This is a genomic window from Bradyrhizobium sp. 138, assembly GCF_023074075.1.
GTDB lineage: Bacteria > Pseudomonadota > Alphaproteobacteria > Rhizobiales > Xanthobacteraceae > Bradyrhizobium.
This window is the reverse complement of the sequence record NZ_JADPKT010000055.1, coordinates 56,342-114,012: the sequence shown is the minus strand read 5'-3', so window position 1 is coordinate 114,012 and position 57,671 is coordinate 56,342. Positions and strand designations below refer to the sequence as shown.

At 64.6% G+C, this 57,671-nt stretch carries 44 protein-coding genes (2 of these 44 running past the window's edge); 17 read left to right on the top strand and 27 right to left on the bottom strand.

Features of this window, described 5'->3' with window-relative positions; translation table 11 throughout:
* On the bottom strand, positions 1 to 1,150 hold the 5' portion of the coding sequence (locus tag IVA79_RS19480; protein WP_247555610.1) for an ABC transporter substrate-binding protein. 65 nt of this gene lie to the left of the window's left edge; the window shows 1,150 of its 1,215 coding nt (coding positions 1-1,150); it begins with the start codon at positions 1,148 to 1,150; its stop codon lies beyond the left edge, outside the window.
* Positions 1,151 to 1,530: 380 nt separating this feature from the next.
* Between IVA79_RS19480 and IVA79_RS19475 the strand changes: the two genes are divergently transcribed.
* A complete protein-coding gene (locus IVA79_RS19475) occupies positions 1,531 to 2,829 on the top strand; it encodes an MFS transporter (RefSeq protein ID WP_247555608.1) in 1,299 nt (432 codons plus the stop codon).
* A 5-nt stretch (positions 2,830 to 2,834) separates the two neighbouring features.
* Here the strand turns inward: IVA79_RS19475 and IVA79_RS19470 are convergent, their stop codons facing one another.
* On the bottom strand, positions 2,835 to 4,310 hold the full coding sequence (locus IVA79_RS19470; protein ID WP_247555606.1) for a hypothetical protein: 1,476 nt from the start codon (positions 4,308 to 4,310) through the stop codon (positions 2,835 to 2,837).
* Between the two features lie 308 nt (positions 4,311 to 4,618).
* On the opposite strand from IVA79_RS19470, the gene IVA79_RS19465 reads away from it, so the two are divergent.
* Positions 4,619 to 5,014, top strand: a complete 396-nt coding sequence (locus tag IVA79_RS19465; protein WP_247555604.1) for a hypothetical protein — start codon at positions 4,619 to 4,621, stop codon at positions 5,012 to 5,014.
* A 48-nt stretch (positions 5,015 to 5,062) separates the two neighbouring features.
* Here the strand turns inward: IVA79_RS19465 and IVA79_RS19460 are convergent, their stop codons facing one another.
* Complete coding sequence (locus IVA79_RS19460) at positions 5,063 to 5,914, bottom strand: CoA ester lyase (protein ID WP_247555602.1); 852 nt, start codon at positions 5,912 to 5,914, stop codon at positions 5,063 to 5,065.
* The gene (locus tag IVA79_RS19455; protein ID WP_346658198.1) at positions 5,914 to 6,417 is read right to left on the bottom strand and encodes a MaoC family dehydratase; all 504 of its coding nucleotides are present in this window, start codon (positions 6,415 to 6,417) and stop codon (positions 5,914 to 5,916) included. The genes IVA79_RS19460 and IVA79_RS19455 overlap by 1 nt, the downstream gene beginning before the upstream one ends.
* A 182-nt stretch (positions 6,418 to 6,599) precedes the next feature.
* On the opposite strand from IVA79_RS19455, the gene IVA79_RS19450 reads away from it, so the two are divergent.
* Positions 6,600 to 7,766 carry an acyl-CoA dehydrogenase family protein gene (locus IVA79_RS19450; RefSeq protein ID WP_247555755.1) on the top strand — a complete coding sequence of 389 codons (1,167 nt, stop codon included), beginning with the start codon at positions 6,600 to 6,602 and terminating at the stop codon, positions 7,764 to 7,766.
* Positions 7,767 to 7,786: 20 nt separating this feature from the next.
* On the opposite strand, the gene IVA79_RS19445 is transcribed toward IVA79_RS19450, so the two are convergent.
* From IVA79_RS19445 to IVA79_RS19430, 5 genes are all read right to left on the bottom strand, one after another.
* A complete protein-coding gene (locus IVA79_RS19445) occupies positions 7,787 to 9,361 on the bottom strand; it encodes an AMP-binding protein (protein ID WP_247555598.1) in 1,575 nt (524 codons plus the stop codon).
* Between the two features lie 33 nt (positions 9,362 to 9,394).
* A complete protein-coding gene (gene upp / locus IVA79_RS19440) occupies positions 9,395 to 10,030 on the bottom strand; it encodes a uracil phosphoribosyltransferase (protein ID WP_247555596.1) in 636 nt (211 codons plus the stop codon).
* 300 nt (positions 10,031 to 10,330) lie between these two features.
* Positions 10,331 to 10,459 carry a hypothetical protein gene (locus tag IVA79_RS36820; protein WP_256465640.1) on the bottom strand — a complete coding sequence of 43 codons (129 nt, stop codon included), beginning with the start codon at positions 10,457 to 10,459 and terminating at the stop codon, positions 10,331 to 10,333.
* Positions 10,460 to 10,562: 103 nt separating this feature from the next.
* Positions 10,563 to 10,754: a hypothetical protein gene (locus IVA79_RS19435; RefSeq protein ID WP_247555594.1), complete on the bottom strand. Its 192-nt coding sequence runs from the start codon at positions 10,752 to 10,754 to the stop codon at positions 10,563 to 10,565.
* Positions 10,755 to 10,776: 22 nt separating this feature from the next.
* Positions 10,777 to 11,244, bottom strand: coding sequence for a hypothetical protein (locus IVA79_RS19430; RefSeq protein WP_247555593.1), 468 nt, complete (start codon positions 11,242 to 11,244; stop codon positions 10,777 to 10,779).
* A 443-nt stretch (positions 11,245 to 11,687) separates the two neighbouring features.
* Here IVA79_RS19430 and IVA79_RS19425 point away from each other — a divergent pair, with 443 nt between their 5' ends.
* From IVA79_RS19425 to IVA79_RS19400, 6 genes are all read left to right on the top strand, one after another.
* Entirely contained in the window at positions 11,688 to 11,777 is a 90-nt protein-coding gene (locus IVA79_RS19425; protein WP_247555590.1) for a K(+)-transporting ATPase subunit F, read from the top strand.
* A gap of 112 nt (positions 11,778 to 11,889) precedes the next feature.
* The gene (gene kdpA / locus IVA79_RS19420; protein ID WP_247555588.1) at positions 11,890 to 13,593 is read left to right on the top strand and encodes a potassium-transporting ATPase subunit KdpA; all 1,704 of its coding nucleotides are present in this window, start codon (positions 11,890 to 11,892) and stop codon (positions 13,591 to 13,593) included.
* Between the two features lie 18 nt (positions 13,594 to 13,611).
* A complete protein-coding gene (kdpB, locus tag IVA79_RS19415; protein ID WP_247555586.1) occupies positions 13,612 to 15,726 on the top strand; it encodes a potassium-transporting ATPase subunit KdpB in 2,115 nt (704 codons plus the stop codon).
* A 110-nt stretch (positions 15,727 to 15,836) separates the two neighbouring features.
* Positions 15,837 to 16,442, top strand: coding sequence for a K(+)-transporting ATPase subunit C (locus IVA79_RS19410; protein WP_247555584.1), 606 nt, complete (start codon positions 15,837 to 15,839; stop codon positions 16,440 to 16,442).
* A gap of 40 nt (positions 16,443 to 16,482) precedes the next feature.
* Entirely contained in the window at positions 16,483 to 19,206 is a 2,724-nt protein-coding gene (locus tag IVA79_RS19405) for a sensor histidine kinase KdpD (protein WP_247555581.1), read from the top strand.
* The gene (locus IVA79_RS19400) at positions 19,203 to 19,892 is read left to right on the top strand and encodes a response regulator transcription factor (RefSeq protein ID WP_247555580.1); all 690 of its coding nucleotides are present in this window, start codon (positions 19,203 to 19,205) and stop codon (positions 19,890 to 19,892) included. The genes IVA79_RS19405 and IVA79_RS19400 overlap by 4 nt, the downstream gene beginning before the upstream one ends.
* 160 nt (positions 19,893 to 20,052) lie before the next feature.
* Here IVA79_RS19400 and IVA79_RS19395 read toward each other — a convergent pair whose 3' ends face one another.
* Entirely contained in the window at positions 20,053 to 20,937 is an 885-nt protein-coding gene (locus IVA79_RS19395) for a Ku protein (protein WP_247555578.1), read from the bottom strand.
* Between the two features lie 117 nt (positions 20,938 to 21,054).
* Between IVA79_RS19395 and ligD the strand changes: the two genes are divergently transcribed.
* Positions 21,055 to 23,724: a DNA ligase D gene (gene ligD / locus IVA79_RS19390; protein WP_247555576.1), complete on the top strand. Its 2,670-nt coding sequence runs from the start codon at positions 21,055 to 21,057 to the stop codon at positions 23,722 to 23,724.
* A gap of 144 nt (positions 23,725 to 23,868) precedes the next feature.
* On the opposite strand, the gene IVA79_RS19385 is transcribed toward ligD, so the two are convergent.
* Positions 23,869 to 24,033 (bottom strand): DUF3309 family protein, encoded by a 165-nt coding sequence (locus IVA79_RS19385; RefSeq protein ID WP_018318514.1) that lies wholly within the window; start codon positions 24,031 to 24,033, stop codon positions 23,869 to 23,871.
* A 180-nt stretch (positions 24,034 to 24,213) separates the two neighbouring features.
* On the opposite strand from IVA79_RS19385, the gene IVA79_RS19380 reads away from it, so the two are divergent.
* The gene (locus tag IVA79_RS19380; RefSeq protein ID WP_247555574.1) at positions 24,214 to 24,531 is read left to right on the top strand and encodes a polyhydroxyalkanoic acid system family protein; all 318 of its coding nucleotides are present in this window, start codon (positions 24,214 to 24,216) and stop codon (positions 24,529 to 24,531) included.
* Between the two features lies 1 nt (position 24,532).
* Here IVA79_RS19380 and treY read toward each other — a convergent pair whose 3' ends face one another.
* Genes treY through IVA79_RS19350 form a run of 6 tightly spaced genes read right to left on the bottom strand, consistent with a single transcriptional unit; the run spans position 24,533 to position 38,541 of the window.
* Positions 24,533 to 27,319, bottom strand: a complete 2,787-nt coding sequence (gene treY, locus IVA79_RS19375; RefSeq protein ID WP_247555573.1) for a malto-oligosyltrehalose synthase — start codon at positions 27,317 to 27,319, stop codon at positions 24,533 to 24,535.
* Position 27,320: 1 nt separating this feature from the next.
* The gene (gene treZ, locus IVA79_RS19370; RefSeq protein WP_247555570.1) at positions 27,321 to 29,072 is read right to left on the bottom strand and encodes a malto-oligosyltrehalose trehalohydrolase; all 1,752 of its coding nucleotides are present in this window, start codon (positions 29,070 to 29,072) and stop codon (positions 27,321 to 27,323) included.
* A complete protein-coding gene (glgX, locus tag IVA79_RS19365; RefSeq protein WP_247555569.1) occupies positions 29,069 to 31,147 on the bottom strand; it encodes a glycogen debranching protein GlgX in 2,079 nt (692 codons plus the stop codon). Before glgX ends, treZ begins: the two co-directional genes overlap by 4 nt.
* 3 nt (positions 31,148 to 31,150) lie before the next feature.
* A complete protein-coding gene (gene glgB / locus IVA79_RS19360) occupies positions 31,151 to 33,298 on the bottom strand; it encodes a 1,4-alpha-glucan branching protein GlgB (protein ID WP_247555567.1) in 2,148 nt (715 codons plus the stop codon).
* Positions 33,291 to 36,584 carry a maltose alpha-D-glucosyltransferase gene (gene treS, locus IVA79_RS19355; RefSeq protein ID WP_247555564.1) on the bottom strand — a complete coding sequence of 1,098 codons (3,294 nt, stop codon included), beginning with the start codon at positions 36,582 to 36,584 and terminating at the stop codon, positions 33,291 to 33,293. Before treS ends, glgB begins: the two co-directional genes overlap by 8 nt.
* Positions 36,585 to 36,594: 10 nt before the next feature.
* On the bottom strand, positions 36,595 to 38,541 hold the full coding sequence (locus IVA79_RS19350) for a maltotransferase domain-containing protein (RefSeq protein ID WP_247555560.1): 1,947 nt from the start codon (positions 38,539 to 38,541) through the stop codon (positions 36,595 to 36,597).
* Positions 38,542 to 38,745: 204 nt separating this feature from the next.
* Between IVA79_RS19350 and malQ the strand changes: the two genes are divergently transcribed.
* Positions 38,746 to 40,707 (top strand): 4-alpha-glucanotransferase, encoded by a 1,962-nt coding sequence (gene malQ, locus IVA79_RS19345; protein ID WP_247555557.1) that lies wholly within the window; start codon positions 38,746 to 38,748, stop codon positions 40,705 to 40,707.
* A gap of 30 nt (positions 40,708 to 40,737) precedes the next feature.
* Positions 40,738 to 42,537 (top strand): glycoside hydrolase family 15 protein, encoded by a 1,800-nt coding sequence (locus tag IVA79_RS19340; protein WP_247555555.1) that lies wholly within the window; start codon positions 40,738 to 40,740, stop codon positions 42,535 to 42,537.
* Between the two features lie 213 nt (positions 42,538 to 42,750).
* On the opposite strand, the gene IVA79_RS19335 is transcribed toward IVA79_RS19340, so the two are convergent.
* The 6 genes from IVA79_RS19335 to IVA79_RS19310 are packed head-to-tail and all read right to left on the bottom strand — an operon-like array spanning position 42,751 to position 50,262.
* Positions 42,751 to 43,563 carry an HAD family hydrolase gene (locus tag IVA79_RS19335; protein WP_247555552.1) on the bottom strand — a complete coding sequence of 271 codons (813 nt, stop codon included), beginning with the start codon at positions 43,561 to 43,563 and terminating at the stop codon, positions 42,751 to 42,753.
* A gap of 34 nt (positions 43,564 to 43,597) precedes the next feature.
* Positions 43,598 to 44,128: a gluconokinase gene (locus tag IVA79_RS19330; protein WP_247555549.1), complete on the bottom strand. Its 531-nt coding sequence runs from the start codon at positions 44,126 to 44,128 to the stop codon at positions 43,598 to 43,600.
* On the bottom strand, positions 44,115 to 44,864 hold the full coding sequence (gene pgl, locus IVA79_RS19325; protein WP_247555545.1) for a 6-phosphogluconolactonase: 750 nt from the start codon (positions 44,862 to 44,864) through the stop codon (positions 44,115 to 44,117). The genes IVA79_RS19330 and pgl overlap by 14 nt, the downstream gene beginning before the upstream one ends.
* On the bottom strand, positions 44,861 to 46,372 hold the full coding sequence (zwf, locus tag IVA79_RS19320) for a glucose-6-phosphate dehydrogenase (protein ID WP_247555542.1): 1,512 nt from the start codon (positions 46,370 to 46,372) through the stop codon (positions 44,861 to 44,863). Before zwf ends, pgl begins: the two co-directional genes overlap by 4 nt.
* A gap of 29 nt (positions 46,373 to 46,401) precedes the next feature.
* Positions 46,402 to 47,400 (bottom strand): phosphogluconate dehydrogenase (NAD(+)-dependent, decarboxylating), encoded by a 999-nt coding sequence (gnd, locus tag IVA79_RS19315; protein ID WP_247555539.1) that lies wholly within the window; start codon positions 47,398 to 47,400, stop codon positions 46,402 to 46,404.
* A gap of 12 nt (positions 47,401 to 47,412) precedes the next feature.
* Positions 47,413 to 50,262, bottom strand: coding sequence for a bifunctional transaldolase/phosoglucose isomerase (locus IVA79_RS19310; protein ID WP_247555536.1), 2,850 nt, complete (start codon positions 50,260 to 50,262; stop codon positions 47,413 to 47,415).
* A 301-nt stretch (positions 50,263 to 50,563) separates the two neighbouring features.
* Here IVA79_RS19310 and IVA79_RS19305 point away from each other — a divergent pair, with 301 nt between their 5' ends.
* The 4 genes from IVA79_RS19305 to IVA79_RS19290 all read left to right on the top strand — a co-directional run bounded on the left by IVA79_RS19305 (position 50,564) and on the right by IVA79_RS19290 (position 56,325).
* Positions 50,564 to 51,229: an STM3941 family protein gene (locus tag IVA79_RS19305; RefSeq protein ID WP_247555533.1), complete on the top strand. Its 666-nt coding sequence runs from the start codon at positions 50,564 to 50,566 to the stop codon at positions 51,227 to 51,229.
* 298 nt (positions 51,230 to 51,527) lie between these two features.
* Positions 51,528 to 53,471 (top strand): PrkA family serine protein kinase, encoded by a 1,944-nt coding sequence (locus IVA79_RS19300; protein WP_247555532.1) that lies wholly within the window; start codon positions 51,528 to 51,530, stop codon positions 53,469 to 53,471.
* A gap of 41 nt (positions 53,472 to 53,512) precedes the next feature.
* The gene (locus tag IVA79_RS19295; protein ID WP_247555753.1) at positions 53,513 to 54,790 is read left to right on the top strand and encodes a YeaH/YhbH family protein; all 1,278 of its coding nucleotides are present in this window, start codon (positions 53,513 to 53,515) and stop codon (positions 54,788 to 54,790) included.
* Positions 54,787 to 56,325 carry a SpoVR family protein gene (locus IVA79_RS19290; protein ID WP_247555529.1) on the top strand — a complete coding sequence of 513 codons (1,539 nt, stop codon included), beginning with the start codon at positions 54,787 to 54,789 and terminating at the stop codon, positions 56,323 to 56,325. The genes IVA79_RS19295 and IVA79_RS19290 overlap by 4 nt, the downstream gene beginning before the upstream one ends.
* Before the next feature lie 130 nt (positions 56,326 to 56,455).
* Here the strand turns inward: IVA79_RS19290 and IVA79_RS19285 are convergent, their stop codons facing one another.
* The 4 genes in view from IVA79_RS19285 to IVA79_RS19270 are tightly spaced (at most 44 nt apart) and all read right to left on the bottom strand, a layout consistent with a single transcriptional unit that may run on beyond the window.
* Complete coding sequence (locus IVA79_RS19285) at positions 56,456 to 56,887, bottom strand: DUF1801 domain-containing protein (RefSeq protein WP_247555528.1); 432 nt, start codon at positions 56,885 to 56,887, stop codon at positions 56,456 to 56,458.
* Positions 56,884 to 57,108 (bottom strand): hypothetical protein, encoded by a 225-nt coding sequence (locus tag IVA79_RS19280; RefSeq protein ID WP_247555526.1) that lies wholly within the window; start codon positions 57,106 to 57,108, stop codon positions 56,884 to 56,886. The genes IVA79_RS19285 and IVA79_RS19280 overlap by 4 nt, the downstream gene beginning before the upstream one ends.
* Before the next feature lie 44 nt (positions 57,109 to 57,152).
* Positions 57,153 to 57,584, bottom strand: coding sequence for an SRPBCC domain-containing protein (locus tag IVA79_RS19275; RefSeq protein WP_247555525.1), 432 nt, complete (start codon positions 57,582 to 57,584; stop codon positions 57,153 to 57,155).
* Positions 57,581 to 57,671: the 3' end of a metalloregulator ArsR/SmtB family transcription factor gene (locus IVA79_RS19270; RefSeq protein ID WP_247555523.1), read on the bottom strand. The gene runs 233 nt beyond the window's last position; the window shows 91 of its 324 coding nt (coding positions 234-324); the start codon falls outside the window, past its right edge; its stop codon occupies positions 57,581 to 57,583. The genes IVA79_RS19275 and IVA79_RS19270 overlap by 4 nt, the downstream gene beginning before the upstream one ends.

The window sequence follows — 57,671 nt, the reverse complement described above, 5'->3', positions numbered from 1 at the left end:
TCTTGACGATGTCCAGATAGTCCCATGGCTCCTTGGACTGCTCGGGCGTTTTTACCTTGGCGAGATACATGTCGCGGATGACACGTCCGTCCTCGCGCAAGCGTCCGCCATGGACGAATGTATCCTCGATCGGCAGCTCGCGCATCTTGGCCATTACCTTGGCGGAATCGTCGGTCCCGGCGGCCTTGATCGCCTTGAGATAATGCAGCACCGAGCCATAGACGCCGGTCTGGATCATGGTCGGCATCACCTTGGTGCGCTCGTAGAACTTCTTCGACCAGGCGCGGGTGGCCTCGTCCATGGCCCAATAGGAGGCCGTGGTCATGTAGGTGCCCTGCGCGGCCTTCAGGCCAATCGCGTGCACGTCGGTGTCGAACATCAACAGGCCGACCAGCTTCTGGCCGCCCTGGACCAGGCCGAACTCGCCGGACTGCTTGATGGCGTTGTCGGTGTCCTGCCCGGCATTGGCGAAGGCGACCACGTCGGATTTAGAGCTCTGCGCCTGCAGCGCGAAGGAGGAGAAGTCCGCGGTGTTGGTCGGGTGCTTGACGCCGCCCAAGACCTTTCCGCCCATCTCGTTGATGAACCGGGTGGCGTCCTTCTCGAGCTGCTGGCCGAAGGCGTAGTCCGCCGTGATGAAGTACCAGGACTTGCCGCTTTCCTTGATGACGGCGGAGGCCGTCACTTTCGACAGCGCGTAGGTGTCATAGGTGAAGTGCACGGTGTTCGGGCTGCACAGCTCGTCCGTCAGCGAGCTCGCGCCGGGGCCGGACAGCAGCGCGATCTTGCCGCGCTCACGCACCATGTTGTGGACCGCGATCGCGATGCCGGAATTGGGAATGTCGACCACGGCGTCGACCTTGCCGTTGTCGAACCAGCCGCGGACGATCTGCACGCCGACGTCGGTCTTCATCTGGTGGTCGGCGCTGATGATCTCGATGGGCTTGCCGAGCACGGTCGGCCCGAATTCCTCAACCGCCATCTTCGCGGCTTCGACCGAGCCCGGCCCTGAGTTGTCACGGCCCCAGCTCGACAGATCCGTCAGCACGCCGATCCGCACAGCGTCGTCGGAGACTTGCGCGGTCGCGGCTGTGGTCGTGGCTGCTGAAGTCATGGCCGCGAGCATGGCGCAGGCCAGAAGCCCTCTCATCGTTGTTTCCTCTCTATTTTATTGGCCGCTTGGGGCGGCGGGTTGGTTGGCGGCAAGTTAGATATTAGCTAATTATTTTGTCAATGGCGAATTAAAGGGCGGAGCCAGGTTCCTCAAGGGCGGGGAGGAGCAGCTGTCTCGGCGTCGTCATTGCGAACGAAGCGACTCGTCCGCCGAAGTCTTGGCGAGGGCGGAAGCAATCCAGACTGTTTCTGTGGAGACAGTCTGGATTGCGTAGTCGCAAGGCTCCTCGCAATGACGGACATTGAAGCAGCGGCGCGCAAAACCTCGCGCAGTGATCCTGTGAGAGTCGACACGCCCGCAGGTTGCAACCGCCGTGGCGATTGGTCATGATGCAAGCGGGAATCTTGGGGCAGGGAATGACGACAGTAACGGAAGTCTCCGCGGCGGAAAAATCGACGACGGCGCATGTGGTATGGGCGAGCGCGCTCGGCACCGCGATCGAGTGGTACGATTTCCTGATTTACGGCACGGCGGCGGCGCTGGTCTTCAACAAGCTGTTCTTTCCGAGCTTCGATCCCTTCGTCGGCACGCTCGCGGCATTCTCGACCTATGCGGTCGGTTTCGTGGCGCGGCCGATCGGCGGCGCCATCATTGGGCATTACGGCGACCGGCTCGGCCGCAAGACCATGCTGGTCGCAACCATGATCGCGATGGGGCTCGGCACCTTCCTGATCGGCTGCCTGCCGACCTACAGCCAGATCGGCGTCTGGGCCCCGATCCTGCTCGTTATGCTGCGCTTCGTCCAGGGCATCGGCTTAGGGGGCGAATGGAGCGGCGCGGTCGTCATGGTGATCGAGCATGCCGGCAATCGCCGCGGCTTCTATGGCAGCCTGGTGCAGATCGGCTTTCCCGTCGGCGTTGCCGCCTCCACCGGCATTTTCGGCCTGATGACCAAGCTGCCAGAAGCCGATTTCCTCAGCTGGGGCTGGCGGGTGCCATTCCTGATCAGCTTCCTGCTCGTCGGCGTCGGCTTCATCGTGCGGCTCAAGCTCGCGGAGACGCCGCACTTCAAGGAGGTGGTCGATCGCAAGGAGGTGCTGGCCCAGCCAGTGCTGGAAGTGCTGCGCCGCGACTGGCGCAGCTTTCTGCTGGCGATCGGCATCACGGTGTCGGAGGTCGGGCTCGCCTATCTTCTCACCGTCTTCACGGTGGTTTACGCCACGACAAGACTGGGCCTGCCGCGGCAGGTGATTCTGGATGCGGTGGTCTATGCCGCCCTCGTCGAGTTCGCGACGCTGCCGCTCGCCGGCTGGCTGTCCGACATCTTCGGCCGCAAGGCGCTCTATCTTGCCGGCGGCGTGTTCTCGGTGGCGCTGGCGTTTCCGCTGTTCTGGTTCCTCGACACCAGGGAGCCGGCGCTGATCACGCTGGCGCTCGTCGTCACGATGACGCTGACGCACGCCCTGCTGTTCGGACCGAAGGCTGCCTTCATGCCGGAGCTGTTCCGCACCCAGGTGCGCTATAGCGGAGCCTCGCTCGGCGCCAATGTCGCCGCAGCGCTGAGCGGCGGCTTCTCGCCGCTGATCGCCGCGGCGCTGCTGGCATGGGCCGGTTCCTACTGGGCGGTGTCGGTCTACATCATCGCGCTCTCGATCATCACGATCAGTGCGACGCTGATGGCGCCGGAGACGGCGCGCGACGATCTCAAATTCTGACCAGCTCAACGGCAGGCGGCGGCGTCGGGCATCACCAGGAAGGTCATGCTCGCTGGCGGCAGGTGGACCTGACCCTGCGCCATCGTGCGCGCGTCGAAGTGGGGCAGGTCGTCGTCGTCCGTCAGCGAGAGCCTTTTGCCGTTCATCTGCACATTGGTGTCCTGCAGATGATCCGCTTGAAGTGTGTAGCTCTCGGCCGAGACAGCCAGCGTCGCGGAACGCGGCTGGTGCCGCGAGGTGTTGATGAGGAGCACGGAGACCGCGCCGTTCGCCGCGGCATGGCAATGCGCATAGACATGGAGACCGGTTGTCGAGACCATGCCCGGGTCGAGCACGGTCGATCCCATCAACCGGCGCCAGAGCAGGGCGCCCCAGTAACTCGGCCGAGGACGAAAGGTCCTTTCGTCGAGCAAGCCATAGTCGCTGGCCGCCAGCGTGTTGTGCATGACGACCTGCACGCCAGCCTTGGCAAGACGGCCGAGCTGATCGAGATAGCGGAACGTGTCGAGGAAGGTCGCATCCCACACATTGCCGCCGCAGGCGGCATTCGCCGTCTCCGTCAGCCAGATCGGCTTGCCTGGCTCGAATGCGTCGCGCAAGCCGCGATAGATGGTCAGCGCGGCGTCGGTCCGCGACAGCCAATCTTCGGACAGCACTTGTCGTGGATCGTCGTGCACGCCGCAGCGAGCTGAGAGCGTGTTGTAGTGATGATAGGAGACGCGATCGAGCCCGGGCCCCGTCGCGGCGAGCAGATCGCGCGTGCGAATGCCGCTGGACTCGCCTGCGGAGCCTGGACCGACGATGAGCGTCTCCGGTGCCGCTCGCCGTATCCAGTCGCGAAAGATATTGAAGTCGCGCCCATAGGCCTTTGCGTCATATCCCGTCGGGGGGCCATTGGTCGCCGCCAGGGTCGGCTCGTTCATGAATTCGGCGGCGGCGATGCGGCCACCCAGCTGGCGCGTGGCGTCAATGAGGCGCTGCGTCTGGTCCGGCGTCCACGCGCCGTCCGGGCTGCGGTTGCCGGGACTGACGGCAAAGGACGTCACGATCTCTGCATCGACCGCGTGGGCAAAATCGACGACGCCGCGCCATTGCGCGCGGGTGAGCACGCTGTTGAAGCCGGCGGGCGGCGCGGACGCAGCACCATCAGTGTCGGCGAAAAACGTCGCATTCGCCCAGGTGCCGCTGACGCGCATGTAGGCGGGTCCGAGCGCCGCGGCGAGCTTGCGCAGGCGCGGATTGGCGAGATCCACCGGCGGCCGATAGGCGTAGCGATCGCGACGCATGCCCTTCTGCGCGTAGGGCTTCCAGAACCGGCCGCCAGTCACCTCGACCATCTCGACATTGTAGGATTGGAATCGCGCATCGATCGTGCCGGCTGCTTTCATGTGCGCAGGCGCGATGATGTCTGCGCCATTGCCGGTCCCGAGCGACGTCACGCTGATGATCAGCGCGAGGCCAATTCGCCTGAATGTCTGCATGGTACTCGCCCTGGCGCGGCCTTGTCGGAGCACCGATCCTAGCGCGCGATCGGTATGATGCGCTGCGATATCGATCCGCTCGCAACTGCCGCGGTCGCGACCGCTGGAAGCGGTCGTCTCGAAGGACGAGGCGCGGGGTGAGGTGTTGCCGAAAAGTCGTGTACGACCGCACTGACGCTCGCGGGGAGAGGGAATCCATTGTCGCTTATGGCTGAGTTCCGCCGGCCGATTGCCTTCTGTTGGCCGGCAAGCGAACCTGCTGTGGCCATATTTGAGCAGGAGTGATCTCCCGTGAGGGAGGCGCTCCGATGACCAAAGCACTGATCACTGCTGTCGCAATGCTGGCCTGCGTGCCCGTGAGCGCCGTTGCGCAGGAGCGCGCGGGCGATGCGGCGCTCGGCGCGGTATCCGGCGCGGTCGTGCTGGGCCCGGTCGGGGCGGTCGCCGGAGCCCTGATCGGCTATACGGCCGGACCTTCGATCGCCCGCTCCTGGGGGATGAGAGGGTCGCAGTCGGCAAGACAGCGGCAGCCGCCGCGCCGCGCGGCCGCTACCCGCGTCCCACCGCGCGCGCGCGAGGCAATGAATGCCAACGGCCAGATGAGAGCTGCCGGCAATCCGCCGCCGGTTCAGGCCGCGCCCGTCCAAGCGGCGCCTGCCGCACCCGCGCAAGCCGCGACGCCGCCCGTTCAGGCATTCGACTGAGCCCTCGGCTTCAGGCCGCCGCCTTCAGCCGCAACCGGGCATCCCGATCTAGGATTGGCCGAGGATCTTCTTCGCGGCGCGAAGATGCGGCTTGTCGATCATCTGGCCGTCGAGCCGCAGCGTGCCGGAATCGGGATTGCTCGCGAACGCGGCGATCACCTTCTCCGCCCAGGTGCGTTCGGCCTCCGTCGGCTCGAACGCCGCATTGACGACATCGACATGCTTGGGATGGATCAGCGCCTTGGCGGAAAAGCCGTCGCGGCGCGCGGCGCGCGTCTCCTGCGCGAGGCCCGCGAGATTGTCGATGTCGGTATAGACGGTGTCGATCGGCGCGACCTCGGCCGCGGCCGCTGCCATCAGGCAGAGATCGCGCGCGAGACGATAGGGACTGTGGAACACGCCGCCGGACGCCTTCTCGGTGGCGCCGAGCGAGGCCGAGAGATCTTCCGCGCCCCACATCAAGCCGGCGAGGCGAGGAGAGCATCCTTTGTAGCTGCCGAGGCCGAAGATCGAGCTTGCCGTCTCTGTCGCAACGCAGACGATGCGCGTCGCGCCGCCCGCGATGCCGGATGCAGCTTCCAGCGCTTCGAGCCAGGTCGCAACCTGGCGCACGTCGTCGCCGCCTTGCGATTTTGGCAGCACGATGCCGTCGGGCCTTCCGGGCATCACCGCCGCGAGATCGGCCAGCGTCATGCCGGTGTCGAGCGCGTTGACGCGGACATAGAGCTGGTGCGCGCCGGGGCGGCTCTTCAGCATCGCAAGCGTCAGGGTGCGCGCCTCCGGCTTCTTCTCGGTGACGACGGAATCCTCGAGATCGATGATCAGCGCGTCGGCCTTGCCTTCGCTCGCCTTCTCGAATTTGCGCGGGGAATCGCCCGGCACGAACAGCATCGAACGCATCAGACCGGCCTCTTGTGCATCATCGCCATGCGGCGGCATTTGCCGACGATCTCGTCGTTCTGGTTGAGGGCATGGTGCTCGAACTCGACGATGCCCGCTTTCGGGCGCGATTTGGAGTCTCTCAACGAAAGCACCTTTGTCGTCGCCCGCAGCGTGTCGCCATGGAAGACCGGCTTCGGAAAAGTGACGTCGGTCATGCCGAGATTGGCGACGGTGGTCCCCAGGGTCGTATCATAGACCGTCATGCCGATCATGATGCCGAGGGTGTAAAGGCTGTTGAAAATGCGCTGGCCGAACTCGGTCTTTTCGGCGAAATGCGCGTCGATGTGCAGCGGCTGCGGATTGAGCGTCAGCAGGCTGAACATGGTGTTGTCCATCTCCGTGACGGTCCGGGTCAGCGGATGCCTGAACTCCTGGCCTACCGAAAAGTCTTCGAAATAAAGCCCGGCCATCGCGGTTTCCTCCCTGCGAAATAACGGCGCGCTCGTCGCGACACGCCGCATGACCCCATGCATGGTACACACACTCGATCGACAAATTCACGTATCTGTACCCGGTTTTTCAAGTTAAAGAACGCAAAGCGAGGCGCACGTCCAGGGGCAGCAATCGGCCACGGCCTTCGCGTGGGAAACAGGGCGAGGAGGGAGATGGCGTGGTCGCGGCTCCCGGCAAGGAGATCACGAACATGGATTTCGCGCTCACCGATCAGCAGGAAGCCATTCGCGACGCCATCGCCAAGGTCTGCGAAGGTTTTCCGGATGCCTATTGGCTGAAGAAGGACCACGACGGCGGCTTCCCGCACGACTTTCATAAGGCGCTGGCCGACGCCGGCTGGCTCGGCATCTGCGTGCCGGAAGAATATGGCGGCTCGGGGCTCGGCATCACGGAAGCTGCGATCATGATGCGTACCATCGCGGAATCGGGGGCCGGCATGTCCGGTGCGTCCGCGGTGCACATCAACGTGTTCGGTCTCAACCCGGTCGTGGTGTTCGGCACCGAGGAGCAGCGCAAGCGCATGCTGCCGCCGATGGTCGAGGGCCGCGAGAAGGCGTGCTTCGCCGTCACCGAGCCCAACACGGGCCTCAACACCACGCAACTCAAGACCCGCGCGGTCGCCAAGAACGATCGCTACATCGTCAACGGCCAGAAGGTGTGGATCTCGACCGCGCAGGTCGCGCACAAGATCCTGCTGCTGGCGCGCACCACGCCGCTCGAAGAGGTGCGTTCGCCGACCCACGGCCTCAGCCTGTTCTATACCGATTTCGACCGCACCAGGATCAAGGTCCACGAGATCGAGAAGATGGGCCGCAAGATCGTCGATTCCAACGAGCTGTTCTTCGAGGATTTTGAGATTCCGATGGAGGACCGGATCGGCGAGGAGGGCAAAGGCTTCCAGTACATCCTCGAAGGCATGAACCCGGAGCGCATCCTGATCGCGGCGGAGGCGGTCGGCCTCGGCAAGCTGGCGCTATCGCGAGCGACCGAATACGCCAAGACGCGCGTGGTGTTCAACCGTCCGATCGGCAAGAACCAGGGCATCCAGCATCCGCTCGCGGTGAACTGGGTCGAGCTCGAGGCCGCCTGGCTGATGGTGATGTCGGCGGCATGGCAATACGACAAGGGCATGCCGTGCGGCGCCGCAGCCAATGCCGCGAAATATCTTGCGGGCGAGGCAGGTTTCTCGGCCTGTGAGCAGGCCGTGATGACCCATGGCGGCTTCGGTTATGCCAAGGAATTCCACGTCGAGCGTTACTTGCGCGAGGTGCTGATCCCGCGCATCGCGCCGGTCAGCCCGCAGCTTGCGCTGAGTTTTATTGCAGAGAAAGTGCTGGGGCTCGCCAAGTCGTACTGAACGACTCTTGCGGTGCGCTGCTATTCAGCAGCGATCCGCTCCATCGCCATGGCGCGGAGCCGGGCACGCTGGATCTTCACGCCGTTGGCGCTGTCGGTGACCGGAAAGGCATCCACCACATAGATCCGCGCCGGCACCTTGTAGCCGGCGAGCCGGCCGCGCAGGTGCGCGATCAGTGTCTCCGGCATCGGCGGCTGCTGTGCCGGGATCACGAACGCGACGCAGCGCGCCTGGCCCTTCAAGTCGATTGCGACCACCTGGGCGTCAGCGACACCGGCACAAGATTTGAGTTCGTCCTCGATCTCGCCGGGCGCGACCAGGAAGCCGCCGAGCCGCATGGCATCGCCGGCGCGGGTCTCGTAGACGAAGGAACCGTCGCCGCGCAGCCGGCCGATGTCGCCGGTGCGGAAGAACCCGTCGGCGGTGAATGCATCGCGCGTCGCCTCGGGATTGTTGAAATAGCCGAGGAAGCGTGACGGCGCGCTGATCTCGATCTCGCCGGAAACGCCTTCGGCCGCAAGCTCGCCGGTTTCGGTGTCGCGCACGCGCACTTTTGCGTCAGGCGACATTGGCCGGCCGCCGCCCTCGATGCGATCGGCGAAGGCATCGGCGGGGCGTCCGATCGAGAACAGCGCCTGCAACTCGCTCGAACCGTACAGGCCGAACAGCGGCAGGCCGCGCGCCTCGGCCGCCGCGGCAAGTTCGCGCCAGCCGGGCTGGAACGCGGCGAAGCCGCAGACTTCGAGATGCGGGAACGGACGCGGTGCATCGGTGAGGGCGAGGATGCGGCGGAACATCTCGTCGGAGCCGAAGGCGTGCGTGATCGCGTGCGTGCTGAGGATCTTCAGCGCCGGTGCCGCCTCGAAGGCATCGAGCACGTGGATGGTCGCGCCCGCCGCGACGAAGCCGAGCAGGCTGGTCATGCCAAAGGTGCCGCAGAACGGCAGCATGGCCAGCAGCGAATGACGCTGCGGATCAAGCTGGAGTGCCTTGGCGACGGACGCGGCATGCGTGGCCAGCGTGCGCTGCGAATGCGCGACGAGCTTCGGCCCCTTGGTGGTGCCCGATGTCGTGTAGAGCAGCACCGGCAGGTCGACGTCGTCCTGAGCCGGCCGGGCGGGGGGATAAGACCTGTCGAAGGCGTCGAAGCGCACGCAGGGCCAGTGTGCCGGAATCGCATCCGCGCCGATCACGGCGAGCTTCTGCAGCGCGGGCACCTCGTCCTCGGCGAGATCGGCGAGGATCGCGGCAAAATCGATCGAGCGGAAGGCGGCTTCGACCACCATCAGCCTCGCGCCGGACAAGCGAAGCAGATGCGCGACGTCCGCGCTGCGATAGCGCGTATTGACGGCCGCCACGATCGCGCCGAGGCGGGCGGCGGCGAACAGCAGCGCGAGCCACTCGATCCGGTTGACCAGCCAGACCGCGACGACATCGCCCTTGATGATGCCTTGCGCCGCAAGCCAGGCGGCGGTCTGCTCGACCTTGTTCGAAAATTGCGCGCGTGAGACAGGCGTGCCGTCGAAGACGAAGGCGGGGTCGGCAGCGGCTTCGGCCCGGATCAGCGATTGCAGCGATGACGCGTTGGCACTCATGGCAGCCGCAGTAACCCGATCGCGCAAACCTGTCTACTTGGTGCCGAACATCCGGTCGCCGGCATCGCCCAGGCCCGGCACGATGTAGCCGTGATCGTTAAGCCGCTCGTCGATCGCGGCGGTCCAGACCGGCACGTCGGGATGCTCGCTCTGGAACCGGGCGATGCCCTCGGGCGCCGCCAGCAGGCAGACGAAGCGGATGTCGCGAGCGCCGCGGGCCTTGAGCAGGGAGGCGCCGGCGCAGGCCGAGTTGCCGGTCGCCAGCATCGGGTCCATCAGGATCACGGTGCGGTCGGACAGGTCCTGCGGCGCCTTGAAGTAATATTCCACGGCCTGCAACGTCTCGGGGTCGCGGTAGAGCCCGATATGGGCGATGCGCGCCGAGGGCATCAGCGCCAGCATGCCGTCGAGGAAGCCGACGCCGGCGCGCAGGATCGGCGCCAGCGTGAGCTTCTTGCCAGCGATCTTGGGCGCCTGCATCGGCGCGATCGGCGTCTCGATCTCGACCAGCTCCAGCGGCAGGTCGCGCGTCACCTCGTAGCAGAGCAGCATCCCGATCTCGTTCAGGATCTCGCGAAAGCTCTTGGTCGAGCGGTCCTTCTCCCGCATCAGCGAGAGCTTGTGCTGGACCAGGGGGTGGGCGACGACGTTGACGTTGCTGCTGCTCATGAAACCGATCTACACGGTTCCCTGGAATTGCGCCAGATCGGCCGCGTCGTTTCCGGAGGGACAGGTGACGTCAGCCGGGCATTGCCACCGCGCTGCGGGCCCGGTTGCTCGCCGCATAGGCAGCCATGGTCAATTCACGGTCGATCGCCGCACGCATCGCGTCCATCGTGGGCTGGCGCAGGCGCTTCTTCGCGGTGGCATGCGACGGCTTGTGGATGGCGCGTATTGCGGCGATGGTCTCCGCCAGGGCGCCCGGCGCGGACCCATTTCGAGGCTCCCAGCGGCATCGCTGGCGAGGAGCTAGACGCCGAGCCCGCGTGCGAGAAGCGTGATCACGAGGGTCAGGATCGCGCCCCAGATCAGGCTCAGCGTCATGGTCAGGATGGTCACGGTGACCACGTGCTCGAGATTTCCCTTGAGGAGCGACATGCTAACGGTCCGACGCCGGGTTCGCGGTGAAGCGCATGCCGAGCAGCAATGCACCCATCAATGCGACCAGGATGGCGATCTTGAGCTCGATCATGTCGTTACCTCAGGCGGGGAGATGCCAGACATGGATGGCGGTTCTCAGCGCGATCAGAGCGGTGAGCACGCTGCCCATCGAGAACACGGTCAGCACCTGAAGCGCGAGCCGCGTGAGCTGGGCCCTGTGCACTTTCGGCAGCCGAGGCTGACGTTCAATCTGGTACAGCGGTGGTTCAAGGCGATGTGTCAGCACCGGCATGTTCGGGTCCTTCTATCGGGGGCTAGCTGAAATTGTCGCAGGCGAGTGGCTCGTAGATCGGCTCCAGCGCCGGGCGAACCGAGGGAACGCTCGGCCGCGACGCTTCCGCGGTGAGCGCGCGGACCTCGACGAACGCCGACAGCAAGGCGAGCGCGAGGTCGGCGTGGCGCGCCTCGACCGCGGTGTCCAGCCAGTCCGGCAACTCGCGCTCGCGCGACAGCGCGCAATGCCACTCGCCCTCGTCATAGGCGATGCGGCGGACCTGCCACATCGGCAGCTCGAGCTCCAGCAGCGCCAAGGCCGCGTCGGTCCAGGCCTCCGCGTCGATCAGGCGCGTGAGGCGTATGGTGCGCTCGCTTTGGCCGAACGAGGCGACCCGCCGGCAGGCCTTGTCGATCACGTCCGACATCAACGGGCGTGTCATCGCCGGAGCCGCGCGCAGCTGCTGGCTGAGGCACGGCGGGTCGAGGCGTCGGAGAATGGCGGTCATGTCAGGCCTCCTGGAAATGGCGTCGGTCAGTCGGCCGGCATTGCCAGGATGGGCCCCAAAGGCATTTGAAAACGAGAGGGGGATCGGACGAGAGATATAGGGATTTCATAAGTGTGTGTGAGGGGAGGTGGTGCGCCATTCCAGGCGAGCGCCACCCGCGCCTTTATGAGATTCCTATAACGTCGCCTTAGGCCTCATCTCGAAAACCTATGCCCACGCTGGCATTTCAGCACGGTCAAAATAGTCCCTGCTGTCATCCGTGGACATGCGTTCCATGTCCTGCGCGAGCCCGCGGGGTCACCGAGAGAAAGTTGCGCCGGACCTCGGGACGCAACGAGGAGCAATCCGATGATGGACATTCTGATGCTGGCGCTGGGCTTTGGCTTCTTTGCGCTCGCGATCGGCTACACCTATGCCTGCGAACGGCTGTGAGGGGGCGGACGATGCTTTTTGATTATGCGCTCGCCGGCGCCGTCTCGTTCGGCCTCCTGATTTATCTCACCTACGCGCTGCTGCGGCCCGAGCGGTTCTGACCCGTGCTGCTGCTTCTCGAATTGCTGCTGGCGGACGCCGTGCTCGTCGCCGGCCTGCTGACGGTGCTGCTGCCGCTGCTGCGCCGGGCACCAAGCTTGAAGGGTTGATTCCATGACTATGGCCGGTTGGCTCCAGATCATTCTGTTCTGCGTCATCATCGTCGCACTCACAAAACCGCTCGGGTGGTATATGACGCGGGTGTTTGGCGGTGAGCGAACGTTCCTGTCGCCGGTGCTGCGGCCGATCGAGGCCGGCATCTACTGGATTTCCGGTGTCGACGAGAAGCGCGAGCAGCATTGGCTGACCTATACGGTCGCCATGCTGCTGTTCCATGTCGGCGGCTTCCTCGTCATCTACGGCGTGATGCGGCTCCAGGCCGTGCTGCCGTTCAATCCGGCCGGGCAGGGCGCGGTTGCGGAAGATCTCTCTTTCAACACAGCGATGTCGTTCATCACCAACACCAACTGGCAGAACTACGGCGGCGAAAGCACGCTGTCCTATCTGACCCAGATGCTCGGCCTGACGCATCAGAACTTCCTGTCGGCGGCAACCGGCATCGCGCTGGCGATGGCGCTGATCCGCGGCTTCTCGCGTGCCTCGATGCGCACCGTCGGCAATTTCTGGGTCGACGTCACCCGCTGCACGCTCTATGTGCTGCTGCCGATCTGCGTCGTCTACACGCTGTTCCTGGTCTCGCAGGGCATGCCGCAGACGTTAGGGGCCTATATCGAGGCGACCACGCTCGAAGGCGCCAAGCAGACCATCGCGGTCGGCCCGGTGGCTTCGCAGGTTGCGATCAAGATGCTCGGCACCAATGGCGGCGGCTTCTTCAATGCCAACGCCGCGCACCCGTTCGAGAACCCGACCGCGCTGTCGAACTTCGTGCAGATGCTGTCGATCTTCACGCTGGGCGCCGCGCTCACCAACGTGTTCGGCCGCATGGTCGGCAACCAGCGCCAGGGCTGGGCAATCTTGTCCGTGATGGGCGTGCTGTTCATCGCTGGCGTCGCCATCACCTATTGGGCGGAGGCGAATGGCACCTCGACGCTGCAGGCGGTGGGCCTGACCGGCGGCAACATGGAGGGCAAGGAGGTGCGCTTCGGCATCGTTGCGTCCTCGCTGTTCGCCGTCGTGACCACCGCGGCCTCGTGCGGTGCGGTCAACGCCATGCATGACAGTTTTACGGCGCTCGGCGGCATGATTCCGCTGATCAACATCGAGCTCGGCGAGATCATCGTCGGCGGCGTCGGCGCCGGCATGTACGGCATGCTGCTGTTCGTCATCCTCGCGATCTTCGTGGCAGGCCTCATGGTCGGGCGCACGCCGGAATATGTCGGCAAGAAGATCGAGGCGCGCGAGGTCAAGATGGCGATGCTGGCCATCCTGGTGCTGCCGCTGATGATCCTGGGCTGGACCGCGGTCGGCGTGGTCTACCCGGCGGCTGCGGCCTCCATGGCGAATGCCGGCCCGCACGGTTTCACCGAAGTCCTCTACGCATTCACCTCGGCGGCGGGCAACAACGGCTCGGCGTTCGCGGGCCTCACCGGCAACACCCTCTTCTATAACCTCACATTGGCCAGCGCGATGTTCGTCGGTCGCTTCTTCATGATCGTCCCGGCGATGGCGATCGCCGGCTCGCTCGCCGCCAAGAAATCGATCCCGCCGTCGATGGGCACGTTCCCGACCACCGGAGGCCTGTTCGTCGGCCTCGTCGTCGGCGTCATCCTGATCGTGGGCGGCCTGACCTTCTTCCCGGCGCTGGCGCTCGGACCGATCGTCGAGCATTTGGCGATGAACGCCGGCAACCGGTTCTGATTGTCTGGAGTGACCTCCATGGATACGACCAAACTGCAAAAACGTGCGGCCGTCTCGGCAATGCTCGATCCCAAGATCGTCGTCCCTGCGATCCGCGCCTCCTTCACCAAGCTCGACCCGCGACTGATGATCAAGAACCCCGTGATGTTCGTGGTCGAGATCGTCGCTGCGCTCACCACCGTGATCTTCCTGCGCGACCTCGTCGCCGGCGGGGCCAGCCTCGGCTTCACCTTCCAGATCATCGTCTGGCTCTGGTTCACGGTGCTGTTCGCCAATTTCGCCGAGGCGGTGGCCGAAGGCCGCGGCAAGGCGCAAGCCGAGACGCTGCGCAAGACCCGCACCGAGAGCCAGGCCAAGCTCCTGACCGGTGCCGGCGCGGCCTTCAAGCTCGTGCCGGGCACGAGCCTGAAGGTCGGAGACATCGTGCTGGTCGAGGCCGGCGACACGATTCCCTCCGACGGTGAGGTGATCGAGGGCGTCGCCTCCGTCAACGAGGCCGCCATCACCGGCGAATCCGCACCCGTGATCCGCGAGTCCGGCGGCGACCGCTCCGCAGTCACCGGCGGCACGCAGGTGCTGTCGGACTGGATCCGCGTCCGCATCACGGCAGCGCAGGGCTCGACCTTCATCGATCGCATGATCAAGCTGGTCGAGGGCGCCGAGCGGGCGAAGACGCCGAACGAGATCGCGCTCAACATCCTGCTCGCGGGGTTGACCATCATCTTCGTGTTCGCCACCGTCACCATTCCGAGCTATGCGGCCTATGCCGGCGGCTCGATCTCGGTGGTTGTGCTGGTCGCGCTGTTCGTGACGCTGATCCCGACCACGATTGGTGCGCTGTTGTCGGCGATCGGCATCGCCGGCATGGACCGGCTGGTGCGCTTCAACGTGCTGGCGATGTCCGGCCGCGCCGTCGAGGCCGCCGGCGACGTCGACACGCTGCTGCTCGACAAGACCGGCACCATCACGCTCGGCAACCGGCAGGCCACGGCCTTCCGTCCCGTGCGCGGCGTCACCGAGCAAGAGCTGGCGGATGCCGCTCAGCTCGCCTCGCTCGCCGACGAGACACCGGAGGGCCGCTCCATCGTGGTGCTGGCGAAGGAGAAATACGGCATTCGCGGCCGCGATATGGCTGAGCTCGGCGCCACCTTCATCCCGTTCACGGCGCAGACCCGCATGAGCGGCGTCGATGCCGGCGGCTCCTCGGTGCGCAAGGGTGCGGTCGATGCCATGCTGAACTATGTCGGCGGCGGCGCGCCGCTCGCGGTCGCCTCAGGCAACGCCGCCCGCGCCATCCAGCCCGCCGCGCTCTCGGACGTCGGGCGCGAGATCCAGACCATCGGCGATGAGGTGTCGAAATCCGGCGGCACGCCGCTGGCGGTCGCCAAGGATGGCAAATTGCTCGGGATCGTCCAGCTCAAGGACATCGTCAAGGGTGGCATTCGCGAGCGCTTCGCCGAGCTTCGTCGCATGGGCATCCGCACCATCATGATCACCGGCGACAATCCGATGACGGCGGCCGCGATCGCGGCGGAGGCCGGCGTCGACGACTTCCTGGCGCAGGCCACCCCCGAGGACAAGCTCAAGCTGATCCGCGACGAGCAGGCCAAGGGCAAGCTGGTCGCCATGTGCGGCGACGGCACCAACGACGCACCGGCGCTGGCGCAGGCCGATGTCGGCGTCGCCATGAACACCGGCACTCAGGCCGCCCGCGAGGCCGGCAACATGGTCGACCTCGACTCCAACCCGACCAAGCTGATCGAGGTGGTCGAGATCGGCAAGCAGCTCTTGATGACGCGCGGTGCGCTGACCACGTTCTCGATCGCCAACGACGTCGCCAAATATTTCGCGATCATCCCGGCGATGTTTTTGGCGTTCTATCCGCAGCTTGGCGTGATCAACGTCATGAACCTGTCGAGCCCGCAGAGCGCCATCCTGTCGGCGATCATCTTCAACGCACTTGTCATCATCGCGCTGATTCCACTCGCGTTGAAAGGCGTCGCCTACCGCGCGGTCGGTGCCGGCGCGCTGCTCCGGCGCAACCTTCTGGTCTACGGCCTCGGCGGCATCGTCATTCCCTTCATCGGTATCAAGGCGATCGATCTCGTCGTCGTTGCTTTGCACCTGGCCTGACCCCGTCATTGCGAGCGAAGCGAAGCAATACAGAAATGCCGGCATCCGCTGACAGGCTGGATTGCTTCGTCGCTTCGCTCCTCGCAATGACGGAATAACTGGAGACCAACATGCTCAGAGAAATCCGCCCCGCTATCGTTCTTTTGCTGGTCCTCACGGCCATCACGGGCTTGGCCTATCCACTCGCGATGACGGCCATCGCCGGCACGTTCTTTCCCGCTCAGGCACAAGGCAGTCTGATCGAGAAGGACGGCAAGGTGATCGGCTCCGCCCTGATCGGGCAGGAGTTTAGGGACGACAAATACTTCCACGGCCGTCCCTCGGCGACGGTCGCCCCGGACCCGAACGATTCGACCAAGACGGTGCCGGCGCCCTACAACGCCGCCAATTCGGGCGGCTCCAATCTCGGCCCGACCAGCAAGGCCCTGGCCGACCGGCTGAAGGACGACGTGGACAAGCTCAAGGCAGAGAATCCGAACCAGCCGGTCCCGGTCGACCTCGTGACGACCTCGGCCAGCGGTCTCGATCCAGATATCTCGCCGGAGGCGGCGCAATTCCAGGTGGCGCGGGTGGCGAAAGCGCGGAATATGGCGGAAGACGCCGTGAGCCAGCTTGTGGCTTCCAACGTTCAGGGTCGAATGCTCGGCCTGCTCGGCGAACCCAGGGTTAACGTTCTGGCGCTGAATCTCGCGCTCGATCGGGCGGCGGCGAAGTAGCGGTCTAGGCTGGGAATGCCCGGATGATTATATTGCCCTGATGGTCCGAGAGCGCCGCGATTCCGAACAACGTCCGTCGCCCGAAGCGCTGCTGGAGGCAGCGCGCCGGGAGGAGAGCGTCAGCGGCAAGCTGAAGATCTTCGTCGGCGCCGCGCCCGGCGTCGGCAAGACCTACGAGATGTTGCAGAGCGCCCACGCCAGGCGCAAGGCTGGCATCGATGTCGTGGTCGGCTTCGTCGAAACCCATGGCCGCGCCGAGACCGAGGCGTTGGTACGCGGGCTTGAAATGGTCCCGCGCAAGCGGCTCGACTACCGCGGCCAGATCGTCGAGGAGATGGACCTCGATGCCGTGATCGCGCGGCGGCCTGGAATCGCGTTGGTCGACGAGCTCGCCCACACCAACGCGGCCGGCAGTCGCCACCCCAAGCGTTATCTCGACGTGGAGGAGCTGCTCTCCCACGGCATCGACGTCTACACCGCCGTCAACATCCAGCACATCGAGAGCCTGAACGACGTCGTCGCCCAGATCACCCATGTCCGGGTGCGCGAGACGGTGCCCGATTCCGTGTTCGACCGCGCCGATGCGATCGAGCTGATCGACCTCACGCCTGACGATCTGATCCAGCGTCTGAAGGAGGGCAAGGTCTATGTGCCCAAGCAGGCCGAGCGGGCGCTGGAGCACTATTTCTCGCCGGGCAATCTGACCGCGTTGCGCGAGCTCGCCTTGCGGCGCACCGCCGAGCGGGTCGACGAGCAGCTGCTCACCCACATGCAAGCCAATGCGATTCCCGGACCCTGGGCCGCGGGCGAGCGCATCCTCGTCTGCGTCAGCGAGGATCCGCGCGCGGCTGGCCTCGTGCGCTACACCAAGCGGCTGGCCGACCGGCTGCACGCGCCGTTCACCGCGATCTCGATCGAGACGCGGCGGTCCCTGCAATTGTCCGACGAGCAGCGCGACCGGCTGGCCGATACGCTGCGGCTCGCGGAATCGCTCGGCGGCGAGGCGCTGACCATTCCCGCGGTCGGCCGCCGCATCGCCGACGACCTCGTCAATTTCGCGCAAGGCAACAACGTCACCCAGATCGTGATCGGCAAGTCGACCCGCTCGCGCTGGTTCGAGATGACGCGCGGCTCGGTCGTGCATGATCTGGTGCGCCGGGCGGGCAATATCAGCGTTCACGTCATCCCCGGCGACGAGCTTCCGGCCGAGGACGCACCCAAGACGGCGGTGCAGACCGCTGCGCGATCCGAGCCGTTCGATGCCATGCCCTATCTCAAGGCGCTCGGGATCGTGCTGATCGGCCTCGGCGCCGCCGAACTGATCCAGCCCCGTTTCGGCCTCGAAAACGTCGACCTCGTGTTGCTGACCTCGGTCGTCGCGGTTGCCGTGCGCTACGGCCTATGGCCGTCCCTGCTGGCGACGGTCGCGGCTTCGCTCTGCTACAATTTCTTCTTTATTCCGCCGATCTACACCTTCACGATCACCGATCCGACCAACGTCGCCGCCTTCATCCTGTTCATGGTGGTGGCGATGATCGTCTCCAATGTCGCAGCGCGTGTGCGTACGCAGGCCGATGCCGCGATCGGCCGGATCAGGATGACCGAGCAACTCTATGCCTTCAGCCGCAAGCTCGCCGGCACCGCCACGCTCGACGACGTGCTGTGGGCGACCGCCTACCAGATCGCGCTGATGCTGAAGGTGCGCGTGGTACTGCTGCTGCCGGAAGAAGGCCTGCTCACGGTGAAATCCGGCTACCCGCCCGAAGACGAGCTCGACCAGGCCGATCTCGCCGCGGCCAACTGGGCCTGGAGCAACGACCGCCCCGCAGGCCGTGGCTCGGATACGCTGCCGGGTGCAAAACGGCTATTCCTGCCGATGCGCACCGGGCGCGGCCCGATCGGCGTCATCGGCATCGACGATGACCGCACCGGGCCGCTGCTGACGCCGGATCAGCGCCGGCTGCTGGATGCGCTGGTCGACCAGGGCGCGCTGGCGATCGAGCGCGTGCTGCTGGTCGAGGACATGGACCGCGTCAAGCGCACCGTCGAATCCGAGCGCTTGCGCTCGGCGCTCCTGACCTCGATCTCGCACGATTTGAAGACGCCGCTCGCGTCGGTGCTGGGGGCGGCCTCCACCATGCGCGATCTCGCCGGGGCCTTGTCCGACACCGAGAAGCGCGACCTGCTCGCGACCGTCATCGACGAATCCGAGCGGCTCAATCGCTTCATCGCCAACCTGCTCGACATGACCAAGCTCGAATCCGGCGCCATCGTGCCCAACACTGCGCTGCACGATCTCGGCGAGATCGTCGGCAGCGCGCTGCGGAGGGCAGCCAAGATCCTTGACAGCCACAAGGTCGAGCTGGTGCTGGCCGCCGATCTGCCGATGCTCCAGCTCGATGCCGTGCTGTTCGAGCAGGTTCTGTTCAACCTGCTCGACAACGCCGCAAAATATTCGCCGCCCGATACCACGGTTTCGATCCGCAGCCGGCGTGATAGCGCTCATGTCGTGATCGAGATCGCGGACGAGGGGGCCGGCATTCCGCCCGACGAGCTCGAGAGCGTGTTCGACAAGTTCTACCGCGCGCAGAAGGGCGATCATATCCGCCCCGGCACAGGCCTCGGCCTCGCCATCTCCCGCGGTTTCGTCGAGGCGATGCGCGGAACGATCTCGGCCGCCAACCGCAGCGACCGGAATGGCGCCGTCCTCACCATCCGTCTTCCCGTTCCGGCAGAAGGCCGCGCATTGGATACCGCCGCATGAGCGCTGCGCCGATCAAGGTCCTGGTCATCGACGACGAGCCGCCGATCCGCAAACTGCTGCGGATGGGCCTGACGACGCAGGGCTATGAAATCCTGGAGGCGTCGAACGGCAAGATTGCGCTGGAAAAGCTCGAGGAAGCGCCGGCGCTGATCATTCTCGATCTCGGCCTGCCCGACGTTCAGGGACACGAGCTGCTGCGCACCATCCGCGCCCGCAACGAGAGCGTGCCGATCGTGGTGCTGTCGAGCCGCGGCGACGAGGCCGGCAAGGTGCAGGCGCTCGATCTCGGAGCCGACGACTATCTGACCAAGCCGTTCGGCATGGACGAACTGCTGGCCCGTCTGCGCGCCGCGCTGCGCCACCAGCTCCAGGTGCAGGGGGAGCGCCCGGTATTTCGCACCGGCGATCTCTCGGTCGATCTCGTCCGCCGCGTCGTCAAGGTCGGGAATCGTGACGTCAAGCTGTCGCCGAGGGAATACGATCTTCTGCGCGTGCTCGTGCAGCACGCCGGCAAGGTGCTCACCCACCGCTTCCTGCTGAGGGAGTTGTGGGACGAACTGACGGATGCGCAATATCTGCGCGTCTATGTCCGCCAGCTCCGCCAGAAGATCGAAGCCGACCCGGAACGGCCGCAATACGTGCTGACGGAAACGGGGATCGGATACCGGTTGAAGGCGGGGGATTAGCCATCTCCTCATCGTGAGAAGCCGTAGGGTGGGCAAAGCGAAGCGTGCCCACCATCCATCGCGATCATGGAAGGTTGGTGGGCACGGCGCTTACGCGCCTTTGCCCACCCTACGAAACTTTGCCCACCCTACGAAACCGAGTGCTGGGCGAGCAGTCTCCTCAACCCGCCTTCCTGTGCCGCGTCGGCGAACGGTGCGTCTTCCTGGCGGCGCGTTGCCGTACCGTCGCGCGGCGCGCGTGCGACTTCGCCGCCGTCTTTTTCCCGCCACGCCCCTTCAGGCTCTGCTTCAGCGCGTCCATCAGGCTGACGACGTTGCTCGGCCGCTCCTCGGGTTCGGGCAGCTCGATCGTCTTGCCGCTGGCCTTGCGCTTCACCAGCGCCTTCAGCGCGTTCTCGTACTCGTCCTTGAACTTGCCGGGATCGAAATGCGAGGCTTTGGAGTGCAGGATGTGGCCGGCGAGCTCGACCATGTCCTTGGTGATCTTCGGGCTCTTGATGTCCCCGAAGAACTCGCTCTCGTCGCGCAGCTCGTAAGGAAAGCGCAGCGTGGTGCCGAGCAGGCCTTTGCCGAGCGGCTCGATCGCCATGATGTGTTCGCGGTTGGTGAGCACGATCTTGGCGAGCGCCACGCGCTCCTGGTCCTTCATGGCGTCGCGGATCACCGCGAACGCGTCGACCGCGGCCTTGCCGTCGGGCGCTATGTAGTAGGGATGGTTGAGATAGCGCTGGTCGATCTCCTCGCTCGGCACGAAGCTCTCGATGTCGATGGTGTGGTTGCTCTCGATCTGGACCGCCTCGAGCTCCTCTGGTTCGATCTCGACATATTTGCCCTTGCGCAGTTCGTAGCCGCGGCCCTTCTGGTCGCTCTCGACGACGTCGCCGGTCTCGACATCGATCATCTGCTGCTTGAGCCGGTTCCCGGTCTCGCGGTTGATCAGGTGAAATCGCGTCTTCTCGGCCGCCGTGGTCGCCGGATAAAGCACGACCGGGCAACTGACCAGCGACAGCTTCAACGTTCCCTTCCAATAGGCGCGCGGGGCCATTCCATTCTCCAGCGTTCTCAAGGCGTTTTGGAACCCCAACCCTCCCATAGGGTTTTGGTTCCGGACGGGACTTTGGCCGTGATAGGCTCGAATGCTGAAAGAGAAGCGGGACCGGTCGTGCTGCAAAAACTCTCCACCTACCGACAGAAGCGTGACTTCGAGAAGACGCCCGAGCCGTCGGGCAAGACCGCAGTGGCGCCGTCGAAGCAGCGGCGCTTCGTGATCCAGAAGCACGATGCGAGCCGGCTGCACTACGATCTCAGGCTCGAATTCGACGGCGTGTTCAAGTCCTGGGCCGTGACGAAAGGACCCTCGCTCGATCCGCACGACAAGCGGCTGGCGGTCGAGGTGGAAGACCACCCGCTCGACTACGGCGATTTCGAAGGCACGATTCCGGAAGGGCAGTATGGCGGCGGCACGGTGATGCTGTGGGACCGCGGCACCTGGGAATCGGAAGACGCCGAGCGCGGATTCAAGAAAGGCGATTTGAAGTTCACCCTGCATGGCGACAAGCTGCACGGCAGCTGGGTGCTGGTGCGCATGCGCAACCGCGGTGGCGAAAAGCGCACCAACTGGCTGCTGATCAAGCATCGCGACGAATTTGTCCGTGAGGGCAAGGACAACGACATTCTCGACGAAGATAAATCGGTCGCCTCGGGCCGCGCGATGGAGCAGATCGCCGAAGGCAAAGGCCGCGCGCCGAAACCGTTCATGCTGGCGAAAGGTGCCAAAGGCAAGGCCGACGCCGTCTGGCAGTCCAATCGCGCGGAGGAGACGAAAGGGCGGACGGTCAAGCCGGCGCCGCGCACGGCATTGAAGGCCGGCAAGTCGGCAAGGAAGCAGGCGACGACAGCGACAAGTGCGAAGAAGGTCGCCGAGATGCCGGACTTCGTGGCGCCGCAGCTCTGTACGCTGGTCGAGCGACCGCCGCCCGGCGAGGGCTGGTGCCACGAGATCAAGTTCGACGGCTATCGGGTGCAGCTTCGGGTCGAGGATGGCGAGGCGGCGCTGAAGACGCGCAAGGGTCTCGACTGGACCGGCAAGTTTGGCTCCATTGCCAAGGAAGCGGCTGCGCTGCCGGACGTGATGATCGACGGCGAGATCGTCGCGCTCGACCACAACGGCGCGCCTAACTTCTCCTCGCTGCAGGCCGCATTGTCCGACGGCAAGACCGACGAGCTCATCTTCTTTGCGTTCGATCTACTCTTCGCGGAGGGCCAGGATTACCGCCGGCTGCCGCTCGGCGAGCGCAAGGCCCTGCTCAAGAAGCTGCTGGACAAGCGCAAGCGGAAATCGACCCAAATCCGCTATGTCGAGCATTTCGAGAGCGGCGGCGATGCGGTGCTGCAATCGGCCTGCAAGCTCGAGCTGGAAGGCGTGGTGTCGAAGAAGCTGGATGCGCCCTATCGTTCGGGGCGCACCGAGAGCTGGACCAAGGCCAAATGCCGCGCCGGCCATGAGGTCGTGATCGGCGGCTACAAGACCACCAATGGCAAATTCCGCTCGCTGATGGCCGGCGTGCATCGCGGCGATCATCTCGTCTTCGTCGGCATGGTCGGCACCGGCTTCGGTGCCGACAAGGTCAAGCGCATCATGCCGTCCTTGAAGGCCATGGCGACCAAGGAGAGTCCCTTCGGCGGCAAGAACGCGCCGAAGAAGACGCGGGACGTGCATTGGCTGAAGCCGGAGCTGGTCGCCGAAATCGAGTTCGCCGGCTTCACCGCCGACGGCAATATCCGCCAGGCGGCGTTCAAGGGCTTGCGGCAGGACAAGCCGGCCGAGGAGGTCGAGGCGGAAACACCTGTCGACACCGAGCTCGCCGAGCCCACAGTCAGCAAGCGCGTGGCGAAGACGGCCAAGCGGTCGAAGGACGCCGGCACGGCCGAGGTGATGGGTGTCGTCATCTCCAAGCCGGACAAGGAGCTCTGGCCGGATGGCGGTGATGGCGAGAGCGTGACGAAGCTTGATCTCGCCCGCTATTTCGAGGCGGTCGGGACCTGGATGATCGAACATCTGAAGGGCCGCCCGTGCTCGATCGTGCGTGCGCCCGATGGTATCGGCGGCGAAAGGTTCTTTCAGCGTCATGCCATGCAGGGGACGTCGAACCTTCTGGAACTGGCGCGGGTCTCCGGCGACCGCAAGCCGTATTTGCAAATCGATCGGATCGAAGGGCTCGCGGCCGTTGCGCAGATCGGTGGCGTCGAACTGCATCCCTGGAATTGCGCGCCCAACGCTTATGATACGCCGGGCCGGCTGGTGTTCGATCTCGATCCGGCGCCCGATGTCGAGTTCGCCGACGTCGTCGAGGCGGCCAAGGAGATGCGGCAGCGGCTGACCGACATCGGCATGGAGAGCTTCTGCAAGACCACCGGCGGCAAGGGCCTGCATGTCGTCGTGCCGCTGCTTCACGGCGCACGCGACAAGGTGAGCTGGAAGGAAGCCAAGGCCTTCGCGCAAGGCGTCTGCCAGTGGATGGCCGATGACGATCCCGAGCGCTATCTGCTCAACATGTCGAAGAAGCTGCGCAAGGGAAAGATATTTCTCGATTACCTGCGCAACGACCGCATGTCGACGGCGGTGGCGCCGCTGTCGCCGCGGGCGCGCGCCGGTGCCACGGTGTCAATGCCGGTCACCTGGGCGCAGGTGAAGAGCGATCTCGATCCGAAGCGCTACACGCTGCGAACCGTGCCCGGCTTGCTGCCGCGATCGAAGGCGTGGGAGGGCTATGAGGGTGCGGCCGCATCGATCAAGGCGGCGATCAAGAAGCTTGCGGGGAAGATGAAGTAGGGTGGGTTAGACGGCGGCTGCGCGAAGCGCAGTCCGCCGACGTAACCCACCACTTCTGTCGCTGCGGAAACCAAAGAGGTGGGTTACGCCGCGCAGATGCGCTTTGCGCATCTGCAGGGCTAACCCACCCTACGAGGCCTCGTGCTAGATCCGTCCCATCAGCAGCAGGATCAGCAGAATGACGATGACGAGCCCGAGGCCGCCGCCGCCGTAATAGCCGGTGCCATAGAACGGGCCGCCGCCGATGCCGCTGAAGCCGCCAAGCAGGGCGATGACCAGGATGATCAGGATGATCGTACCGATTGACATGCGAGTCTCCTCCAGCCCTTTGTTGAAAGGGTCGTTGCACCTGTCCCTTGGTGCGAGGGCAACTTGCCGCAGGTTTTAAAGTTCCGACCATGGAAACACCGGTTGCAGGACCAGCTCGCATGGAACGTTTGGCGTTTCAGGCGGCATGATTATGTGAGAATCAATCCATGGGACCGGGCCATGTCAGCACCGCTTGTCGTCTCCATTCCGCATCGCCTCGGCCGCGAGGAGGCGGTGCGCCGGCTCAAGACCGGGCTTGGTCGCGCGGCCGCCAGCATTCCCGTGATGCAGGTCGAGGAAGAGAGCTGGAGCGGAGACACGATGAATTTCCGCATCCGCGCGCTTGGGCAGATTGCGAGCGGTCAGGTCGACGTCGGCGATGACCAAGTCCGGGTCGAGGTGGTGCTGCCCTGGTTGTTGCAGCGTTTTGCCGAGATGGCGCAGGCCACGATCAAGAAGCGCGGGCAGCTGCTGCTGACCAAGGACGAGGGAAAGTAATTCAGGCGCGCACGCGCGGCCGCGCGGACCTGATGGCATTGGCCGTGCGGGCCTCGATGACGGACGCGGGAAAATCGCGGAAGGCCTGCGAGAGCGGCAGTTCGTTGCCGGCCAAGCCCGCCGCAGCATAGCCCGTGATATCGACGGTCGCATCGAATCCGTCGGACGTGGGCCATTCCCGCCCGGCTTGCGTGAACGGCGCGAACTGACGCCCGACCACGACGATCGCCGCGCTGCGGCCGTAGCGGCGGGCGAAGGCAATGACATGGTCGGCATGTGCGCCGCGCACCACCAGCGGCTCGTAGTCGCCTTGAGCGAAAACGTCGGCGAGCTCATTGCGCAGCTTGAGGAGACGCCGTGTCCAGGCCAGCTTGATCAGGCCGTCCGGCCAGCTCTTGATCAGGCCACGCCAGTCCGGATCGTCAAACGAGCTCAGCGCCGCCTGCCGCGCGGCAAAGTCGACGGGGCGACGGTTGTCGGGATCGACCAGCGACAGGTCCCAGAATTCGCTGCCCTGATAGAAGTCGGGCACGCCGGGCAGCGTTGCCTTGAGGGTGAGCTGGCTCAGAGAGTTCAACATGCCGAGCAGTGCCAGGCGGCGGGCCAGGGTTTGCAGCGCCTCCAGGAATTCGGCTGACAGGGCGGGGTCGAGGATCTTGTCGACGAAGCTCTTCACGCCGTTCTCATAGGCCTCGTGCGGATTGAGCCAACTGGTCTCTTCCTTGCCCTCGCGCGCGGCTTTCAGCGCATAGGCCTGGATGCGCTCGACGAAGTCGGCATCGACAGGCGCCTGCAGCGGCCAGGCCCCGAGCAGCGTCTGGTAGAGCATGTATTCGAACGTCGCCGATGGCGCGCGCAGATTGCCGTGGAGCGCGAGGTGCGGCGCATTCAGCACCTTCCAGCGCGAAACCGCGCTGGTCCATTCGCCGGGAATTTCGCTTAAGCCGGCGATCCGCGCGCGGGCGTCCTCGCCGCGCTTGGTGTCATGCGTGGCGGTCGCCGTCATTCCCTGCGGCCATTCCTTGGCGCGGGTCCGCATGGCCTCGTGGAAAGCGGGAATGGTGAGGCCGGTGCTGGCGGGATCGCCGCCGACTTCGTTCAGGGCGAGCAGCCGATGGAACTGATAGAATGCGGTGTCCTCCAGCGACTTCGCCATCACCGGCCCGGTGAATTGCTGCACCTTCAGCGCGAAGCGCCGCACGCGCGGGGCGCTGTGCGGCGGACGGCCTGGCTTGAGCAGGTCCATGGTCAGCGCGTCGCGCAGGAAATCGAAGATGCCTTCATCCGCGGCGAACCAATCCGACCGGGCGCGCGCAATGGTGTCGTCGATCAGCTTGCGGTCGGGGGCCGTCGGGCCGCTATTGGTCAGATAGGTGCGGTACACCGGGAAATGCAGCACATAGAGTTCCAGCGCCTGGCGGAGGCTGTCGGCGGAGAAATCGCGGGTCGAGTAATGTCCGTTGGCGATGCGCGCGAGCAGGCGCGTCAGCACGGTGAATTCGCTGGTGAGCAACGTCTCCAGCACGCGCCGCTTGGCGTCCTTGACGTAAGGTGCAAGCCGCGGCGGCCGGTTGCTGATCTGCCGCCAGGTCTCGTCCAGCGCCGCCAGTCCCTTGTCGTCGACCAGCACCTGGGTGATGACGTTCATCCATTCATAGCCGGTGGTGCCCTGAACGCCGGCGAAGTGCGGCAGGCGTTCGTGCTCGCACAGGATCTTCTCGATCACCGTGTAGAACGGTTTCGTGTTGCCTTGCGCGTCGCGCACCAGCCGGCGCAGGCGCTGGCAATATTGGGCGGGATCGCGCAGGCCATCGATGTGATCGAGCCGAATTCCCTGCAGTTTGCCGTTGGCGATGAGCTGCTTCACCAGCCGGTGCGTGGCGGCAAATGTGCTCGCGTCCTCGACGCGCAGACCTGCGAGCCCGTTGATGTCGAAGAAGCGACGATAATTGATGTCGCTGGAGGCGAGCCGCCAATGCCCGAGCTTGTAATGCTGCCGCTCCAGCAAATGATGCAGCGCCAGCGTCTGCGCGGGGCGATCCTTGGCGGCCCGATAGGCGGCAAGACCGCGTGCGATGATCTCGGCGGCACCTGCGATCTCCCTCAGCTCGGTCTTGAACGCGGGGGCTTCCTTGCGGTTGGGACGGCGCAGTCCGGTGTATCGCGCTGCGAGCGACAGCAGCCGTTTGCCGGCCTCCGTCTCGGCGGCATCGGCCTCCTTCACGATCATCCGCAGCATCTCGCCATAGCGCTCCGGCGCGATTGGCAAACGATGCTCGAAATACCAGGCGGAGAAGCTTCCCTGATCCGGATCGTAGCGCAGCTCGATCTCGCCGCTCTCCAGCGCTTCGCCGTAGGACTTGCCGAGGATCGGCAGCAGCACGCCGGCGCGGGCGCGGAAGGGCAGCAGGTCCCAATCGATGTCGAAGGAGATCGCGTGCGGCGAGGCCTGGCCCCATTCCAGCACATCCAGCCACCAGGGATTGTCGGCAAAATGAACGCCGACATGGTTGGGCACGAAGTCGATAATGAGGCCGAGGTCGTTCTGCCTAAGGGCCTCGCTCAGCCGCGCGAAGCCGGCCTCGCCGCCGAGCTCCGGATTGAACTGGCCGTGATCGACGGTGTCGTAGCCGTGGGTCGAGCCCTTGCGGGCCTTCATCACCGGCGAGGCGTAGAGATGCGTGATCCCCAGCGCCTTGAGGTAAGGCAGGACCGCGGTGGCCTTGTCGAAGTCGAAATCGGCGGTGAGTTGAAGCCGGTAGGTCGCAAGAGGAATGGCGGGAGGCATGTCAACCTCCGAGGCGCCAGACCACCGACCAGGGCGGGAGCCGCTCGCTGGCCCCGCCGCCCCAGATCGGCGTGCCCGCGCTGATATCGGACGTGATCTGCTGATCCGACAGATTGGCGGTCAGGCGCAACGTCGCGCCGTCCCCCATGCGCCAATGCGCAGCGAGCAGGCCGTTGTCGGCAGCATTGGCATCGCCGAAGGTCGCACCCTTCAGTCGCGGCATGATCTCCTTGCGGCGGACCGCCAGCAGTTGCCGCACCAGGGCGAGCCGTGCGTCCTGCTTCGCGGTGCGGCCGGTCCAGTCGAGCACGGCCGATTGCAGCGTGGCCGGATCGAGCGGGTCGGGCACCTCGTCGCCGTATTTCTCGTAGGCCCAGGCATATTCCTGCTTGCGTCCATTGCGGACGGCATCGGCGAGTCCGCCCTGGAAATCGCAGAAGAACGGGAAGGGTACCGTCGAGCCCCATTCCTCGCCCTGAAACAGCATCGGCACCATCGGGGCGAGCAGCGTCACCGCGAGCGCCGCTTCGATCTGCTGCGGCGGAGCCAGGCTTTCGAGTCGATCGCCGAGCGGACGGTTGCCGATCTGGTCGTGGTTCTGCAGGAAGTTGACGAAGGTCGCCGGCGGCAGCTCGCCGCTCGGCTCGCCGCGCGGCTTCTTGCCCCAGAACTCCGAAACCTCGCCCTGATAGACGAAGCCTGACGCGAGCGCACGCGCCAGGTCCATCCGCGGCGTCTGGTAGTCGGCATAATAGCCGGCGAGTTCGCCCGTCAGTATCACGTGCCAGACGTGGTGATAGTCGTCGTTCCACTGCGCGCGATATTTGCCGTTCGGTGGATTCTGCGCGGCGTCGAGCAGGCTGGCGCGATTGTCCCCGTTCTCCAGCACGAGATGGATGTGCCGACCCGTCGCCTTGGCGAGCTCGCCTGCGGCGACGCTGAGGTCCTGCAGCATCGATTGCTCGCCGGGGACCGCCATGATGTGATTGGCGGCGTCCAGCCTCAGGCCGTCGAAACGGTAGTCGCTGAGCCAGGACAGCGCATTTTCGACCGCGAACGCGCGCACCTGCGGCACGCGATAGTCGATCGCACTGCCCCAGGGCGTGTGTGCGTCGGTGAAGAAGGCCGGCGCATAGCGGCCGAGATAATTCCCTTCGGGGCCGAAATGATTGTAGACGACGTCGAGGAACGCCATCAGCCCGCGCAGATGCGCCTCGTCGATCAGCGTCTTCAGGTCTTCGGGGCGGCCATAGGTGCTGTCCGGCGCATACCAGAGCACGCCGTCATAGCCCCAGCCGCGGCGTCCTGCGAAATCGGCCAGCGGCATCAGCTCCAGCGCGGTGATGCCGGTTGCGGCGAGATGATCGAGCTTGTCGATCATGGCGCGGTAAGAGCCTGCAGCGGTGAAAGTGCCGACATGGGTCTCGATCAGCACCGTCTCTTCCCAGGGGCGGCCGCGCCAATCGCGCGCACGCCACGAAAAGCCGTCGTGATCGATCACCTCGCTCGGGCCGAACACGTCCTCGGGCTGGAACGCCGATGCCGGATCGGGCACGTCGATCTCGTCATCGATTCTGAACTTGTAGCGACTGCCCACGGGAAGGCCGGCAATATCGGCGACATACCAGCCATCCTGACGGCGCTGCATCGCGTGTCTTCGGTCGAGCAGGAGATCGACGCGGCGCGCGGCGGGCGCCCACAGACGGAATGAGGCGCCGTCCTTCGTCGGCTTCGCCCCGAAGGATGGCCTCATAGCGCCCCCGCGAAGGCAAGCACGGAGCGCGGCGGCGCCTTGCTGTCGCTTCCTGGTGGGAAATCGACCGTGTTCAGCTTGGCATCCGTCGTGTTCAGGATCTGCTGCCAGCTCTTGTATTCGGTCATTTTGGGCAATTTGAATGCGATCTCTTCGGGGGCGGCGTTCAATACGATAAAGATCGCAGCGCTGCCCGGTTCCATCGGTCCCATTACGTAGGAGAGGAATCTGCCTTCCGGGAATTTCCAGTCGTTCTCCGTCATCTCGTCGCCTTCAGGGGTCAGCCACAGCGCGCCGTAGGAGAGGCCGTCCGCAGGCCGGCCGTCGAGCCAACGATGGCTGCGAAGTTGCGAGAACCGGCGGCGGATGTCGGCGAGATGGGCGACGAAATCGACCATGTCGTCGCCCTCCTTGCCGAGATTGTCCCAGCCGACCCAGCCGATCTCGTTGTCCTGGCAATAGGCGTTGTTGTTGCCGGATTGCGAGTTGCCGACCTCGTCGCCGGCGAGGATCAGCGGAACGCCCTGCGCGAGCATCAGACAGGCCAGCACGTTCTTGCGAAGCTGACGGCGCAGGCCGATGATATCAGGATCGTCGGTCGGACCCTCGACACCGCAATTGTTGCTGTGGTTGTCGTTGGAGCCGTCGCGATTGTCCTCGCCGTTGGCCTCGTTGTGCTTCTCGTTGTAGCTGAAGAGATCGGCGAGCGTGAAGCCGTCGTGGACGGTGATGTGGTTGATGCCGGCGCGCGGCCGCCGTCCGTCGTGGTTGAACAGGTCGGACGACGCCGTCATGCGGCTGGAGATGTCGCCGATCAGGCTGCCTTCCCCGCTCCAGTAGCGGCGCATGGCGCTGCGGTAGCGGTCGTTCCATTCCGACCATTGCGAGGGGAATGCCCCGACCTGATAACCGCCGAGGCCGAGGTCCCAGGGCTCGGCGACGAGCTTGACGGCCGCCAGTACCGGATCCTGCCGGATCGCGGTCAGGAACGAGCTGCCGCGATCAAACCCATTCGGCCCGCGCGCCAGCGTGGTGGCGAGATCGAAGCGGAAGCCGTCGACGTGGCAGACCTCGACCCAGTAGCGCAACGAATCCATCACCATCTGTAGCACGCGCGGATGGGTGAGATTCACCGACGAGCCGCAGCCGGTGAAGTCGTCGTAATAGCGCGGGTTCTCGCGGTTTAGCCAGTAATAGGAGGCGTTGTCGATGCCGCGGTAGCACAGCGTCGGGCCGAGGTGATTGCCCTCGGCGGTGTGATTGTAGACGACGTCGAGCATCACCTCGATGCCGGCATCGTGCAGGCGCGCCACCGTGGTGCGAAACGAGTCGAGCGCGTTGTCCTGGGCGTAGCGCGGCTCGGGGGCGAAGAAGGACAGCGAGTTGTAGCCCCAGTAATTGACGAGCTTCTTCTCCACAAGGATGCGGTCATCGACGAAACTGTGCACCGGAAGCAGCTCGACGGTGGTGACGCCGAGCTTCTTCAGGTGCTCGATCATCGCCGGCGAGGACAGGCCGCCATAGGTGCCTCGCAGGTTCGGCGGCACGTCGTCGCGCTTCTGTGTCAGTCCCTTGACGTGAGCCTCGTAGATGACGGTGTCTTCCCAGGGGATGTTGGGACGGATCTCGCGGCGGCCCCAGTTGAAGGTCTCGTCGACCACGACGGCCTTGGGCATGCCGCGCGCGTTGTCGCGGCGGTCGAAGGAGAGGTCCTCGCGCGGGCTCCCGGTGCGGTAGGCAAAATGCGCATCGCTCCAGACCAGGCGTCCCGAGAGCCGCTTGGCATAGGGGTCGAGCAGCAGCTTGTTGGCGTTGAAACGATGGCCGTGCTCGGGCTCATAAGGGCCGTGCACGCGATAGCCGTAGAGCTGGCCGGGCGAGACGTCGTTGAGATAGCCGTGCCAGACGTCCTCGGTTCGCTCAGGCAGCTCGATGCGCTCGAGCTCGCGGCGGCCTTGGGTGTCGAACAGGCAGAGCTCGACCCTCTGTGCGTTGGCGGAGAACAGCGCGAAATTGGTGCCGCGTCCGTCCCAGCTTGCGCCGAGGCGTGCGGGCGATCCAGCAGTCAGGCGCATCTGTCAGCTTTCCGGAACGAGGAAGATCGCGGCGAGCGGTGGAATGGTGAGGCGAAGCTCGGGCGTCTTGCCGTCAACGGCATGAACCTCGCCGATGTTCCCGACATTGCTGCCGCCATAATGGGCGGAGTCCGAATTGAACACTTCCTTCCACTTGCCGGCAAAGGGCACGCGAACGCGATAGTTCTGATAGACATTGGGCGAGAAGTTGGTGATGACGAGACACCGTGCGTGCTCGTCGAATCCCTTGCGCAGCCAGGCGAACACGTTGCGGTTGGCATCGTCCGTGATCAGCCATTCGAAGCCGGCCTGGTCGCAGTCCATCTGGTGCAGCGCCGGCACCGCGCGATAGAGCCGGTTGAGATCCCGGATCAGCGCCTGGATGCCGGAATGGTATTTGTATTCGAGCAGGTGCCAGTCGAGGGACTGGTCGTGATTCCATTCGCGGCTCTGCGCGATTTCGGCGCCCATGAACAACAGCTTCTTGCCGGGATGGCCGAACATGAAGCTGTAGTAGACGCGCAAATTCGCAAAGCGCTGCCACTCGTCGCCGGGCATGCGGCCGAGGATCGAGCGCTTGCCGTGCACGACCTCGTCATGCGACAGCGGCAGGATGAAGTTCTCCGAGAAGGCGTAGTGCAGGCCGAACAGGATCTCGCCGTGATGGTGCTTGCGGTGAACAGGATCCTTGCCGATGTAGTTCAGCGTGTCGTGCATCCAGCCCATGTTCCACTTGTAGCCGAAGCCTAGGCCGCCGAATTCGACCGGACGCGAGACCTGCGGCCAGGCGGTGGATTCTTCCGCAGCCGTGGTGGCCTGCGGGAAGCGGGCGAACAGTTCGGTGTTGAAGCGGCGCAGGAAGTTGATGGCCTCGATGTTCTCGCGGCCGCCATACTGGTTGGGGACCCAGGCGTCCGGCGGGCGGCTGTAGTCGAGGTAGAGCATGGATGCGACCGCATCGACGCGCAGCCCGTCGATCGCGTAGCGCTCCAGCCAGAACAGTGCGTTCGACACCAGGAAGTTCGTCACTTCGGTGCGCCCGTAATTGTAGATCAGCGTGCCCCAGTCGAGGTGACGCCCCTGGAGCGGGTTGGCGTGCTCGTAGAGCGCGGTGCCGTCGAAGCTGCCGAGGCCGTGCGGATCGTCCGGGAAGTGACCCGGCACCCAGTCGAGCAACACGCCGATGCCTTCGCGGTGGCAGGCATCGACCAGGGCAGCGAAATCCTCAGGGCCTCCGAAGCGGCTGGTCGGGGCATAGAGGCCGGTCGGCTGATAGCCCCAGGACCCGTCGAATGGATGCTCGCTCACGGGCAGGAATTCGAGATGGGTAAAACCCATGTCGCGGGCATAGGCCGGCAGCTGTTCCGCCAGCTCGCGATAGGTCAGCCATTCCTCGCCGTTCTTGCGGCGCCATGAGCCGAGGTGGACCTCGTAGATCGACATCGGCGCCGACAGCGCGTTGATGCCATCGGGGGCCGGACGCGGCCGCGGCAGGCGTGCTTCGTCGAAGACGATCGAGGCTGTCTTCGGCCGCATTTCGCTGGCAAATGCCAATGGATCGGATTTCAGCGGTAGCAGATGGCCATGCGGCCCGATGATCTCGAACTTGTAGTGATCGCCAGCCTTGGCATGCGGGATGAACAATTCCCAATAGCCGGCGCCGCGCACCCGCATGGGATGGCGCCGCCCGTCCCAGAAATTGAAATCGCCGACCACCGACACGCGCCGTGCATTCGGCGCCAGCACGACGAAGCCGATGCCGTCGACGCCTTCGTGTCGCATCGGATGGGCGCCAAGCTTGTCATAGAGGCGTTGGTGGGTGCCTTCGCCGAGCAGGTAAAGGTCGAAATCGGTCAGGATCGGCGGAAAGCGGTAGGCGTCCTCGAATTCGACGACGTTGCCGCCGAACTTTGCGCGCAGCTGATAGTGCTTCGAGCCGTTCGGCAGGGCACCGATGAACAGCCCGGCATCGTGCACGCGGTCGAGCGAGGCGACCTCGCCATGGTCGCCGACCGCCTCGACATTGGAGGCCTCGGGCAGAAACGCGCGCACCACGCTTCTCCCGCCCTCAGGGTGCAGCCCGAGATAATGGAAGGGGTCGGAGTGGCGGCCCTCGATGATCGCATAGGCCTCGGCAGGCAGTCTAGGCATGGGCTTCGCTCTCGGTACTGGACAGAATGCGAAGCAGTCCGGTCAGCGGCGCATGGAGCCCCTCAGGCCGGTGGGACAGCTCGTACTCTATGTCATCGAAGGCTTGATCAAGCAGGAAAAACCTCAACAGGCCTTCCGCGGATTGCCGGCTCTCCGGCCACAGCCGCCGATCGGTCATGGCGTCGCGATAGGCGGACAGGAAAGTTGCGGTGGCTCGCTCGCGCCATTCGTCGAGCGCGGCCGTGAACCGGCCTTGCTCGTCGGAGGCACCCGTGAGCGCGCGGCTCAGCGCTGCGTTCACCGAAGCATCGATCGAGCGGATCATGCCGACGACGTCGCGCGCAGCAGGCAGCTTGCGCCGCTTGCCGGCCAGCGGCAGACGCGGATCGCCGTCGAAGTCGATGATGAAGATATCGTCCTTCACGATCAGAGTCTGCCCGAGGCGGAAGTCGCCATGATGACGGATGTTCAACCCGCCGAGCTCGGAAGGCAATAGTGCGTCGAGGTGGTCGGGCAGGGTTGAGCGCACGGCCGTGAGCCGGTCGATCAGCGGCCGGTCCGCCTCCCGCAGGCCGTCGCGGCTGTCGGCCAGCTGCTGAATGACCCGTTGGGCCCGCGCCTTGAGGTCGGACACAAGTCGTTCGACCTGCGCGGGACCGATCGGCTCGGGGGCGAGATCGTCCGCCTTCGCCGCGGCCAGGGCGACATGCATCTCGGCGAGCCGCCTGCCGATCTGCGCGATGAAGTGCAGATAGGGCGCTTGCTCCTGGGTCTCGCGGGGCGCTTCGCCCGCCGGCAACACGCGCTGCTCGTCGATGTAGCGATCGAGATAACCCGTGGTCACGGTCCAGCCATCGCCCTGGTTCTCGACATAGGCATGCAGCACGCCGAGGGGGCTGCGCCGATCGCCCTCGACCAGCTCGACGCTGCCGAGCAATGCCGGCATATTGGCAAAGCGCGCGACCTCGGTGAGATAATGGCCGATCTCGATCTCGGGATTGATGCCGCTTTCGAGCTGACGATAGATCTTCGCGACGTACTGGTTGTCGACCAGGGCGGTGCTGTTCGACTGTTCGATCGCGCGGATCCGTTCGGGCTCCTTGATGGTGTAGTCGGCGAACCGGCTGGTGGCCTTGAACTCGAGCCGCAGATTGTTCTCCTCCACCACCAGATTCTGCGACAAATTGCGCAGGAACAGGCCGATGAAGATCTGGTCGGTCGCGACGTCGAGCAACGTGCCCTCGCGTGCACCCTGGCGCACGGCGGCGAGCGCCTTGGGGTTGAAGCGCTCCCGGTCGAAGCGCACCCACTCGATCTGCATCGGCAGCACGTAACGCGGCGAGGCCTCCTGGCCCGCCCTCTCAAAGAACGCGATCCAGGGCCTGTTGTCGCCGATGTCGCAGAACGGCACGGCCGAGGTCAGCGTGGTCTTGATCTGCTTGGGATTGTGCTCGGGATACCACCGCGTCCGTGACAAGAATCCCGGCAGCACGTCGCGCTCGAAAATGCCCCGCTCGCGGGCGAGCGACACCCAGTTCGAATTCACCGGCACCACCAGCGTCTCGAATTCCGGCACCGCGCGCGGCGTCACCGGCTCGGACTTGTCGCGCTCCTGCAGCTGGAACCAGTAGAAGCCGTAGGGCCCCAGCGTGATCATATAGGGCAGTTCGCCGATCGCGGGAAAGCGGGTGCGGCCGAGCATCTCCTGCGGGATGCGGTCCTTCCACGGCGACAGATCGAGCTCAGTCGCCTGCGCAGCGCGCGACAGATTGGCGACGCAGAGGATCACCTCGTCGCGATACTGCCGGACATAGGCCAGCACGGCGCGGTTGGCCGGGCGGATGAAGGTCATGGTACCGCGGCCGAAGGCGAGCGTCGACTTGCGCACCGAGATCAGCCGCTTGGTGGCGCTGAGCAGCGAAGACAGGCTGCGCGACTGCGCCTCGACGTTGACCGATTCGTAGCCGTAGACCGGGTCCATGATCAGCGGCGCGTAGAGGCGGGCCGGGTCGCAGCGCGAGAAGCCGCCATTGCGGTCCGGGCTCCACTGCATCGGCGTGCGCACGCCGTTGCGGTCGCCGAGATAGATGTTGTCACCCATCCCGATCTCGTCGCCGTAATAGACGATCGGCGTGCCGGGGAAGGACAGCAGCAGCGAGTTCATCAACTCGATCTTGCGCCGGTCGTTGTCCATCAGCGGCGCGAGGCGCCGGCGGATGCCGACATTGATGCGGGCGCGCGGGTCGTTGGCGTAGGTGGTCCAGAGATAGTCGCGCTCGACATCGGTGACCATCTCCAGCGTCAGCTCGTCATGATTGCGCAGGAACAGCGCCCATTGGCAGCTCGCCGGAATGTCTGGCGTCTGGCGCAGGATGTCGGTGATCGGAAAGCGGTCCTCCTGCGCGATCGCCATGTAGATGCGCGGCATCAGCGGGAAGTGATAGGCCATATGGCACTCGTCGCCACGGCCGAAATATTCCTGCACGTCCTCCGGCCATTGATTGGCCTCTGCCAGCAGCAGCTTGCCCTTCGAGTAGGAGTCCAGCTCCTGGCGCAGGCGCTTGATGATCGCATGCGTCTCGGGGAGGTTCTCGTTCGAGGTGCCCTCGCGCTCGCAGAGATAGGGAATGGCGTCCAATCGGAAGCCGTCGACGCCGGCGTCGAGCCAACGCTTCATCACCTGGATCAGCGCGCTGACCACGCGCGGATTGTCGAAATTGAGGTCCGGCTGGTGCGAGAAGAACCGGTGCCAGTAGAACGCCCCGGCCTCGTGATCCCAGGTCCAGTTCGACTTCTCGGTGTCGGTGAAGATGATGCGCGTGCCCAGGTATTTCTGGTCGGTGTCGCTCCAGACATACCAGTTGCGGGCGCTCGAGCCCGGATGGCTGCGGCGCGCGCGCTTGAACCATTTGTGCTGGTCCGAGGTGTGGTTGACGACGAGCTCGGTGATGACGCGCAAGCCCCGCTTCTGCGCTTCCTGAATGAAGCGCTTGAAGTCCTTCATCGTCCCGAAATCGGGATTGACCGAGCCGTAATCGGCGATGTCATAGCCATCGTCGCGGCCGGGCGAGGGGTAGAACGGCAGCAGCCACAATGCGGTGACGCCGAGCTCCTGCAGATAGGGCAGCTTCTCGGTCAGTCCGGCGAAGTCGCCGATGCCGTCGTTGTTGCTGTCGGCGAATGCCTTGACGTGGAGCTGGTAGATGATGGCGTCCTTGTACCAGAGCTCATCCACGATCTCGGCAGCCTCGGCCTTCTTGGTGTCGACGGAAGATAGAACATTCATGGCGTGCCCCTTACGCCAGGCAGCGGAACAAGAGCGCCGGATCGCGGTCGGGATCGATACGCAACCTGATCCCGCCCCATTCGATGCGGGACTGTTCGCCGGTGAGGAGGTTTTCGAGTGTCGTCACATGGTGTCGCTGCCCGCCGGCGTCAACGGTGACGTCGCCGAGCGGCAGCCAGAATTCGCGCACATGGCGCGACAGCGCGATCACGATCACGACGGTGTTGGCGGGCTCAGCCGCCTCCTTGACGAAGGCGATTGTCTCGCCGTCTTCGATGCCGAGAAAACGCAAGTTCGCCGTTTGCTGGAGCGCGGCGTTGTCGTTGCGGATGCGGTTGAGTGCGGCAATGTAGGACTTGATGTTGCCGGGCTTGTCCCAGTCGCGTTGCCGGATCTGATATTTCTCGGAATCCAGATATTCCTCGCGGCCGGGGATCGCCTCGTGCTCGAGCAGCTCGAACCCGCTGTAAACGCCGTAGCTGCCCGACAAACCCGCCGCCAGCGCAACGCGTGACTTGAACGCCCAGGCTTCGGCGCTCTGGAGATGATAGGGCAGCAGATCGGGCGTGTTGACGAACAGGTTCGGGCGATAGAAGTCGCGCTCGGGATAGCGCGTCAGCTCGCCGAGATATTGCTCCAGCTCCCACCGCGAGGTGCGCCAGGGGAAATAGGTGAAGGACTGCGCAAAGCCGAGCTTGGCGAGGCCCTTCATCAGCTTCGGCCGCGCGAACGTCTTGGAGAACAGGATCACCTCGGGATGCCGGCGGCGGATGTCGCGGATCAGCCAGTCCCAGAACGCGAGCGGCGCGGTGTCATGATTGTCGATGGCGAAGATGGTGACGCCCTGGTCGATCCAGAACAGCATGGCATCGCGAAAGGCGTTCCACAGGCCGACGCGGTCGACCGAGGCGAAATCGGGGATCACGATGTCGGAATAGGGTCCATCCGCCGTCCGCACCGAGCGGTCCGGCCGCCATTTGAACCATTCTGGATGCTGCGTCAGCCAGGGATGATCCGGTGAGCATTGCACGGCGAAGTCCAGCGCCAGCTCGAGGCCATACTCAAGGCAGGTCGCCACCAGCGCGCGAAAATCCTCGATGGTGCCGAGCTCGGGATGCAGCGCATCGTGGCCGCCCTCGGCGGCTCCGATCGCATAGGGCGAGCCGGGTTCGCCTTCGGTGGCCACCGGCGCATTGTTGCGGCCCTTGCGGCGGCTGCGGCCGATCGGATGGATCGGCGTGAAATAGAGCACGTCAAACCCCATCGCCGCGATATCAGGGACCCGCGCGATGCAGTCGCGGAGCGTGCCGTGCTGGCCGGGGATCCGGCTCTGGCTGCGCGGCATCATCTGATACCAGGCGCCAAACCGCGCTCTGTCGCGGTCGATTGTCAGCGGAAAGGGCTGTGAGCGGGTCAGGTCGGGCCGGGACTGGCTCTCGGCCATGGCATCACCGAGCTCGGTTGCAAGCAGCGAGGTCACATCGCCGGTTTGAAGATAATCCTCGCATTGTCTGACGATGATCGCCGCGGCGGCCTGCGGAGCGCCATGGGCCTTGGTCAGGAGCCCGGCGCCCTCGATCGCATCGAGGCTGACATCAGCGCCGGTTCGCCGCTTGCGCGCGACGGCGTGAGACCAGCTGGCGAACTCGTCGGTCCAGGCCTCGACCGCATAGACGTATTGACCGGGCTCGACCGGCGTAAACGCACCGGACCAGCGGTCATTGCCGTGATGGATCATCGGCTCACGCCGCCAATCCCGATCCTGCTCGGGACGCCAGAGTAGCGCCGCGCTGACCACGGCGTCGCCATCACGGTAAACATCGGCCCACACCTCGACCCGTTCGCCCGCGATCCGCTTCACGGCGAAGCGGCCGCCATCGATCGCGGGATAGACGTCTTCGATCAGGAAAGCGCTGCCGGCTGCGGCACTTTCGACAGTTTGAATTGTCTTGTTCACGGTGATGCCATTGACAAGAAAGCAGGGGCCCGTTTCCCTTGTCGGGAACCTACACTTGATACCTATATAAAAAGCCGCTTGTGTGTCATTAGTTCCCCTCGGGAACGGCAACCGCCGTTTGTGCGTTAAGGCCGACTAACGTCTTCCGCTGCCTCGTTAAAATCGATGCCCCCGGCAAAGGGTGGCCTGCAAGCTGCGTGCCGAATGGATCTTTTAGCTCAAGCCCGGATCAAGGGCGTTCAATCCGAATTCGTTGACGCCCTCGGAAAGCTGCGGGTCACCGATCCCGTGGCCCTGAAGTCCATCCTCGACGCCCTGCCGGAGAAGCGGGTCTACCGCTTCGTCAGCGGGCCCGTCGTGGTTCGCGCGCTCGGACATCCGCGCACGGAATTGGCGGCGATCGGCGCGCCGCCGCTGCAATGGACATTGACCGCCAACGGCAAATCGATCGCCAAAGGCGAGACGCGCGAGCCCGTGATCGCCTGGCCCGCCGGCCTGCCGCTCGGCTATCACCGATTGACACTGACCGATGCCGAAGGTGTGACGGAAGAGGTGCCGATGATCGTGGCGCCCGAGCGCGCTTTCGGCGGCGATTTCGACCGCGGCTGGCTGCTCGCCGTGCAGCTCTACAGCGTCCGTTCGGGCCGCAATTGGGGCATCGGCGATTTCACCGACCTTGCCGATCTCGTGCGGCTCGCCAAGCAGCTGGGGGCCGACGGCGTCGGGCTCAATCCGCTGCACGTCCTGTTCGACGACCACCCGGCCGATTGCAGCCCCTATTCGCCGAACAGCCGCCTGTTCCTCAATCCGCTCTATATCGACGTCGAGGCCATTCCCGAATTCGCGGCGGACCTCGTGCCCGACGCGGCCGCGACCGCTGCCCGTCTGCGTGAAGGCGACCGCGTGCCCTATGCCGACATGGCGGCGCTGAAATGGCTGGCCTTGCGGGCCGCCTTCAACAGCTTCGTGACGAGCGCGAGCGAAGCGCGCCGCAAGGCATTCGACGCCTTCCGGGCCGCCCGCGCGCCACTGTTGTCGCGCTTTGCCTGCTTCGAGGTGCTGCGCCATCGCTTCACCGCACCGTGGTGGGAATGGCCGGTGGAATGGCAGCAGCCGGATGAGGCCAAATGCGCCGGGCTGCGCAATGGCCCCGACAAGCGCGAGGTCGAATTCGTCGAGTTCGTGCAATGGACGGCGGACAGCCAGCTGCATGCCGCCAAGGCGCTCGCCAGCCAGCTCGGCATGCGCGTCGGGCTCTATCTCGATGTCGCCGTCGGCGTGCAGTCCAACGGCTTCGATGCCTGGAACGAGCAGATGGCGATCTCCCGTCATCTCGCCGTCGGCGCGCCGCCCGACGTGCTCAACACCATCGGCCAGGACTGGGGTCTTGCCGGCTTCAACGCCGGCGGTCTGGAAGCGCAATCCTTCGTGCCGTTCGCCGACATGCTCGCGGCTTCGATGCGCCATGCCGGCGCGATCAGGCTCGACCACGTGCTCGGCCTGAAGCGGCTCTATCTGGTGCCGCGCGGCTTCAAGCCGGACAATGGTGCCTATGTGCAGATGCCGTTCGAGGCACTACTCGGCGCTGTGGCGCGCGAGAGCGCGGCCCACAAATGCATCGTGATCGGCGAGGACCTCGGCACCGTGCCGGAGGGTTTTCGCGAGACGATGCAGGATTTCGGCATCTGGTCCTATCTCGTCATGATGTTCGAGCGCGACGATGCCGGCCATTTCCGCAACGTCGACCATTACCGGCCCAATGCGCTCGTCACGCTGAACACGCATGACCTGTCGACCTATGCCGGCTGGCGCTCCTTCAGCGACCTCAAGATGAAGCGATCGCTCGGGCTCGATCCCGGCGAGAACGACCAGGCGCGCTGGGACGCGCTCGGCGGGCTCGACGAGATCCTGCGCCAAAACGGCATCAAGGCCAACGACCTCTATTCAGTGCTGGCCTTTCTGTCGCGCACGCCGTCCCGGCTGCTCGCGGTATCGATGGAGGATCTGCTGGGCGTGATCGACCAGCCCAACATTCCGGGCACGATCGACGAACATCCGAACTGGCGCCAACGCCTGCCCGTCGCGCTCGACAAGATCGCCGCCAAGATCGATCTCGCAGCTTTGAAGGCTGCGACGCGGGAACGTTCATTGCCCGGCGGGAGTTGAACGGCCGGGGATTCCTAGGCTCGCACGACATTGTCTCAGAGGATCGAGGACTATGCGCTGATCGGTGATTGCGAGACCGCGGCGCTGGTCGGGCGCAACGGCTCGATCGACTGGCTGTGCTGGCCGGCCTTCGATTCCGAAGCCTGCTTCGCCGCGATCCTCGGCAACCACAAGAACGGCCGCTGGCTGATCGCACCCAGCGAGGACGTCACGAAGATTTCGCGCCGCTATCTCGGCGATACTCTCGTCCTCGAAACGCGCTTTGAGACGAAGAGCGGCGCCATTGCGCTGATCGACTTCATGCCGCCACGCGGCAAGGCATCCGACATCGTCCGGCTGGTGCGCGGCCTCGAGGGCACGGTGAAGATGCGGATGGAGCTCGTCATCCGCTTCGGCTTCGGCGCTGATATTCCCTGGGTGCGGCGGATCGATCATTCGCTGATGGCGATCGCCGGCCAGGACATGACGGTGCTGCGCACGCCGGTGAAGACCCGCGGGGAAAATCTGACCACGGTCTCCGACTTCGAGGTCAAGGCCGGCGAGACCGTGCCGTTCGTGCTGACCTACGGCCCCTCGCATCTCGACCCACCCGGGCCGATCGATCCGGAGATCGCGCTCCGGGACACCGAGGAATTCTGGAAGGACTGGTGCACCCATTGCACCCGCGACGGCGACTATCGCGACCTGATCCTGCGCTCGCTGATCACGCTGAAAGCGCTGACCTTCGCCCCGACCGGCGGCATCGTCGCAGCGCCCACCACCTCATTGCCGGAGAAGCTCGGCGGCAGCCGGAATTGGGATTATCGCTTCTGCTGGTTGCGCGATGCCACCTTCACGCTGCTGGCGCTGATGAACTCGGGCTACACCGAGGAAGCGTCGGCCTGGCATAATTGGCTGTTGCGCGCCGCCGCCGGCGCGCCGGCGAACATGCAGATCATGTACGGCATCTGGGGCCAGCGGCGGCTGTTGGAATGGGAGGCGGGCTGGCTCGACGGCTATGAGGGCGCGCGGCCGGTGCGCGTCGGCAATGCCGCGCATGCGCAGCTCCAGCTCGACGTCTACGGCGAGCTGATCGACGCCTTCCATCAGTCGCGCATGGCCAAGCTCAAGCTCGACGAGGAGACCTGGGCGCTGGAATGCGCCGTGCTCAACCATCTCGCCGAAGTGTGGGACCGGCCCGATCACGGCATCTGGGAGCGGCGCGGACAGCCGAAGCACTATGTCTTCTCCAAGGTGATGACCTGGGTTGCCTTCGACCGCGGCATCAAGAGCGCGGAGACCTTTGGCTTCAAGGCGCCGCTGCTGCACTGGCATACCTTGCGTGAGGCGATTCATCGCGACGTCTGCAACAGGGGATTTGACACGGAGGAAAACACCTTCGTCGAATCCTACGGCTCGAAACTGCTCGATGCCAGCGTGCTGCTGCTGCCTTCTGTCGGCTTTCTGCCGGCGGACGATCCACGCATCCGCGGCACCATCGCGGCGGTCGAGACATGCCTGATGCGCGACGGCTTCGTGCTGAGGCACGATCCGCGCGAAATGTCTGCGGGGCAGCCACCGCTCGAGGGCGCGTTCCTGGCCTGCACGTTGTGGCTGGCCGATGCCCACGTGCTGTCGGGCGATCTCGACAAGGCGCAAGGCTTGCTCGACCGCGTGGCCGGCATCGCGAACGACGTCGGTCTGCTGGCCGAGGAATATGATTCAGTCGCCCGGCGCCAGACCGGAAATTTTCCGCAGGCGCTGACCCACATCGCGCTGATCAACACCGCGCACAATCTGTCGGCGGCAAGGCAAAAGAGCGAGAAGCCGGCGATGCAGCGGTCGAAGTAGTGACCGTCTTCATTGCATCGACGAGCGAAGGTGCTGCGGCCATCCTTCGAGACGCCCGCCGCTGGCGGGCCCTCAGGATCAGGACCGAGTGCGCGGCACCAGTTTCAACGAACGCCAGTGCTGCTTAGCCTCAACCTGAGGGACCGCGAAGCGGTTGTCTCGAAGGACGAGGCGTGCGCTGGAAGCGGAAGGATCAAACAAGCCGCGGGCCGTTCAGCCAACCCCATTCCGCTTCAAGATCATCTCCATTGCTTCCGCAAAACCGTCTTGCTCGTTGGTCGCGGTGACGTGGGTGGCTTGGTCCTTGACGTTGTCGGCGGCGTTGCCCATGGCGATCGAGACGCCGCTGACGGCGAACATCGCGAGGTCGTTCTGCATGTCGCCGATGGTGGCGACGGCGTCGGTGGCAATCCCGAGGTGCTTGGCCATCGCCTCGACGAACGTGCCCTTGTTGAATCCGGGCGGGGTGATGTCGAGATAATAGGTCTGCGAGCGCACGGCGGTGGCCTCAACGCCGAGCGCTTCCTGCATCGCCTTCTCGCACGCCTCGAGGCCGGCTGCATCGGCGCTGGCGCCGACGATCTTGCAGGCACTGGCAAGGTAAGGCGAGAAGTCGGTCACGATGGTCGGGTCGGACCGGATGGTGTGCCGCTCATGCGCGACGTATTTGCCGCCAGGGTTATCGATCAGCCATTTGTCGGTGGTGAACAGCCAGATGTCGGCGCCGAATTCGCGCAGGATCTGCAAGGACCGCTCGGCTGCGCTGGCGGGGATGAGATGCTGCTCGACCGGCCGCATCTCGGGGTCGACGATCGAGGAGCCGTTGAACGGACCGACCGGCAGCCACAGTGCCAGCGGCTCGATCAAAAAACGCATGCCGATCGCGGGGCGGCTGGAGGTGATGGTGAAACCGATGCCGGCCTGGTGCAGCCGCTGCACCGCGCTCTTCGCGCGCTCGGTCAGCGTCTTGTCCTTGGTCAGCAGCGTGCCGTCGACGTCGGAGACGATTAGTGAGATTTTCGTCATGGCAGCACCCTGGGTTTCCTGAAGTTTGCCGGCCTCAGCGTTTCACGCCGCCCAGTTTCAATTGCCGCACGACGCCGTCCACGATCGCCTCCACGGTTTCGTCGATCGAGACGGTGATGACGTGCTCGCCCGCTTCCGGCGGCTCCAGCGTGTCGAACTGACTTTTCAACAGCCCGGGCGGCATGAAATGGCCTTTGCGCCGCGCGAGCCGCTCGGCGATCAGCTCTTTGGTGCCCTTCAGGAAGACGAAGCGGACATCGTCGCGTCCGCGCAGCAGCACGTCACGATAGGCGTGCTTCAGCGCCGAGCAGGCGATGATGATATGCCCGCCGCGGCCGCAGACCCGCCCGATCTCGTCGGCAATGGCGTTGAGCCAGGGCCAGCGGTCCTCGTCGGTGAGCGGATGGCCGGTTCGCATCTTCTCGACATTGCTGGCGGGATGGAACCTGTCGCCGTCCTCGAAGCGCCAGCCGAGCCGCTCGCCGAGCGCCTTCGCAACCGTGCTCTTGCCCGAGCCCGACACGCCCATCACGATCAATGCACAAGGTGCTTCAACGTGGCCCACGAATGTCCTCCGGAAGCGCGGCCCTATCGACCAGCCAGATGGTCTCACCATTCGAGCGCGCGCGTGAAGCCGGCAGAGTCTCGCCATTGAGGAGGCGCGTCAAGATCGGCTGCTTGTCGTGCCCGGCCATCTCGAACAGCATTTCACGGCAGGAAGCCAAAGCGGGCAGGGTGAGCGAAACCCGCGGCACGAAAGGCGCGACATTGGCCTTGGGGACGCCAACGACCCTGCGTTCGGTTTCCTCGATTTCGGGGAAGCCTGGAAACAGCGAAGCGGTGTGGCCGTCCGGCCCAGCGCCCATCAGGGCGAGGTCGAACAGCGGCCGCGCCGGATCGAGGTTTTCGGCGCCGTAAAAGGCTTGCAGCTCGCGCGCATAGGCCTCGGCGCTGCGATCAGGATTGTCGGCCGTGGTCGGGATCGGGTGGATGTGGCCCAAAGGCGCATCGCCGTCGAGGAACGTCGCGCGCGCGACCGCCATGTTGTTGAGGGGATCGCTTTCCGGCACGAATCGCTCGTCACCGATGAACCAGTGCACCCGCTGCCACGGGATGCTGCCGCGCCAGGTATCGCTGCCGAGCAATTGATACAGCTTCTTCGGGCTGGAGCCGCCGGTCAGGCAGATGGCGATGCGGCCGGGATTGGCGGCGATCCGGGCCATCACCCGTTCGGCCGCAGCCCGCGCCAGCGCTTCGGCGTCGGCCGCGACGATCAGCTTCGGCTGGCCCGCTGCCATCACGAAAACTTCCGCCAGCTTCGCCCGTCGCGCCGCAGCAGCTCGTCAGCACAGGCCGGGCCGTCGCTGCCGGCCTCATAGGTCTCGATGCCGTTGGTGCCCGCGCTTTTCCAGGCGTCTAGGAAAGGTTGCACGGCCTGCCATCCGGCCTCGATGCCGTCGGCGCGCTGGAACAGGATGTTGTCGCCGATCATGCAGTCGTAGATCAGCGTCTCGTAGCCGGTCGAGGGATCGGCGCGGAAATAGTCGCCATAGCGGAATTTCATCTCGACGCCGTCGATGGTGACGCTCGGCCCCGGGATCTTGGCGTTGAACTGGAGCTCGATGGTCTCGCTCGGCGCGATGCCGATGGTCAGGAAGTTCTGCGACAGGCGGTCGACCGTCGTGCCGGAGAACATCGACAGCGGCGCCTGCTTGAACTTGATGGCGACTTCGGTTCGCTTGTGGCCGAGCGCCTTGCCGGTGCGCAAGTAAAAGGGCACGCCGGCCCAGCGCCAATTGTCGATCATCAGCTTGAGCGCGACAAAGGTCTCGGTGGTGCTGCCGGGCTTGACGTCCTCGGTCTTGCGATAGTCCGGAATCTCCTCGTCGCCGATGCGCCCTGCGAGATATTGCGCGCGCACCGAATTCCTCAGGGCTTCCTCCAGGCTCGGCTGCTGAACAGACGTGAGCACTTCCGCCTTCTCGGAGCGCACGGAATGCGCATCAAATCGCGCAGGCGGCTCCATCGCGACCAGCGACATCAGCTGGAACAGATGGTTTGGCACCATGTCGCGGAGCGCGCCGGTGGCATCGTAGAAGCCGCCGCGATGGCCGACGCCGAGCTTCTCCTCGACGGTGATCTGGATGTGGTCGATATGGTTGCGATTCCAGATCGGCTCGAACATGCCGTTGGCAAAGCGCAGCACCAGGATGTTCTGCACCGTCTCCTTGCCGAGATAATGATCGATCCGGTAGATCTGGTGCTCGTCCATGATCTTCAGCAGCTCGGCATTCAGCGCCTTGGCCGAGGCGAGATCGGTGCCGAACGGCTTTTCGATCACGAGCCGCCGCCAGGCGCCGTTCTCCTTCATCATGCCGGTGCGGCCGAGCTCGCGCGCGGTCGGCGCAAATGCGGCGGGCGGCGTTGCCAGATAGAACAGGCGGTTGCCGCCGGTGCCCTGCGCGCATTCCAGCGAATCCAGATGCTCGCGCAGGCGGTCGAAGGATGGGGGATCCTTCGGATCGGCCTCGACGAAGGTCACGCATTCCAGCAGCTTCTTGGCGATGTCGTCGTCCACGGGACGTGTCGCGAACTGGTGCAGTCCCTTCAACAGGCTGTTGCGCAGCTCATCATCCGACTGACCCTTGCGCGCCACGCCGACGACGCAGAACTTTTCCGGCAGCAAGTGCTCCGCCGCCAGATTGTAAAGCGACGGCATCACCAAGCGATGGGTGAGGTCACCGGTGACACCAAAGATGACGAAGGCGCAATTTTCCGGCTTGGGCTTGGCTTGCGGGTCTTTTGTCACGAATTGTCGGCCTTCGCTTTGTTTGCTCGTTACTTGGGTTTCGCTGCGCCCGGCTGCTTCGGTTCCTTGTGACCGCCGAACCCTGCGCGCATCGCGGAGAGAATTTTTTCGGCGAAGGTGTGTTCCTTGCGGGAACGGAAACGTGTGTAGAGTGCCGCGGTGAGGACCTCGGCCGGCACGGCCTCGTCGATCGCCGCATTCACGGTCCAGCGTCCCTCGCCGGAATCCTCGACGAAGCCGGAATATTCCGACAGCTGCGGGCTGTCGGCGAGTGCGGTCGAGGTGAGGTCGAGCAGCCAGGACGGAATCACCGAGCCGCGCCGCCACACCTCGGCGATGTCGGCGAGCTCGAAATCGTAGCGGTGATCGGCTGGCAAAGCCTCGATGTTGGCATTCTTGAGAATGTCAAAACCTTCGGCATAAGCCTGCATCAGGCCGTATTCGATGCCGTTGTGGATCATCTTGACGAAATGGCCGGCGCCCACGGGGCCGGCATGGATATAGCCCTGCTCGATGCGGGAATCGCGGCCCTCGCGGCCCTCCGTACGCGGAATGTCACCGGCACCGGGCGCGAGCGCCGCGAAAATCGGATCGAGCCGGTCGACCACCTGCTTCTCGCCGCCGATCATCATGCAATAGCCGCGGTCGAGACCCCAGACGCCGCCGGACGTGCCGACGTCGACATAATGGATGCCGCGCGCCATCAGCGCCTTGCCGCGGCGGACGTCGTCCTGCCAGAAGGTGTTGCCGCCGTCGATGATGACGTCGCCGTCCTGCATCACGCCGGCGATCGTGTCGATCGTGGTCTCGGTGATGTGCCCGGCCGGCAGCATCACCCAGGCCGTGCGGGGACGCTCGAGTTTCGAGATGAATTCCTCGAGCGTCGCCGAGCCCACGGCGCCGTCGGCGGCAAGGCTAGCTACGGCCTTGGCGTCCTTGTCGTAGACCACGGTCGAATGTCCGTGGCGCATCAGGCGGCGAACGATGTTGCCGCCCATTCGGCCGAGGCCGACCATGCCGAGTTGCATTTGCAATATTCCTTAGTTCAGCGCGTCGTTCAGCGCCGCATTGAGTGTCGCAAGACCCTTCTTGAGCCCGCCCTTGAGGTGGACGCGCAGCGCACGCCGGCCGCGTTCGGTGAGCACGTCGAAATCACCGCGGGCCTGCGCCGCCTTGATCACGCCGAAGCTCGCTTTCTGGCCCGGCACGGGAGTATCCTTGGCATCGTCGGCCGTGATCTGGAGGAAGACGCCGCTGTCGGGCCCGCCCTTGTAGGCCTGCCCGGTGGAGTGCAGGAAGCGTGGTCCGAACTCGGCGCAGGTCGCGACTTGGCGTTTCTCGCGCACTTCCAGCCGCATGGCCTGGAGTGCGTCGATCGTGATCTTGTCACGTGCGATGTAGCCGAGCAGGGCGACATAGTCGCCGTCGCCCGAGCGGGAGAGGTGCGCCCTCAGCCAGGAGGTCAGATCGCCATTGGCGCCGGCGGCGCGCAGCGCCGTTGCATTGGCCTCGTCGGTATAGAGATCGGCTTCATCCGTGCTGACCACCGGCTCCTCTTTCGGCAGCGCGCCGGTCTTCTCGAACGACGCGGTGAGCTCGCGGGTCTTGATCTTGGCCGCTTCCACGTCCGGCTGGTCGAACGGGTTGATACCGAGGATCGAGCCTGCCACCGCCGTTGCCATCTCGAAGCGGAAGAACTCCTGGCCGAGATGGTCGATCGACTTCATGACGATGCGCACGACGGGGTGACCGGCCGATTCGATCGCGGCAAGCTTGGAGTCATGGGCGGCGTCCGCCTCGCCCTCGATGCGGATGTCGATGAAGAAGCGGTCGTTGCCGTAGACGGAAGGGTCGCCCAGCGGCTCGCCCTCGATCGGGATCAGGCCCTTGCCCTCCTTGCCGGTCGATTCCGCGATGAGCTGCTCGGCCCAGGTGCCGAAATCGGCGATCCTCTTCGATGCCAGGATCGTCACCTTGTCGCGGCCTTCGAGGCCGGCGTGGCCGATGGCAAGACCGAGCTGCACGCCCGGATTTTCACTCGGCGGCACGTCCGGTCCGCAGGAGCGAGCCATGGAGAGCGCATGCTTGACGAAGGTCTTGACGTCGATGCCGGCGGTTGCCGCCGGCACCAGGCCGAACGGCGAGAGCACCGAGTAGCGCCCGCCGATCGAGGGCTCGCCATGGAAGATGCGGGCATAGTTCAGCGTCTTCGCCGCCTTCTCCAGCGACGAGCCCGGATCGGTCACCGCGATGAAGCGATGGCCGGTCTTCACCTTCGCGCCCACCGCCTTGGCAACCTGCTCATGGAAATAGTCCTTCATCGCGTTCGGCTCGGTGGTGCCGCCGGACTTACTCGACACGATGAACACGGTGTTGGCGATGTCGATCCTGGCCTCCATCGCCCGCACCTGCGCGGGATCGGTGGAATCCAGCACGTGCAGCTTCGGGAAGCCGGGCTTCTTGCCAAAAGTCTCGGCCAGCACCTCGGGGCCGAGGCTCGATCCGCCCATGCCGAGCACGACGGCGTCGGAGAATTTTTGCCCCTTCACGCGGCCGGCATAATCCTCGTAATCGGCCACGTCGGCCTTGGCTGCGCTGTCGAGCCAGCCCAGCCATTTGTCCTCGTCCGCGCCGGTCCAAACCGACTTGTCGCGCTGCCAGAGCCGGCGGATTTTTGCCGACGCCCGCCACTCCTCGGTGCTCTCGGCCACGGCCTTGCCGAGCCCGTCGCCGAGCGAGAGAGACTGGCGGTCGAGCGCGGGCCCGAGCACGGTTGCGCGCTTGTGGGCGACCGCGCCATAGAGCTTGTCGGCGGCGTCCGCAAACAGCTTGACGCCGTCCTTGACCAGCTCCTCGGTGATGGCGTCGAGCGAGATGCCGGAGCGCTCCAGCTCCTCCAGCACGCGCCTCGCGTCGTCGACATTCTCTTCCAGGCTGTCGCGCAGCTTGCCGTGGTCGCGGAACGCATCCAGCGTCGCCGGCGGCATGGTGTTGATGGTGTCGGGGCCGATCAGCTCCTCGACATAGAGGACGTCGCTATAGTCCTTGTTCTTGGTGCCGGTCGAGGCCCACAGCATGCGCTGCGGCTTGGCGCCTTTGGCGGCGAGCTTGTCCCAGCGCGGACCTGAGAACAGGCGCTTGTAGTCCTGATAGGCAACCTTGGCGTTGGCGATCGCGACCTTGCCCTTGAGCGCGGCGAGCCGCTCCTTCTCGGATGGGTCGTTGGCGCGGGCGATCTTCTCGTCGAGTTGCTTGTCGACCACCGAATCGATGCGGCTGACGAAAAAGCTCGCCACGCTCGCGACATGCGAGGGGTCGCCGCCGCCGGCGACGTATTTTTCGAGACCGGCGATGTAGGCTTCGGCCACCTCCAGGTAGACCGCCTTGGAGAACAACAGCGTGATGTTGATGCTGATGCCGTCGCCGATGAGCGCCTCGATCGCCGGCAGGCCCTCTGGCGTCGCCGGCACCTTCACCATCAGGTTCTTGCGGCCGACGTCTTTCCACAGCCGCCGCGCCTCCGCAACGGTACCGGCGGTGTCCATGGCGAGATAGGGCGAGACCTCCAGGCTGACATAGCCGTCGCCGCCCTTGAGGCGGTCATAGACCGGGCGCAGCACGTCGGCAGCGTTCTGGATGTCCTCGATCGCGACGGCCTCGAACAGGTCGGCCACGGTCCGGTCGCCGCGCTTCAGCGCCTTGCCGATCGGGGCGTCGTATTCGTCCGAGCTGCCGATCGCCTTCTCGAAGATCGAGGGATTGGAGGTGACGCCCTTGACGCCGTCGGTGTCGATCAGCCGCTTCAGGTCGCCCTTGGCGATGAAGCCGCGGGCGAGGAAGTCCAGCCAGACGGCCTGTCCGTGCTTTTCCAGTTCTTTGACGGGATTCATGATGCTTATTTATCTCCAAGCCTGCGGGCGAGGGGTTTCCGCGCCGGTCCTGACGCGCTATCCTCTAACTTACATGCTCCCGGGAGGGAACCAATCAAGGGTACAGGCGTCGTACCCTCCAGTGTAACTCCGTCGCGATCATGGCGATCCGGGCGGCAGCAGCCGTTGTTGCGTAAAAAGTCGTTGGCCGAAAGTTCGGCCGAGTCTAGTTGCGTAACGTTGGCCGCTTCGCTATCAACCAGTGGCTGCGTTGAGTGTCATCGGTGGATTCCGATCCGTCTGACACGTGGCTGGGCCGCAAATGGCCATGCTGGGGGAAAGCATGCACGCTCAAAATGACGGTGTCGCCTTCGCCGTCGCCAATAGTCCACCGCCAGTCGCGCCGGCCGGGTGCGTCGACGCATCCCACGATCTCGAAATCGGTCCATGTAGGACCTCGCTGCGACCGCTGGTCGCGGCGGGCTTTGCCATGACCCTGCTCAGCGCGAGCCTCGCCTTTGACTGGTGGGATGGGCTTGGCGAATACGACACGATGGTCGGATTTGCCGGCGTCGTGGTGTTCGCCGTGATGACGATCCGGCTGATCTGGATGCTCCCCACCCAGCGTGGACCGGTGGTGGTGGTCACGCCCTACGGCATCCGCGATCTCCGCATCGGCAATGAATTTCTGCCGTGGGATTCGATTGCGGAGATTTCGGCTGAAGAACGCGGCGGCCACAAGATGATCGTGCTGACGCCGACGCCGGGCTTGCAGCGCCAGCTCTGCAGCATCCGCCATCTGGCCCGCCGTACGCAGAACAATCGCATCGTGATCCGGTCGGAAGGCCTGGCGGCCGATTTTGAGACATTGCTGCGCGCTTGTCGCGACTGTCACAATGCTGTCGGCGGTCCGCGCACCGCATTGCAGCAGGAAGATGAACGCGGCACCCAAGGTGGCGTTCAAGGCTTCGCCGTACAAGCGTCATAAGATCGCCGCTCGCCGATCGCTATGCTGCAGCGCCGGATGGACCACATCCCCGGTAATGCCCGGATGTTGCGACCAAGTGACAATTTCTGGAAATGAGCCAATATAGACAGGGATTCGCACAAATTACGGGCAGGTGCCTGTTCGTAACTCAGCGACTGCCTACGTTGTGCGTTGCGTCGTGTCGGCACCCGGGTGTCCAATGATGATCATGTGCTCACGCTGATTCGAAACGGCCTGAGGAACGGTCCGGTAACTGCTTTCGTTTCAGCTTGTAGCGGAACTCACGCGGAGAGGGATCATGTACAACGATTCTCTATTCAACGCTTTCGCTCGGTCGTTCGAGGCGAGAAGCCAGCACGACATGTCGATGGCGGAATATCTGGAATCGTGTCGAAGCGATCCCATGAAATACGCGAACGCGGCCGAACGACTGCTAGCTGCCATCGGCGAACCCCAGACGATTGACACGGCCAAGGACCCACGCCTTGGCCGTATTTTTTTGAACCGCACGATCCGCACCTATCCGGCCTTCGCGGGCTTCTACGGCATGGAAGAAACCATCGAGCGCATCGTCGGTTTCTTCCGCCACGCCGCGCAAGGTCTCGAAGAGCGCAAGCAGATCCTCTATCTGCTCGGCCCGGTCGGCGGCGGCAAATCCTCGCTCGCCGAGCGGCTCAAGTCGCTGATGGAAGTGCAGCCGATCTACGTGCTCAAGGCCGGCGATGAACTCTCGCCCGTGTTCGAAAGCCCGCTCAGCCTGTTCGATCCGGACAACCTCGGGCCGATGCTGGAGGAGAAGTACGGCATTCCGCGCCGGCGTCTCACCGGCCTGATGAGCCCGTGGTGCTACAAGCGACTGGAAGCCTTCGGCGGCGATATCTCGCAATTCCGCGTCGCCAAGATCCAGCCGTCGCGGCTGCGCCAGATCGCGGTCTCCAAGACCGAGCCGGGTGACGAGAACAACCAGGACATCTCGTCGCTGGTCGGTAAGGTCGACATCCGCAAGCTCGAGACCTACGCGCAGAACGATCCCGACGCCTACAGCTATTCCGGCGGCCTCAACCGCGCCAACCAGGGCATCCTTGAATTCGTCGAGATGTTCAAGGCGCCGATCAAGATGCTGCACCCGCTGCTGACCGCGACGCAGGAAGGCAACTACATCGGCACCGAGAACATCGGCGCGATCCCGTTCACCGGCGTGATCCTCGCGCACTCCAACGAAGCCGAATGGGCGAGTTTCAAGGCGAACAAGAACAACGAAGCCTTCATCGACCGCATCTGCGTGATCAAGGTGCCCTACTGCCTGCGGGTCACCGAAGAGCAGAAGATCTACGAGAAGCTGATCCAGGGCTCCGAGCTCGCATCGGCGCCATGCGCGCCTTCGACGCTGGAGACGCTGGCGCGGTTCTCGGTGATGTCGCGCCTGCGCAAGCACGAGAACTCCACCCTGTTCGGCAAGATGCGGGTCTACGACGGCGAGAGCCTGAAGGAATCCGATCCGAAGGCGCGCAGCGTCCAGGAATATCGCGACGCCGCCGGCGTCGACGAGGGTATGGACGGCGTCTCGACCCGCTTCGCGTTCAAGATCCTGGCCGCGACCTTCAACCACGACCCGCAGGAGGTCGCCGCCGACGCCGTGCATCTGATGTACGCGCTGGAGCAGTCGATCCGCCGCGAGCAGCTGCCGGAGGAAGTCGAGAAGCGCTATCTCGAATTCATCAAGGCGGATCTCGCGCCGCGCTATGCCGAGTTCATCGGCAACGAGATCCAGAAGGCCTATCTGGAATCCTACTCGGATTACGGCCAGAACCTGTTCGACCGCTACGTCGACTATGCCGACGCCTGGATCGAGGACCAGGACTTCAAGGATCCCGACACCGGCCAGCTGCTCGATCGCGAGCTTTTGAACCAGGAGCTGACGAAAATCGAGAAGCCGGCGGGCATCGCCAACCCCAAGGACTTCCGCAACGAGGTTGTCAAATTCTCGTTACGGTCGCGGGCCCAGAACGGCGGCAAGAATCCGACCTGGACCTCCTACGAGAAGATTCGCGACGTGATCGAAAAGAGGATATTCTCCCAGGTCGAGGACCTGCTTCCGGTCATCTCCTTCGGGTCGAAGAAGGACGGCGAGACGGAGAAGAAGCATGGCGAGTTCGTCGCACGCATGGTGGAGCGCGGCTACACCGAGCGCCAGGTTCGTCGGCTCGTCGAATGGTACATGCGCGTGAAGCAGGCCGGTTGAGGCAGATGTGAGGCGGATGGGAGGCGAATGGTAAAGTGCCCATTCACATTATTGACAGGCGCCTGAATCCAGGCGGCAAGAGTCTTGAGAACCGGCAGCGGTTCTTGCGTCGGGCCAAGTCCCTGGTGCAGGGCGCCGTCAAGAAGACCTCGCAGGAACGCGACATCAAGGACGTCCTGGAGGGGGGCGAAGTCACGATTCCTCTCGACGGCATGCACGAGCCGCGCTTCCGCCGCGAAGGCGGAACGCGCGACATGGTGCTGCCCGGCAACAAGAAGTTCATCGAGGGCGACTATCTCCAGCGCTCCGGCCAGGGCAGTGCCAAGGATTCCGGCCCCGGCGAAGGCGACAGCGAGGACGCGTTCCGCTTCGTGCTCAGCCGTGACGAGTTCGTCGACCTCTTCCTCGACGATCTCGAACTGCCGGATCTTGCCAAGCGCAAGATCGCGCAGACCGAGAGCGAGGGCATCCAGCGCGCCGGCTACACCACCTCGGGCTCGCCCGCCAATATCTCTGTGAGCCGGACGGTAAAGCTGGCACTGGCCCGCCGCATTGCGCTCAAGCGTCCCCGCAAGGAGGAGATCGAGGAGCTGGAAGCCGCGATCGCCGCATGCACGGATGAGGACGAGCGCGAGGAGCTGCTTGCCCAGCTCGAAAAGCTGAAGGCGAAGACCAAGCGCGTTCCGTTCATCGACCCGCTCGACATCCGCTACCGCCGCTTCGAGACGGTGCCGCGGCCGGTGGCGCAGGCGGTGATGTTCTGCCTGATGGACGTCTCGGGCTCGATGTCCGAGCACATGAAGGATCTCGCCAAGCGCTTCTACATGCTGCTCTACGTGTTCCTGAAGCGCCGCTACAAGCATGTCGAGATTGTCTTCATCCGCCACACCGACCGCGCCGAGGAGGTGGACGAGCAGACCTTCTTCTACGGCCCGGCCTCGGGCGGCACGCTGGTCTCCAGCGCGCTGCAGGCGATGCACGAGATCGTGCGCGAGCGCTTCAACCCGGCGGACTGGAACATCTATGCCGCGCAAGCCTCGGACGGTGACAATTCCTATTCCGACGGCGAGCTCACCGGCCTGCTGCTGACCGACAAGATCCTGCCGGTCTGCCAGTTCTTCGCCTATCTCGAGGTCGGGGAATCAGGCGGCAGCGCCTTCGATCTCTCCGATTCCTCGCTCTGGACCCTCTATGAGCGCTTGCGTAACAGCGGCGCACCGCTCTCGATGCGCAAGGTCAGCGAGCGCAGCGAGATCTTTCCGGTGTTCCACGATCTGTTCCAGCGCCGCGAAACTGCCCAGGAGAAGACCGCTCCATGACGGAACGCTTGTTCGAAGGCGCCGATTGGGATTTTCACACCTTGCAGCGCATCACCGACGCCTGCGAGGAGGTGGCGCTGAAGGATCTCGGGCTCGACGTCTATCCGAACCAGATTGAGGTCATCACCGCCGAGCAGATGCTGGACGCCTATTCGTCGGTCGGCATGCCCTTGTTCTACAAGCACTGGTCGTTCGGCAAGCATTTTGCGTTCCACGAGGCGTCCTATCGCAAGGGCCTAATGGGGCTCGCCTATGAGATCGTGATCAACTCCTCGCCTTGTATCTCCTATCTGATGGAGGAGAACACGGCGACGATGCAGACGCTGGTGATCGCCCACGCCGCCTTCGGTCACAACCACTTCTTCAAGAACAATTATCTGTTCAAGCAGTGGACCGACGCCGACGGCATCCTGGATTATCTCGACTTCGCCAAGACGTATGTCATGCAATGCGAGGAGCGCCACGGCCGCGTCGAGGTCGAGCGTACGCTCGATGCCGCGCACGCGCTGATGTCGCACGGCATCGACCGCTATCCCGGCAAGAAGAAGCTCGATCTGCGCGCCGAGGAGAAGCGGGCCGGGCGCCGCCGTCAGCACGAGGAGGAGGTCTTCAACGACCTCTGGCGCACCGTGCCCAAGGGCGCGGCCAAGAGCCGGACCGCGCTCAGCATCGAGCGCCGCCGGAAGCTGCTCGGCCTGCCGCAAGAGAATTTGCTCTACTTCCTGGAGAAGAGCGCGCCGCGCCTGGCGCCGTGGCAACGCGAGCTGCTGCGCATCGTCCGCCACATCGCGCAATATTTCTACCCGCAGAGCCAGACCAAGGTGATGAACGAGGGGACGGCGACCTACGTCCACTATCGCATCATGACCAAGCTGCATGAGCAGGGCCGCATCACCGACGGCAACTTCCTCGAATTCCTGGGATCACACACCAACGTGGTGTTTCAGCCGGAATTCGACGACCCGCGCTTCTCCGGCTTCAACCCCTATGCGCTCGGTTTTGCCGTGATGCAGGATATCGAGCGCATCGTCACCAAGCCGGAGGACGAGGACCGCGAGTGGTTCCCTGACATCGCCGGCAAGGGCGACGTCATGGGCGTGCTGCGCGACGTCTGGGCCAATTACCGCGATGAGAGCTTCATTGCGCAATTCCTGAGTCCGAAGCTGATGCGGCACTTCCGCATGTTCCATTTGCACGACGATCCCGAAGAGCGCGCCGGCATCCGGGTCGATGCCATCCATGACGAGCGCGGCTTCCGGCGCGTCCGACGCGAGCTGGCACGGCAGCACGATGTCGGCTTCATCGATGCCAATATCGAGGTGGTCGACGTCGATCTCTCCGGCGACCGCCGCCTGATCCTGCATCATCACGTCATCAAGGGCTCGCAGCTCAACGAGACCGATGCCAAGCGCGTGCTGCAGCATCTGGCCGATCTCTGGACCTACGACGTCGCGCTGATCGAGGTCGATGCCAACGACAAGGTCGTGCGCGAATATGTCGTCAGCCCGCGCCCGATCCCCGCGGCGGTGGCGTGAGGCGGGCTGCCAGACCGAACGCCTGATGTTGTGAGCTCCGACTGGTGCTCCGACGGAAGTGCGTTCCCTCCGCCCTTGCGGGGGAGGGAACGGAGAGACCGTCGCTGACGCCGCTTCGACCTTCAGCTCATCAAGCCTTCTTCGCCGGCTTCTTCTTGCTCGCATTCAACTCCACCGCCGCGCGGATCAGCGCCTTCAACGCCTTCTCGTCGATCTTCTCGCCCTCGCGAATATCGATCGCCCGCCGCACGTTGCCCTCAAGACTGGAATTGAACAGGCCTGAGGGATCCTCCAGCGCCGCGCCTTTGGCAAAGGTCATCTTCACCACCGCCTTGTAAGTCTCGCCGGTGCAGATGATGCCGTCGTGCTCCCACACGGGAACGCCGCGCCATTTCCACTCCTCGACGACTTCAGGATCGGCCTGCTTGATCAGGTCGCGGATCCGGGCAAGCGTCTGGCCGCGCCAGTCGCCGAGCTCCCTGATCCTGCCGTCGATCAGTTTCGAGGCTGACGCTGCGCCCGTTTCTTTCGCTCCAGCCTTCTTCGCTGCCGCCTTCTTCACGAGCTTGCCTCACTGCGCGCGCCGGTATGCTGGCCGAGGTAGGGCAGCGCGAACAGATAGAGCCCGGTTGCGAGTAGCGGGATCAGCGGCACGAGCGCCAGGAAGCCGATCCAGACGGCCTGGACCTGCATGGTCATCGCCACGATGTTGGCGATGACCGCGAGCGTGAAAGCCATCGACAGCCAGCGATGAATCTGCCGAACCCACATATGCGTGCTCACGAGAGACCTCCTTTAAAGATTGATCGGAATGGACGCAGGCGGCGCTAGTCAGCCCGCGCCAGCACCTCGTCCAGCTTGTTGAAGAACTGCTTCCAGCCGGCATGCGCGCCGCCATAGGCCTGCTTCTGCGTCGGGCCGAAGCCCGCCTGCTCGACGCGCAAATGCGTCCCGGCGCTCGTCGGCGTCAGCGTGAAGGTCACGACGCTCTTGAGGTCGAAGGCGGCGTCCTCATGCGAGAAATTCCAGGTGTAGGCGAGGCTCTTCTGCGGCTCGATGGTGAGCACCTCGCAGTCCAGCACGCCGCCCCATTCGCCGCGCAGATTGAAACGATGGCCGACTGACGGCTTGAAGTCGTTCTTCATCAGCCATTCCTCGATCAGATGCGGCTGCGTCAGCGCGCGCCAGAGCCGCTCGGGCGGAAAGGCAAATTCGCGCTCGACGACCACCGCGCGCGTCTGGCTTGAGGCTTCAGTCATTGGTCCATCCTCTTCAGGAGATCGTCGAGTGCGTCGAGCTGCCTCTGCCAGAAGCCGGCCATCTGGCTGGTCCAGTCGATCAGCGGA

Coding starts and splice junctions, on each gene's coding strand:
- IVA79_RS19475 (WP_247555608.1), top strand. CDS start 1,531: ATGACGACAGTAACGGAAGTCTCCGCGGCGGAAAAATCGACGACGGCG.
- IVA79_RS19470 (WP_247555606.1), bottom strand. CDS start 4,310: ATGCAGACATTCAGGCGAATTGGCCTCGCGCTGATCATCAGCGTGACG.
- IVA79_RS19465 (WP_247555604.1), top strand. CDS start 4,619: ATGACCAAAGCACTGATCACTGCTGTCGCAATGCTGGCCTGCGTGCCC.
- IVA79_RS19460 (WP_247555602.1), bottom strand. CDS start 5,914: ATGCGTTCGATGCTGTTCGTGCCGGGCGATTCCCCGCGCAAATTCGAG.
- IVA79_RS19455 (WP_346658198.1), bottom strand. CDS start 6,417: ATGCGGCGTGTCGCGACGAGCGCGCCGTTATTTCGCAGGGAGGAAACC.
- IVA79_RS19450 (WP_247555755.1), top strand. CDS start 6,600: ATGGATTTCGCGCTCACCGATCAGCAGGAAGCCATTCGCGACGCCATC.
- IVA79_RS19445 (WP_247555598.1), bottom strand. CDS start 9,361: ATGAGTGCCAACGCGTCATCGCTGCAATCGCTGATCCGGGCCGAAGCC.
- upp (WP_247555596.1), bottom strand. CDS start 10,030: ATGAGCAGCAGCAACGTCAACGTCGTCGCCCACCCCCTGGTCCAGCAC.
- IVA79_RS36820 (WP_256465640.1), bottom strand. CDS start 10,459: ATGTCGCTCCTCAAGGGAAATCTCGAGCACGTGGTCACCGTGACCATC.
- IVA79_RS19435 (WP_247555594.1), bottom strand. CDS start 10,754: ATGCCGGTGCTGACACATCGCCTTGAACCACCGCTGTACCAGATTGAA.
- IVA79_RS19430 (WP_247555593.1), bottom strand. CDS start 11,244: ATGACCGCCATTCTCCGACGCCTCGACCCGCCGTGCCTCAGCCAGCAG.
- IVA79_RS19425 (WP_247555590.1), top strand. CDS start 11,688: ATGCTTTTTGATTATGCGCTCGCCGGCGCCGTCTCGTTCGGCCTCCTG.
- kdpA (WP_247555588.1), top strand. CDS start 11,890: ATGACTATGGCCGGTTGGCTCCAGATCATTCTGTTCTGCGTCATCATC.
- kdpB (WP_247555586.1), top strand. CDS start 13,612: ATGGATACGACCAAACTGCAAAAACGTGCGGCCGTCTCGGCAATGCTC.
- IVA79_RS19410 (WP_247555584.1), top strand. CDS start 15,837: ATGCTCAGAGAAATCCGCCCCGCTATCGTTCTTTTGCTGGTCCTCACG.
- IVA79_RS19405 (WP_247555581.1), top strand. CDS start 16,483: ATGGTCCGAGAGCGCCGCGATTCCGAACAACGTCCGTCGCCCGAAGCG.
- IVA79_RS19400 (WP_247555580.1), top strand. CDS start 19,203: ATGAGCGCTGCGCCGATCAAGGTCCTGGTCATCGACGACGAGCCGCCG.
- IVA79_RS19395 (WP_247555578.1), bottom strand. CDS start 20,937: ATGGCCCCGCGCGCCTATTGGAAGGGAACGTTGAAGCTGTCGCTGGTC.
- IVA79_RS19385 (WP_018318514.1), bottom strand. CDS start 24,033: ATGTCAATCGGTACGATCATCCTGATCATCCTGGTCATCGCCCTGCTT.
- IVA79_RS19380 (WP_247555574.1), top strand. CDS start 24,214: ATGTCAGCACCGCTTGTCGTCTCCATTCCGCATCGCCTCGGCCGCGAG.
- treY (WP_247555573.1), bottom strand. CDS start 27,319: ATGCCTCCCGCCATTCCTCTTGCGACCTACCGGCTTCAACTCACCGCC.
- treZ (WP_247555570.1), bottom strand. CDS start 29,072: ATGAGGCCATCCTTCGGGGCGAAGCCGACGAAGGACGGCGCCTCATTC.
- glgX (WP_247555569.1), bottom strand. CDS start 31,147: ATGCGCCTGACTGCTGGATCGCCCGCACGCCTCGGCGCAAGCTGGGAC.
- glgB (WP_247555567.1), bottom strand. CDS start 33,298: ATGCCTAGACTGCCTGCCGAGGCCTATGCGATCATCGAGGGCCGCCAC.
- treS (WP_247555564.1), bottom strand. CDS start 36,584: ATGAATGTTCTATCTTCCGTCGACACCAAGAAGGCCGAGGCTGCCGAG.
- malQ (WP_247555557.1), top strand. CDS start 38,746: ATGGATCTTTTAGCTCAAGCCCGGATCAAGGGCGTTCAATCCGAATTC.
- IVA79_RS19335 (WP_247555552.1), bottom strand. CDS start 43,563: ATGACGAAAATCTCACTAATCGTCTCCGACGTCGACGGCACGCTGCTG.
- gnd (WP_247555539.1), bottom strand. CDS start 47,400: ATGCAACTCGGCATGGTCGGCCTCGGCCGAATGGGCGGCAACATCGTT.
- IVA79_RS19310 (WP_247555536.1), bottom strand. CDS start 50,262: ATGAATCCCGTCAAAGAACTGGAAAAGCACGGACAGGCCGTCTGGCTG.
- IVA79_RS19305 (WP_247555533.1), top strand. CDS start 50,564: ATGGCCATGCTGGGGGAAAGCATGCACGCTCAAAATGACGGTGTCGCC.
- IVA79_RS19300 (WP_247555532.1), top strand. CDS start 51,528: ATGTACAACGATTCTCTATTCAACGCTTTCGCTCGGTCGTTCGAGGCG.
- IVA79_RS19290 (WP_247555529.1), top strand. CDS start 54,787: ATGACGGAACGCTTGTTCGAAGGCGCCGATTGGGATTTTCACACCTTG.
- IVA79_RS19275 (WP_247555525.1), bottom strand. CDS start 57,584: ATGACTGAAGCCTCAAGCCAGACGCGCGCGGTGGTCGTCGAGCGCGAA.